The organism is Oceanobacillus neutriphilus (assembly GCF_014645515.1).
GTDB lineage: Bacteria > Bacillota > Bacilli > Bacillales > Amphibacillaceae > Oceanobacillus > Oceanobacillus neutriphilus.
Map to the genome: position 1 here is coordinate 57,672 of NZ_BMLW01000008.1, position 57,671 is coordinate 115,342.

The window sequence follows — 57,671 nt, forward strand, 5'->3', positions numbered from 1 at the left end:
AGAGGCTTTTCAGCAGTTTGAAGGCCAACTGAATAAAGCTAATCATATCATTGATATAGCAAAAGAGGATTACCATCAAACTTTGGAAAAGCAAACAGAAAGCATCGTGGAGATATCCATGACTGTTGCAAATAAAATTCTGCATCAGGAGTTAAAGGAAAAGCCGGATTATATTATGGAACTGATCCAGGCAGCTATTGAGGATGTGAAGTCCCAGCCGTCTATTATAATTATTGTCCACCCGGATTATTATGAAGCGGTTCATTCTCACCAGGAAGAACTTCAGCGTCTGATAGGGGACGATACAAAGCTGTCTATCCATGCAGACCCACATATCCAGACAACAGACTGTATTATTCAATACCCTCATGGACAGGTGGAAACAAGTGTCAATACACAGCTTCAAAAAATAAGAGAGGCATTAATGGACTATGTTATGGAGGGTGTGCAATGAATACGGAGGCACTCATCTCAGTAATTGAAAAAACCGATTCATACAAGCGATTTGGGAAAGTTGTTCGAGTAGTAGGATTAATGATTGAATCAGAGGGACCGGCAGCAAATATTGGTGAGGTTTGTTACATACATACCAGTACAAATGATGAAAATCTTATTTTAGCAGAAGTAGTAGGCTTTCAAAATGAAAAGATTATTTTGATGCCTTATCGGGAGGTCAATGAAGTTGGCTCAGGCTGCTTAGTGGAAGCTACCGGTAATCCATTAATGGTGAAAGTAGGAAGAAGTCTGATAGGCCATGTATTAGACCCATTGGGAAAGCCACTTGCTGATTCGGAATCATTACCAAAAGGCTTAACAAGATATCAGACGGAGAGAAAGCCTCCTAATCCGCTTTCCCGTCCGACAATCAGACAGCCATTACAAATTGGTGTGCGGGCTATCGACGGTTTTTTGTCAATGGGAATCGGTCAGCGTGTTGGCCTGTTTGCCGGGAGCGGTGTCGGAAAAAGTACACTATTAGGAATGATCGCAAGGAATAGTAATGCAGATGTGAATGTTATTGCACTGATTGGAGAACGCGGCAGAGAGGTTCGGGAATTTATTGAGCATGATTTAGGAGAAGAAGGATTGAAAAAGTCCATTATTGTTGCAGCAACCTCTGATCAGCCTGCACTCATGCGAATTCGCGGAGCATATACCGCGACTGCTATCAGTGAATATTTCAGAGAACAAGGGTTTAATGTGAATTTAATGATGGATTCTGTTACACGGGTTGCTATGGCACAGAGAGAAATTGGTTTAGCAGTTGGTGAACCTCCAACAACAAAAGGATACACGCCAAGCGTATTCTCTATTTTACCAAAGCTTTTAGAACGGGCCGGCACGGATGAAAAAGGTTCAATAACTGGATTTTATACGGTTCTGGTTGATGGAGATGACATGAATGAACCGATAGCCGACGCAGTAAGAGGAATTCTTGATGGACACATTGTTCTGGACCGTAAAATTGCAGAAAGAGGGCAATATCCCGCAATCAATGTGTTGAAGTCCATCAGCAGGGTGATGAATGTTATTGCGACAGATGAGCATAAACAAATGGCAACAGTTTTAAGAACGCTTCTTGCAGCGTATGAAGAAAATAATGAGTTAATCTCTATTGGCGCCTATAAAAAAGGAACAAATCCTGAGGTAGACTTAGCTGTTGCATCTTATCCCAAAATTGTTTCTTTTCTAAAACAAGGGGTGTATGAGCAGGTAAGCTTTGAGGAAACCGTTCAAATGATGAGAAACCTGGTTGAATAAAGGAGTTGTTTTTATGGCTGGAATGTCCAGTTTAGCAAAAATAAGAGATATACATGATAATGAGAAGCAAATAGCTCAGAAGGCTTATGCGCAATCACAAGAAACATTCGAGAAGATCGCTACGGAGCTGTACAATTTATTGCAGAAAAAAGAAGTTGCAGAGAATTCATTTGAAAATGCAATTCAAGCATCTACATCGATTGAGAAAATAAAAGAACAGTCTGCTTATATTGAGAAACTGACAAATCAAATTCAAACTGTCCAGCTTTTAGTTCAAAGAGCAAGAAACGATATGAATAAGAAACAAAGCAAATTATCTGAAGCTTATATTGAATATAAAAAATATGACAAGATTATTGAATTGAAAAAAGAAGAAGCTCAAGCAATTGTAAGGAGACAGGAAGCCAGCTTTATGGATGAAATGTCAATGCAACAATATCTGAGACAAAAGCAAAGGTGAAATAGATGAAGAATAAAAAACAAAACGAAACAGAAGTTCAAAAATCTTCAGGTGGTATCTTCATGAAGCTGTTTTTAATTGCTATGCCACTCTTTATCCTGGCTGTTATTGTTGTTTTTGTTTTACATATTGCAGGATTTAATACATTGGATTGGCTGAAGGAACAGGGGAAATCCATTCCCGTTGTTGGAGAAATGTTCATAGATGATGAAGAAAAAAATGCTTCCAATGACGTGCAGGCACTGCAGAATCAGTTAGAAAGCAAAGATAAAATCATCGGTAACAAGGATGAACAAATCCAGGAGCTTAGCGATACCGTCACTGACCTGGAAAACCAGATTAGCAGTTTGCAGGGTGAACTGGAAGAAACAGAAAGTGCCGATGCAGAAGAAAACGACGGTGGAGAGCAAGAAGGTGAACAGCCGCAAGGGCAGGCAAATGCTTCAGAAAAAAGCTCTATGACAAAAACGCTGGAAGGTATGAAAAGTAAAGAAGCAGCAGCTATCCTTGAAAATTTAGAGGACGATTTAGCAGTTGATATTTTAGAGGAGATGTCAACGGGTGATCGCGGTGATATTTTGCAGAAAATGGAAGTGGAAACAGCAACAACCTATACTAAAATGTTGATTGAGCTGGACGTAGCTGTCCCTTAATAAATATGAATTTGTACTAGAAACATAGATTTTCTTTTTATAAAAACTTGAAGGGAGGTGAATAAATGAATCCGATGATATTAAGTACGCCTGACTTTATGATTTCCAATCAAAAGACAAATACCAGGCAGGGGATGAACCAGAATTCAGGTTTCCGTGATTTATTAATGCGGCAAGCAGGACAGGCATCCAGCAGTATATCAATCCCAACGCAACGAAATGAGAAGAGTCAGCTGGATAAAACGTATCGACAGTTGAAGGAGCTATTACCAGATGAAGTACTCGATATTCTGCAAGAAAATGATGGTTTGCAAGAAGAAATACTAACATTAGTAATGCAAAGCTTAGCTTCCCAACAAGAGGTTTCTATGGAAGATAATAACGAGCAGCAGAAATTACTTATACAAAAACTGCTTAAACAGCATCTATCTCCGTTGGAAGAGAAAGCAGATATACAGAGAGCTGTAGATATTTACAATGAAATAGTAAATCTGTTGCTAGGAATAGATGAAATGGCAGCTATAGATGATACAGCCAGTCTGTTAGCTGATTTAAAGCAGGATTGGGATCAATTCTTCCAAGAAAATCCTGAGATGGATAAAAAAGAAGTCCTGGACGATATTCAGCAGCACATGCAAACATCTGACTCATTCATGGTTGGTCAGACAGTAACCCAGATGGCTTATCAATTGCTGGATGCCAATTTGCCGGAAGAAACAGAGGCAAATGATGGAGTGAACGCTAAGGCAATCGAAGTAAATAAAGCTTTGCAGAATTTAAATCAATTTATATCAAGAGCTGATTCTGTAACGGCAGAGCAAATGCTAAAGCAGATAGCTGATATATTCGTAGAGTCAGATTTAATGGAAGAACAATTATTGAAGGATATCGGAAGCAATGCTGGACAAGCTGCCAACCAACCGGCTGAGGATAATAGGCAGGCAAGAATACAGCAATTAATGCAAGTCATAAGCCAGCAGATGGAAAAAGCAGACCCCACAGTTGCCGAACAGGCGGTAAAGCAAATAATGAAACAATTGCAAGGCTGGAAGCTGGCAGAAGAAATACAGATTCAACCGAAAAAAGCAACTCTTATAGAAGGATCACAGCGTACAGAAGCAAGAATAGCAACGTGGCTGCAAACCGTTTTTAAAGAGGTATCCCCAGGAGTTATCAAGCAGAACGGCGCTGTGAATTTTACTGATCAGACGGAAGCTCAATCGGTAAATGCGGCATCTGAAGCTGCGCAGCGTGCAGAGCCGAAAATGGCGGCCTGGCTGCAAACGTCTTATCAAGATGTATCACCGGCTGTTTTGAAGCATGAGAGTCTGCCTATCTCCAGAGTAGAGCAATTTATCGTCAATATGGGACAAACAGATTCGGCAAAAGGTTTATCAGGCAAAGAATTGATTGATAAGATTGAAAGTCTTGTTCAAAGTCAGCGTCTGTACAGCTTTGTACGGGGACAAAATCCGATATCAATTCAATTAAGACCAGAGAATTTAGGCGATATGACAATCCGTTTCGTTCAGACAAATGGAGAATTGACAGTACAAATGCTTGTATCTTCCAAGGCTGTGAAGGAAGTATTGGAATCTAATCTGCATCAGCTGAGAAATGTATTTTCTCCGCATCAGGTAACCATTGAAAAACAGGATAATGTAATGCTCTCCAATGGAACAGATGCGTCCAAAAACTCGAAAGAAAATCCAAATGATCAGCAGCAGGCAGATCATTATGAAGAGTCTTCCGAGTCGAATGAACAGGAGCAATATTCTGAAACAGAGTCATTTGAATCGTTTATGGAGAAGCTATTAGCTCAAAATGAAGAAGAACAAATACAGGGTTAAAGCAGCTTGTAATGGCTCTTGCCCATTTTTGAAAGGCGGTGACAACAATTACTTCCATAGATCCATCTTTATATTTAAGTAATCAATCGACGCAAAGAGCACCTTCGTCTGAATTAGGAAAAGATGAATTTTTAAAATTGTTGGTTGCACAGATGCAAAACCAGAATCCGATGAACACCATGGATGAAGGTGAGTTTATAGCCCAAATGGCAACTTTTTCTTCCCTGGAACAAATGATGAATATGTCAAAATCGATGGAGCTTCTGGTTAATAATCAGCTTGTTTCTCCGGCTATCCAGTATAGCCATATGATTGGCGAAACGGTGAATTACAGAACATTTGACGAGGAAACAGGAAGAGAAAAAGGGATTGAATCGAGTAAAGTTGTTTCTGTTTCGCAGCAGGATGGATGGGCTGTTTTCCATTTAGAAAACGGTGAGAAAATCTATGCTGATACAGTTATTGAAGTAGGAACATCAGGGCAGGAAAAAGATGATGAATCAGAAAATAATGTAACAGACCCTTCTGATAACGAGGAGGGAGAAGAATAATGGTTCGCCCAATTCAACCAATCGTACCAGCTATATCACAGGAGCAATATATAAAAAAGGCGGCACCCAAAAAAGGAAATGTATCCTTTGGAGATATTCTTCAACAGCAGCAGGGACTGACTGTCAGCAAGCATGCAGCTGATCGCATGCGGGAGAGAAATATTCAGTTTAGTAACAAGGAATGGGAATCCATTCAAGAGAAAGTAAAAGAAGCTAAGCAAAAGGGTGTTAAGGATGCTTTGGTTGTTGTTGATGGAAGTGCAATGGTGGTCAGTGTGAAAAATAATACAGTGATTACTGCACTGAATCAGGCTGAGGCGGATAAAAAAGTATTTACCAATATTGATGGAACGATTCTATTATAAATTCAAAAAGGCCGGACCCTTTATGGGAAGCCTGTAGCCGCGGAATGACAGAAGCGGTCAAATTAAAAGAAAAAAGGGGAAATAATCATGTTACGTTCAATGTATGCAGGTATTTCAGGAATGAAAAATTCACAAACAAAATTAGATATTATCGGGAATAATATTGCTAACGTTAATACAACAGGCTATAAAAAAGCTACAATTAATTTTCAGGATATGTTGAGTCAAACATCATCAAGAGCTCAGGGGGCAGGAGAAACTCGAGGTGGAATTAATGCTAAGCAGGTAGGTCTTGGCTCACAACAAGGATCTATTAATAATGTTCATACCCAAGGATTTACACAAACTACAAATTATCCGTTAGATTTTATGATTGATGGAGACGGTATGTTTGTTGTAGGTGGGGGTTCTGTTGAAGGGGCTGGTGCAGATGCTGAGGTAACAGTTGATGCCAATGATAGATATTATACCCGTGCCGGCAGCTTTGGTTTTGATGATAATGGCTATATTGTTAATGCGGAAGGCCTTTATTTATTAGACAGTACTGGAAATGCAATTCAAATTCCACCAGGTTCACAGGATTTCAGTATCTCAACAGATGGATCAGTTACGTATATAGATGCAGATGGTGAAGTTGTGGATAATAATACAAATATAGGCTTGGCTCGTTTTTCCAATCCTAATGGTTTAGAAAAATTAGGTGGAAATTTATACCGTGCAACAGATAACTCTGGTATAATGCCTGCTCCGGGTGATGCAGAATTCTTTACGCCGGAACAGGAAGGTGCTGGCGTACTTAGAACCGGACAGCTTGAAATGTCCAACGTAGACTTATCCGAAGAATTCACTGAAATGATTACTGCGCAGCGTTCATTCCAGGCGAATACCAGAATAATTACAACATCTGATGAAATTTTACAGGAGCTTGTTAATCTAAAACGATAAGCAAGGGAGGAAGGGACTAGCATGAGCTAATATGTTCAGGCTAGTCCCGATAAATCATGATTCGACTGACCCGATTAAATAATGAACCTTTTGTTCTTAATGCAATAATGATTGAGCAGGTTCAAGCCCATGCAGATACAAGTATTTCTTTGTTAAATGGAAAAAAAGTATTTGTAAAAGAAAGTGAAGAAGAAATTATCGAAAAGGTAACAGCATTTTATCACCAGATTGGGTTTCCTGCTCTTCCTTTAAAGGCAGGTGAAAAAGATGAGTAAAATATTGAAAGTAACTGTTACAGCACTTATTACATTACTTGTCGGCATTGTAGCTACACTTATTATTGTTATCTATGTAAATGAACCGGAAGAAGTGTCCGGCGAGCAATCTATTGATGATATGGTCAGCCATTCTTATGAAACACCGGAAGTAACAACGGATATTAAGGATGACAGGTATGTGCAGGTTCAATTTCAAGTAATTACAGATGATAAAAAAGCGATGGAAGAATTACAAAAAAGAGACTTCCAAGTTACCAATTTATTAATTAAGGAATTGGCCGTTATGGAAGAAGAGGACTTTCAGACAGGTCTCGATGATCTGGAGGATACACTGAAAACGAATTTAAATGAGATGATGACAGAAGGAACGGTTACCGACGTATATACCATTAAAAAGATACTTCAATAGATTATATGATGCTAGGAGGTGACCAAATTTTATGGATGAGGTATTGTCACAAAATGAAATTGATGCCTTGCTTTCAGCGATAACATCAGGAGAAATGGATGCAGAAGAGTTGAAGAAGGAAGAGGATGAAAAACGTATTCGTGTATATGATTTTAAGAGAGCACTACGTTTTTCAAAAGATCAGATACGCAGCATTTCTAGACTACATGAAAACTATGCAAGATTGCTTACAACCTTTTTTGCTACGCAGCTCCGGACATATGTAAATATTCATGTTACCTCTGTGGACCAGGTGCCTTATGAGGAATTCATACGCTCTGTACCAAAACGGACAGTGCTTAATATTTATAGCTTACAGCCATTGGATGGAAATTTGATTATGGAAATTAACCCCAATATAGCTTTCGCGTTATTGGAGCGATTGCTGGGTGGAAAAGGATCCGATGATTCCAAAAAAGGTAATCTGACAGAAATTGAAAAGCTTTTGCTCACACAATTGTTTGAGAAGGCTGAAGACAGCTTGAAAAATGCATGGTCATCTGTTGCAGATATTGAACCGGTTTTAGAAGAATTTGAAGAGAATCCCCAATTTATGCAAAAAGTTGCTCCAAGTGAAACGGTGGTTGTTGTTTCCTTAACGGCAATGATTGGAGAAGTATCAGGTATGATTAATATCTGTATTCCGCATATTATTTTGGAACCAATTATACCAAAGCTCTCTGCAAGCTATTGGATGCAGACGAATAAAAATAAAGATGAAAAAAGTCTCCAAAGAATGTCACTATATCTTCAAAATACGGATGTTGAAGTAAAAGCAATCCTTGGTGAAGCAACAATTAATATTGATGAATTTTTGAAATTCTCAGCCGGGGATGTGATTGCATTAGACCAGGCGATTGATTCGCCGTTGAAGATGGCTGTGAATGATGAATTTAAGTTTCTCGTGCAACCAGGCAAGTATCGGCATAAAATGTCTGTTCAAGTATTAGAGGAACTGAATGGGGTGATGGAAAATGATGAATGATGGCAAGCTGTCGCAGGAAGAAATTGATGCACTGCTTAATGTATCAGATGATAAACAGGATGAAAACCAGCAGGAGCAGACGAATGAGGAAGAGTTCCTGACGAGTATAGAAAAAGACGCGTTAGGAGAGATTGGAAATATTTCCTTTGGAAGCTCTGCTACTACGCTGTCTACACTTTTAAACCAAAAGGTAGAGATTACAACACCAGCTGTTTCGACAATTAAAAAAGCGGAATTAGAAAAAGAAGTTACATTTAAACCTGTAAGTGTTCAAGTGAATTACATAGAGGGCTTTACTGGCAATAATGTTTTTTTCATTAAATCTGAAGATGCAGCAGTAATAGCTGATATTATGCTTGGCGGTGATGGGACAAATCCGGACAAGGAGCTGAACGAAATGCACCTCAGTGCAGTTCAAGAAGCTATGAACCAGATGATGGGTGCTGCTGCTACAAGTATGTCCACAGTATTTAATAAGAAAATTGATATTTCTCCTCCACAGATTATTCATGGATTGGGAAATGAAAAGAAAGAAGGTCTGTTTGAAGATGACGTTTATGTGAAAGTCTTCTTCAAATTAATGATTGGAAATTTAATAGATTCTAATATGGTGCAGCTTGTTCCAATCGATTTTGCTAAAGAATTAGTACAGCAGTTAATGAATCCGGCTCCTGCTGTGACAGAACAAAGTCCGGCAGAAAAGAAACCGGAAAACACAGCAGCTGCCAAACCGGCTGATATTCCTGAAGTAAATATCAATACAAGCTCGATTTCTCCTGCAGCACCAAAACAGGAAAATAATCAAGCGGAAGAGTCTATCAGGCATACGGCAGCAAGTACGGAATCAGTACATCAAAAAAATGATGATATTCTGGGCAGACATGGCAGTCTGCAGGAAGCAAATATACAGGAGGCAGCTTTTTCAGACTTTAAACAGCCTTCATTAAGCAGTCAGGGACAACGTAATTTGGATATGTTAATGGATATTCCACTGAAAGTTACTGTTGAGCTGGGGAGAACAAAGCAGTCCATTAAGGAAATTTTAGAACTTGGAGCAGGATCAATTATTGAATTAGATAAACTGGCCGGGGAGCCTGTAGATATTCTTGTAAATGAAAAATTAGTAGCTGAAGGGGAAGTAGTTGTTATCGATGAAAACTTTGGTGTCCGTGTAACAGATATTGTTAGTCAGTTAGATAGAATCCAACATTTGAAAAAGTAGATTAGTATAACGAGGAGAGAGAAAAATGAGCAAAAAGATTTTAATCGTAGATGATGCAGCTTTTATGAGAATGATGATTAAGGATATTTTAACCAAAAATGATTTTGAAGTAGTAGCGGAAGCACAAGATGGTAATGAAGCTGTTGAAAAATTTAAGGAGAGTCATCCTGATTTAGTGACCATGGATATTACAATGCCTGAAAAAGATGGATTGGCAGCTTTAAAAGAAATTCTTCAAGTAAATCCGGATGCAAAGGTAATTATGTGTTCAGCAATGGGACAACAGGCTATGGTTATCGATGCCATTCAAGCTGGAGCAAAAGACTTTATTGTTAAACCATTCCAGGCAGAACGAGTGATTGAAGCTATTCAAAAAGCACTTGGGTAAGTAAACTTCATTTAGTGGGACGATTTAACTTTTCTCACTGATGCATAGGGAACAGCGTCCATCTGCATGAAGTGAAATCACTTGGAGGGGGTATTACGGGATGTATATACTCCCCAAGTAGTGTATTTAAAGAGGATGTTCAAAAAGGATGTCAAAAAGTGAGTTGACGAGATTGAAGAAGCAATTATGGCGTGTATATATAGTGGGAGCGGGAATGTTGTTTTTTATGCTGCTCCCTGTCAGTATAAGCGCAGAAACAAATGTGTTAGACTGCCTTGAAAATGGTGAGGAGTGTAACGAAGAACAAAATATAGATAACGGGCAGCCGGATACGAATGAGGAAGACAGTATTCTGGAAAATGACAGTGGGTTTTTGGTAGAAGACGACTCTTCAAATACATCAATGGGCTGGCAAATTGTCCGGTTAATTATAGGTCTGGCCTTGGTACTGGGTTTAGTCTATATTGTATTAAAGCTTTTAGGAAAAAGAAATGGGTTTAACCAGCAGCCTGGCCTTCTGCGTAATGTGGGCGGGGTGTCTGTAGGAGCAAATAAATCTGTGCAAATTATCCGTGTTGGAAACAGATATTATCTTATTGGCGTTGGAGATAATGTGGAGCTGTTAGAGGAAATCGATGATCCTGAGACGATTGAACAGCTGATTGGTCAATCAGAAGAAAAGAATCCGGATACTTTATCCTTCTTTTCGAAAGGGAAAAACGAAAAATCAAGTAAGTCATCTGACAAATCATTTAATCAATTACTCACAAAGGAACTGCAGTCAATCCGCAAAAATCGCCAGGATCTTATTAAGAAGCATAAGGACGATTTAAATGAATGAATTTATAGATATCTTTTCAGGTTCTGATCCAACGAACATAGCTACGTCTGTGAAGCTTTTGCTGTTATTAACGATTTTTTCCCTGGCTCCGGGAATTTTAATTTTAATGACCAGCTTTACACGGATTATTATTGTATTATCATTTGTACGTACGTCCTTAGCAACGCAACAAATGCCCCCAAATCAGGTGCTCATTGGTATTGCGTTATTTTTGACTTTCTTTATCATGGCTCCGACTTTCTCGGAAGTCTATGAACAAGGCCTGTCGCCGCTCTTTGCCGAGGAGATTACCTTGGAGGAAGCCTATGATAATGCGAGTGTCCCTTTAAAGGAGTTTATGGCGCAGCATACAAGACAGAAGGACTTGCAATTATTCATGCGTTATACAGAGGCAGAACCTCCGGAAACTGTACAAGATATCCCTTTAACTACCTTAGTTCCTGCATTTGCAATCAGCGAATTAAAAACAGCCTTTCAGATGGGTTTTATGATATTTATCCCATTTTTAATTATTGACATGGCTGTCGCAAGCATTCTTATGTCAATGGGGATGATGATGCTGCCGCCGGTAATGATTTCACTGCCGTTTAAGATATTACTATTTGTATTGGTGGATGGCTGGTATTTAATTACGCAGTCACTACTCGGTGGTTTTTAGATGAGGATGTTAAAAAAGGTCGCCAAAAATGACACGGCGAATTTCTGCGTTAGCTTGCTTTTCCGTTGGGATTGCGATTACTCACCCCAGGGAAACCGGTGCTCATGTATTAACAAACATACATTCCGCTACTCAAAGCTGCGCTGCCTTGAACTTCTTGGTCCTTTTTATCGCCCTTTTTTAACACGTATTGGAAGTGAGAGGGGTAGAATCAATGAGTAGTGAATTGGTATTAACCCTGGCTGAACGGGGGATCTTTACAATTTTATTAATAACTGTCCCGTTACTGCTGCTTGCTTTAGCAGTCGGGTTACTTGTAAGTATTTTTCAGGCAACAACACAAATTCAAGAACAGACACTGGCATTTATTCCTAAAATTTTAGCCGTGTTACTTGGTTTAGTATTCTTCGGACCATGGATGTTAACGACAATCGTTGAGTTCACCTCCAATCTATACATGAATATTAACCAATATATAGGGTAGAACAAATGATTGATATTATAAACTGGAATCTTGTTCCAGCATTCATTCTGATTTTTGTCCGTATTATGGCATTCTTTGTTATTATGCCTTTATTCTCTTATCGGTCAGTTCCCGTTCAATTTAAAATAGGAATCAGTTTTTTTCTGACGTTTATTTTAATTTCCACAGTGGACATCGGTAATGTTGCCCTGAATGATTTATATATATTTCTGCTGGTGAAAGAAGCGCTTGTCGGTATTTGTATTGGATTAATTGCATTTATTTTAGTATCCGCTATTCAGGTTGCCGGCGGTTTTATTGATTTCCAAATGGGCTTTGCTATTGCCAATGTTGTAGATCCGCAAACAGGTGCACAAAGCCCATTGACAGGTCAATACTTCTATATCATTGCGTTATTATTCCTTTTATCTGTAGACGGTCATCATATGATTTTAAATGGAATGATGAACAGTTTTTCTTATATTTCATTAGATCAGTTTATCCCATTTGGTGAAGAGAGCATTATTGAGCTTGTACTGACGACATTTAATACGATGTTCCTCATTGCTTTTCAAATCGCTATCCCCATTGTAGGCTGTTTGTTTTTAGTAGATGTTGCTCTGGGGATCGTAGCGCGTACAGTACCGCAAATGAATGTATTTGTTGTCGGCTTGCCAATAAAAATTCTTGTCAGCTTTGCAGCAATCCTTGTTTTTCTCGCACTTTACATCGGCTTATTACAATATGTTTTTGAGGCAATGTATCGTGTTATGGTGGAATTAATGGCTTTATTTGGAGGTGCTTAATGTGCTTTTGACATTAGACTTACAATTTTTTGCGGGCGAGAAAACAGAAAAAGCTACTCCAAAGAAAAGACAGGATGAACGCAAAAAAGGGAGGCTTGCCAAAAGTCAGGATATAAATACAGCCGTCCTGCTGCTTGGATGTTTTATAGGTTTGTTTGTTTTTGGCGGCTATATACTGCAGCATATGACAGGCTTTTATAAAAAATCATTTACAGAATACATTCATTGGGAAGTGACGAATAATTCGATTCAAACGATGTTTAATGATTCATTTTTTCAAGCAGTTTTGATGGTTGCCCCCATCATGCTGATTGCGGTGATTTCCGGTCTGGCTGCTAATCTGCTTCAGGTCAGGTTCTTATTTACAACAGAACCTTTGAAGTTTGATTTGAAAAAAATTGATCCTATTAAAGGAGCAAAAAGGATTTTTTCCATTCGTGCGTTAGTGGAGTTTTTAAAGTCTCTATTAAAAATTACACTGGTTGGTGCGGTAACATTTACAGTGATTTGGATGAATAAAGATCAGATGCTCATGACAGCTTTTTTGGATGCAGAGGGAGCACTGGGATTCTTTGCACGGGTTACAGCAATAATGGCATTTTCGGCTATTGCATTATTAATTTTTTTAGGCGTTCTGGATTATATGTATCAAAAATATGATTTTGAGAAAAACATTCGTATGTCCAAGCAGGACATAAAAGATGAGTATAAAAACGTTGAAGGGGATCCTTTAATTAAATCAAAAATGAAAGAAAAACAGCGGCAGATAGCAACCAGAAGAATGATGAGTGAAGTTCCGGGCGCGGATGTCATTATTACTAACCCGACCCATTATGCAATTGCAATTAAATATGATGAAGCAAAGGCAGAAGCACCGTTTATTATTGCGAAAGGAACGGACAGTATTGCGCAGCGCATCAAAGAAATTGCAAAGGAACACCATGTACATATGATAGAAAATCGTTCTCTGGCAAGAGCATTATATGCAGCAGCAGAAATTGGCGAAGTCATTCCAGAAGAATACTTTCAGCCGGTTGCAGAGGTTCTTGCTTATGTTTATCAAATGGAGAAAAAAGCGTAAGAAGTTAGGAGAGAATGGAAATGAAAGTCCGGGATATTGCAGTTCTCTTAGGCGTTATACTAGTAATTGTCATGCTGGTCATACCAATGCCTGGAGGGCTTTTAAGCTTTCTCATATTAATTAATATAATACTTGCATTGGTTGTTATTTTAGTGGCAATGAATACAACTGAACCGTTGCAGTTTTCAGTGTTCCCAACGCTGATTTTGCTTTTGACATTATTCCGGTTAGCTTTAAATGTGTCAACGACCCGGGCCATTCTCTCTGAAGGTGATGCAGGAGGAGTCGTAGAAACATTCGGCTCTTTTGTAATTGGAAACAATCCTTTAGTCGGGTTTGTCGTATTTATTATTTTAGTTATTATTAATTTTATTGTTATCACCAAAGGTGCAGAGCGTGTATCTGAAGTTGCTGCCAGGTTCTCCCTCGATGGGATGCCAGGGAAGCAGATGAGTGTCGATGCCGATTTAAATGCCGGTTTAATTACGGAAAGTCAGGCAAAGGAACGGCGGGAAAAAATTGAAAATGAAGCAGACTTTCATGGTTCCATGGACGGGGCGAGTAAATTCGTAAAAGGAGATGCTATAGCCGGAATCATTATTGTCCTTATTAATATCCTTTTTGGAATGATTATCGGTGTGGTGCAAATGGGGCTGTCCATGCAGGAAGCTGTTGATTTATTTATGCGGCTTACTGTTGGGGATGGACTGGTCAGCCAAATTCCGGCATTACTCATTTCAACTGCAACCGGGATTGTTGTTACAAGGTCTGCCAGAGGCAGTAATTTAAGCGCTGATGTGACAGATCAGCTGCTGCAATTCCCAAAGCTTTTATATATTGCAGCAGGAGCTATTTTCCTGCTCGGTCTAACACCGATAAACTTTTTCTTAACTACTCTTCTTGCAGCTTTCCTGGCTTTTAGCGGTTATTGGATGGAAAAAAGAACAGCGGAACCGGAAGAGGTTACAGAGGAAGAGGAAGAAGAAACGGAATCAACGGCTCTAAAACAGCAGGAGAATGTTATTAATCTCTTAAATATGGATCCGATAGAATTTGAATTTGGCTATGGATTAATTCCTTTAGCCGATACATCTCAGGGCGGCGACCTGCTGGACAGAGTAATTATGATTCGGAGACAGCTTGCTATTGAACTGGGACTGGTTATACCAGTGGTCCGGATCCGGGATAATATTCAGCTTCAGCCGAATGAGTATCAATTAAAAATAAAAGGTGACACGGTTGCCGGCGGGGAATTAATGCTTGATCACTATTTAGCAATGGCACCTGACTTTTTAGAGGATGATATAGAGGGAATTGATACGAAAGAACCCGCTTTTGGGCTGCCGGCAAAATGGATTAGTGAAAATGTGAAAGATGAAGCGGAGTTGTCCGGTTATACAGTTGTTGACCCGCCTTCCGTTGTATCTACGCATCTTACAGAAGTTATTAAGAAGCATGCCTTTGAGCTTTTGGGAAGGGAAGAAACAAAACAGCTTATCGATCATTTAAAAGAAACCAACCCAATTTTAGTGGAGGAAGTAACTCCTGAACCTTTATCTATCGGCGATATTCAAAAAGTATTGGCGAAGCTGCTGAGGGAAAGCGTATCTATCCGGAATATGCCGGTGATTTTTGAAACGCTGGCCGATTTTGCTAAATTGACAAATGATACGGATGTGTTAGGAGAATACGTTAGGCAGGCATTGGCATCACAAATTACAAAAAGCTATGTAAAAGACGATAATTTATTAAAGGTAATTACGGTTTCCGGCAAAGTCGAAAAGGCAATTGCTGACCATATTCAGCAGACAGAACACGGGAATTATTTATCATTAGATCCAGATCAGCAGCAGGCAATTATTCAAGCAATTCATAAAGAAGCTGAAAAGGTCTCCTTACAGGAAGAAACAACGATTATTATCTGTTCTCCTGCAGTCCGGATGTATCTGAAACAATTATTAGACCGGTTTTTACCTCAAGTTGTTGTATTATCGTATAATGAATTAGAACCTACTGTTGAGGTACAAAGCGTTGGGGTGGTGAATATCGCATGAAAATAAAAAAATATAAAGCTCCGTCTATGCCGGAAGTGATGAAGCAGGTAAGAAAAGATTTTGGTACAGATGCAGTGATTTTACAATCAAGACAAATTAAATCAGGCGGTATCTTAGGGCTCTTTAAAAAGAATTATATCGAGGTTGTTGCCGGTTATGATCCAGAGCCGGTGAAACCTGCTAAAAAAGCTGAAATCCGGCAGGCAGCTCCTGTTTTTAAGAGAGAAGTGGTTCAGGAAAAAGTAAAAGACGCCACACGTTCTAAAGAGATGGAACAGGTTTACAAGCTGTTAGAAGCACAAAGCAGACAGCTGCAGCTCAGACTGACACCGGAGGAGCAGTTAATCTATGACAGCTTAATACAGCAGGAAGTACTTCCTGATATTGCTCTGAACATCGTGAAGGAAGGAAGCGATGCATCAGCTCTCTCTCATGAAGATTCAAGCAAATTAAAGCAAGCTGTTCACGAAAAAATAGAAAAACGGTTAGAATGTCTGGAATTAGGCTTTACCTATAATCATAGAGTGATTCAATTTGTTGGACCAACGGGTGTAGGGAAAACGACTACGATTGCAAAAATTGCTGCAAAGATGCAGTTAGCTGAGAATAAAAAAGTAGCTTTTATTACGTTGGATACGTACCGGATTGCAGCTGTTGAACAGTTGAAGACATATGCAAAGATTCTTCATATACCTGTCCATGTGGCTTATAATAAACAGGAATACCGCAAGTATATTGAACAGTTACAGGATTATGATGTGATTTTAGTAGATACTGCAGGCAGAAATTATCGGGATGATGCTTACTTAAACGATTTAGCAGACTGGATCAATCCTGATCAGGTAACAAATTATCTTGTCTTGTCCATGACTGCAAAGCCGAAAGACTTTCTGGATATCTACGGGAAGTTTGATGGGATTGGAATACATGGTCTTATATTGACAAAGCTGGATGAAACAGAACAATATGGAAATATCCTAAATGCAGTATCAAGCTATTCGGGTATCCGGATAGGCTATATGACAAATGGACAGGATGTTCCGGAAGATATGATCGATCCAACTATAAATCAGCTTAGCCGTTTTATTACAGGTGATGAACAATGAGTTATGATCAAGCTGAAAAACTAAGAAACCAGCTTTCTCCGCACAGGACTGCAAAAACGATTGCCATATGCAGCGGCAAGGGTGGTGTAGGAAAATCAAATTTCACTCTGAATTTTTCTATTAAACTGGCAAAGGAAAAACATCGTATCTTAGTATTTGATCTGGATGTCGGCATGGGGAATATTGATTTACTTCTTGGCATGCAGACAAAGCATTCTATAGCAGATGTTTTAAACAACCGGATTTCCATTCAGGATGCGATTGTAAAAAGCGACTATGGAGTCGATTATGTTCCGGGAGGCTCTGGCCTGCGCGACTTTTTAGAGCTGGATCAGCATAAAAAATCCATTTTTTATCAAGGACTTGAGCTGACATTAAGAGAATATGATTATGTTCTGTTTGATATGGGGGCAGGTATTACAGAGACAGCGTTATTTTTCATTATGGCAGCCGATGAATGCTTTATTGTAACAACACCTGAGCCTACTTCGATTACAGATGCTTATGGAATGATAAAGCATATTTTATTAAATCAGGCAGAGATGCCAATTTACACTATTTTAAACCGTTCAAGAAATAGCAGGGATGGCCAAAACATTTTAAATAATTTTCATACCGTTATTCACCGTTTCTTAGAGGGGGAAGCGCAAGCACTGGGCTTCATTCCAGAGGACGGAAATGTTATGAAAGCGGTAATGCATCAAAGACCATACACTATATTGTATCCGAAAACAAAGGCTTCAAAAGCAGTAGATTCAATTCTGCAAACCTATGTAAATCAAACCAGCGGGCCTTTACGTAAGTCAGGCAGTTTCATGGAGCGGATAAAACATTTTATGGAGAGGTGAGAGAATGACTCTGATTAATGTACTTGTCGTGGATGATTCTGCATTTATGAGAAAAATGATTTCAGAAATTTTAACAGAAGATGGCAGGTTTCAAGTTGTTGGAACTGCTGTACATGGTTTGGATGGTGTAAATAAAGTAAAAAAGCTGCGTCCGGATGTGATTACGATGGATGTTCAAATGCCAAATCTTGATGGTTTAGAGGCGTTGAAACAGATTATGGAACAATGTCCTACTCCGGTAGTTATGCTTTCCAGTGAAACAAGAAAAGGCGCGGATCAGGCCATCCAGGCCATTTCTACTGGCGCTGTCGACTTTATTACGAAGCCGTCGGGTGCTATTTCATTAGATATAAAAACAGTAGAAAAAGAAATTTGCGATAAAGTATATACTGCTGCTGCAGTCAAAGTACATAAAAAAATAAATAATGCAGAGAAGCACGTACCAATAGAGCATATCCGGCAGCCGATAACTATGCCTGAGAGACCTTCACTCACCTCTAAAAGATTAGTTGCAATTGGAACATCTACCGGAGGTCCGAGAGCATTGCAGGAAGTGATTACCGCTTTGCCAAAAGATCTTCGTGCTCCTGTGGCTGTTGTGCAGCATATGCCTCCGGGATTTACCGCATCACTGTCTGAACGGTTAAATCAAATCAGTAAGGTGGCCGTCAAAGAAGCAGAGCATGGCGAATTGATGAAAAAGGGGACTGTCTATATTGCGCCTGGCGGATATCATATGGAAGTGAAGAGCAGCGGCGTTGCATTAATTGTCTCATTAAATCAGGAACCTGCAGATAATGGACACCGCCCTTCTGTAAATACTTTATTCCGCTCTCTGTGTGCGCTGAAGAACTATCAAATTATTACATGTGTCTTAACGGGAATGGGAAATGATGGGACGCTCGGTCTCAAAGAGCTGAAAAAAGCCAATCCACATGTATTGTCCATTGCTGAAACAGAAGAGACGGCAATTGTTTATGGGATGCCCAAATCAATTGTTAAGGAAGGGTTAGCTGATTATCAAGTACCTTTGAATCAAATAGCCAGCCAGCTGAGCAATCTTGTAGACTAAATAACTTGAAGGGATAGATTGGAATGGAACAAGAACAGTTAACTACAGAAAGACTGGAAAAAACAATTATTTTTGATTTAAATGGCAGTGAATATGGTTTACCGGTGAACTTCGTGGAATCTATCGAGACATCGTTGCCAATTACCCGTGTTCCACATGAGAAAAGCTACATTAAAGGTGTTATTAACTTAAGAGGAAAGATTATTCCTGTAATAGACCTGCGAATCCGCCTGGGAGAGCAGCAGGCACCTGACAGTACAGATGACCAGATTATTATTACCAGAATTGATGATACGCAGGTGGGATTGATTATAGATAACGCCAATGATGTGTTAGATATACCGTTCAGCCTGTTGGAAAACCCGCCGGAAACAATTGGAACTGCTAAAAAAGAATATATGCATTCTGTTGTTAATTTTGACGACCGTCTTATTATTTTATTAGATATTTATAAGCTGTTAAATATAGAAGAAATAAAGACAAAAGAGACGGATGAATAATCATGGATGCCTTTCAATTAACTGCTTTTCAGAAGGATATTTTAAAGGAAATAGGTAACATCGGTGCCGGAAATGCAGCGACTTCTCTGTCGATGCTGCTTGGACAAAAAATAGATATGATGGTTCCGAACGTAGAGATTGCTGATTTTAATGAAGTTATTGAATTAGTTGGCGGGCCGGAGCAGCCGATTGTCGGATTAATGTTTCAGATAGAAGGTGAAATCACTGGTGTCATGGCCATTGTCGTGGAAATTGAAGAGGCAGAGTATCTGGTACAAAAGCTGACTCATAACGATCAATTCCGGTTATCTGAACAAACCGATGGAGCAGAATTAGATATTGCTATGTCGGCATTAAGTGAAATCGGAAATATTCTGACAGGATCTTATCTTACAGCACTTTCTGATTTTACTGGAATGAATCTGCAGCCTTCTGTACCGCATCTGGGGATAGATATGGCAGGTGCTATTATGACAGTAGGGCTGTTAGAAATTTCTCAAGTGACAGATTATGCAATTATTATTGATACGGAAATAAGGCAAGAGGAAGAAAATCATGAGAATATTAAAGGGAATTTCCTGTTTATTCCTGATCCAGAGTCCTTTCAAAAGCTCTTTGCCAAATTAGGATGGAATTAATATGACTATTACAAAAACAATTGTTAATGTTGGAATTGCAGATACGAAAACAGTTCGCCATCCTAATACAATCCGTACTTTAGGACTAGGCTCCTGCATCGGTACGGTATTATACGATGAGAAACGTGGAATAGCAGGACTGTCTCATATTTTATTGCCAAATTCAAGCCAGGCAAGAGCAGCTAATTCTAATCCTATGAAATATGCAGATACCGCTATTCCACAGCTGTTAAAAATGTTGCAGGAGCAGGGAGCAAGAAATATTAAAGCTAAGATGGCCGGAGGAGCTCAAATGTTTCAAGCTGGTAAGGGAACGAGCTTTATGCGGATAGGTGACAAAAATATCGAAGCAGTACAGGAAGCACTAAGGAAATTAAATATAAGAATTGTTTCATCCGACGTAGGCGGGAATCTGGGAAGAACCATTGAATTTGATCCGGGTTCGTCAAAGCTGTCCATCAGAAAACGTAATCATGATATTTATACAATCTAACCGATTTGAAAGGAGCGTGTCATTCTATGAGTTCATTGGACCCTTCTCAAGAGCAAGCGTTATGGAATAAATGGATGACCAGTCAAGATAATGAAGCAGCAAATATACTTATTGAAAACTATATGTATCTTGTTTCCTTTCACACGGAAAGAATTGTAAGTCAATTGCCGAGCAGCGTTGACCGTGAAGAAATACGCAGTTATGGTCTGCTTGGACTGTATGATGCGTTGCATAAATTTGAATTGAAACGTGATTTGAAGTTTGATACATATGCTTCATTTCGAATAAAAGGTTCTATTATAGACGGATTAAGAAAAGAAGACTGGCTGCCCCGTTCTATTCGTGAGAAAACAAAGAAGGTAGAGCAGGCAAGTGAAGCTTTTGAGCAAAAATATCAACGCGAGGCGCAGCCGGAGGATATTGCTGAAATCACCGGAATGACTGTGCAAGACGTAGAAACAACACTGCGGGATGCTGTCATGAGCAATATGCTTTCTATTGAAGATAAGCCAAAAGGGCAAGAGAGTGATCTTAAGGAAGGGATTGGCTACAATGTAACAGATAAACCGGATTTAAGACCGGAGGCCAGGCTTATTCAAGAAGAGTGGAAGCATGAATTGATAGAAGGAATCAAGTCATTAAATGATAAAGAACAGCTTGTAATTAGTCTTTTTTATCAAGAAGAATTAACCTTCACAGAGATTGGCCAGGTTTTGGGGTTAACGACATCCCGAATTTCACAAATCCATAAACGGAGTATTGTTAAGCTGCGTTCAACTCTTCAGAAAATCAGCCAGATCTAATATAAAGCAGGTATGGAAGGGATAATATATGTCAACATTATTATGGATGATCAGCTTTTTATTACACGGCATTTCCATTTTAGCTATCTATTTATTGTTAAAGGACAGACAGAACTCTGATGGAAATAAACAGACGGAAAAGATATTGAAAGAGACACTGGAAGAAATTCAGAGGGAAAACAGGACATTGCAAAATCTCTTAACAGAGGGGAAGCATACAGATAAAAAACCATTTAATAATAAAGAAATAAAACCGGAATCTTTAAAGCCGCAAATAGAAAATAAAGAAAATGATGCACAAACAGAGATGGAATGGCCTAATATCGAGATACCTCAATCTTCTGCTTATCAGGATGAAGTGGAGACCTCCTTAGAGGCAAAAGTACTGCAGCTTCATACAAATGGTGAGACGATAGATGATATTGCTAAAAAATTAAACTGTGGAAAAACAGAAGCTGAAATAATAATCAAAATGTATCAAAAAAAGTTATAGAAATGTATGTTCAAAAAGTTGCTAAATTAGAAGCAAGAAGATCAAGGCAACGCGTTTTTTTGAACAACCTATAGAAATTACTTGCTTACACAGGAAGGTTATGGTATAGTAACTTTTGGTGTAAATAGTCTATCTATAACTAGTTAGATAAAAATCACACGCATTTTGATTTATAAGATTGGTGCTGAAATTACAGTATTCTTATAAAGAAGATAAATGCGGAGGAATAAAACCAATTAGGAGGAATTTATTATGGCAGCAATTTCTATGAAACAATTGCTAGAAGCTGGTGTACACTTTGGTCACCAAACTCGTCGTTGGAATCCAAAAATGAAAAAATACATTTTTACGGAGCGTAACGGCATCTATATCATCGACTTACAAAAAACAGTTAAAAAAGTGGATGAAGCATACAACTACGTTAAGGAAATCGCATCAAACGGCGGTACTATTCTTTTCGTCGGTACAAAAAAACAAGCTCAGGATTCAGTACGTGATGAAGCAATCCGTTCTGGAATGTTCTTTGTAAACCAACGCTGGTTAGGTGGAACATTAACTAACTTCCAAACAATCCGCAAACGTATTAACCGTTTGAAAGATATTGAAAAAATGGAAGAAGACGGTACTTTCGAAGTACTTCCTAAAAAAGAAGTAGTAAACTTATTAAAAGAAAAAGATCGTCTTGTAAAATTCCTAGGCGGAATTAAAGAAATGAAAAAACTTCCTGATGCTTTATTTGTAATTGATCCTCGTAAAGAGCGTATTGCAATTGCAGAAGCACATAAACTACACATTCCAATCATCGGAATCGTTGATACAAACTGTGATCCGGATGAAATCGATTATGTTATCCCTGCAAACGATGATGCAATCCGTGCAGTGAAACTTCTTACTTCAAAAATGGCAGATGCTATTCTGGAAGTAAAACAAGGTGAAGAAACAGAAGAACCTGTTTCTGAACAAGACCAATTAGAAGCAGAAGTTGCTGAAGAAGCTGCTTCCAAAGAGTAATCTTTTAAAAGGTGAGGGTGATAAGAGGATAGAAGCCTTTTATCACCCTTTTTTCAAAGAGTAAGAATAAAATGTTGAGGATAGCCGCTCCAGCGGTTTTCATGGGGTGAGTAATCGCAACCCCAGAAATACACTACGCTTTCCGTGGGCTTGAGCTCAGCCTCCTCGAAAAAAAAGAAGAGCACTTTTTTCCTGCGGGGTCTTCCCACTGCGCATTCCCACAGGAGTCTCCGTGTATTTCTTCCGCTAGAATCAGCTTCATTTCTTTAAAAAAAGCAAATGAAACATATCTCTTCAAAGATGGGAGCGGAGGGAAGTCGACTCCTGCGGGAAAAGCAACAGGTGAAGACCCCGCAGAAAGTGTACTTCTTTTGAGGAGGCTGAGGCGTTGCCCGCGGAAAGCGACTTCCCGCAGCGGACATCTCCTTGGCAAGAACACCAGTATTTTAAAGACCAAGCGATTTTCTTGACTTTTCTTAAGAAAGAAATTCAACTTGTATTATTGAATATTTTAAGGAGGAATTAACATGGCAGTTACTGCTCAAATGGTTAAAGAATTACGTGAAAAAACAGGTGCTGGAATGATGGATTGTAAAAAAGCACTAACAGAAACGAACGGAGATATGGAACAGGCAATTGATTTTCTTCGTGAAAAAGGGATGGCAAAAGCTGCTAAAAAAGCAGACCGTGTTGCAGCTGAAGGCTTAACTCATATTGAAGTTGATGGAAACAGAGCAGCAATTATTGAAGTAAACTGTGAAACAGACTTTGTTACAAAAAACGATCAATTCAAGCAATTACTTGCTGATCTTGGAAAGCATATTGTGAAAAATAACCCTGCATCTGTTGAAGAAGCTTTACAGCAAAATCTTTTAGACGGTTCTGAAACAGTTGAAAATGCAATTACTAGTGTCGTTTCTAAAATCGGAGAAAAAATCTCTCTTCGCCGTTTCACAGTACTAGAAAAAACAGATAATGATGCTTTTGGTGCTTATCTTCACATGGGAGGACGTATCGGCGTACTTTCTTTATTAGAAGGCACTACGGATGAAGCTGTAGCTAAAGACATTTCTATGCACGTAGCAGCTATCAATCCTCGCTATGTATCCCGTGATGAAGTTGCAGAGGAAGAAGTAAATCGTGAGCGTGAAGTGCTTAAAACACAAGCATTAAACGAAGGTAAACCAGAAAAAATCGTTGAAAAAATGGTTGAAGGCCGTCTAGGTAAATTCTTTGAAGAGATTGTTCTTTTAGAACAAAGCTTTGTAAAAGATCCAGACCAAAAAGTGAAAAAATATGTTGCAGATAAAGGCGCTTCTGTAAAAGCTTTCGTTCGCTATGAAGTAGGCGAAGGAATGGAAAAACGCGAAGATAACTTTGCGGAAGAAGTAATGAGCCAAATTAAAAAATAAGTTGCAAATTAGGGGACATTAATTTGTTCCCTCTTTTGTAGCTATATACTATAATCTAAATACATTTTTTTCTTTGGAGGTTATTATGACGACAGCACATTATAATAGAGTTGTGTTAAAATTAAGTGGAGAAGCATTAAGTGGAGAAGAAGGCTACGGAATCTCACCTAAAGTGATTCAATCCATTTCAAAACAAGTTAAGGAAATTGTAGAGCTTGGTGTAGAAGTTGCTGTAGTTGTCGGCGGCGGAAACATCTGGCGCGGTAAAGTAGGATCAGAAATGGGAATGGATAGAGCTTCAGCGGACTATATGGGTATGCTTGCAACAATTATGAACTCACTTGCCCTGCAGGATGGTCTGGAAACAATTGGTGTACAAACCAGAGTGCAAACATCTATTGAAATGAGGCAGGTTGCTGAGCCATACATACGGCGGAAAGCGATTCGCCATCTGGAGAAAAAGCGTGTTGTTATTTTTGCTGCCGGAACTGGAAATCCTTATTTTTCTACAGATACGACAGCGGCATTACGTGCGGCAGAAATCGAAGCAGAAGTTATTTTAATGGCAAAAAACAATGTTGATGGTGTTTATACGGATGACCCTAAAATTAACAAAGAAGCAAAGAAATATGATTCTCTTACTTATTTAGAAATGTTGAATGAAGGATTAGGTGTAATGGATTCTACAGCTTCTTCATTATGTATGGATAATGACTTGCCTTTAATTGTCTTCTCTATTATGGAAGAAGGTAACATTAAACGAGTTATTCAAGGTGAAAATATCGGAACAACGATAAGGGGGAACTAAGAATGTCAGAATCAGTGATGAAAGATATGAAAGAAAAAATGACTCAGGCAGTCCAGGCTTTTTCAAAAAATTTAGCCTCTGTTCGTGCTGGACGTGCAAATCCCAGTCTTTTAGACAATGTTTATGTTGATTATTATGGTGCTTCTACACCACTTAACCAATTGGCTCAAGTTGGTGCTCCGGAAGCTAGGCTATTAACAGTTACACCATATGATAAGTCTGCAATTGGCGATATTGATAAGGCAATACAAAAAGCAGACTTGGGACTTTCTCCATCTAATGATGGAAATATCATTCGCCTCAACATTCCTGCACTTACACAGGAAAGAAGAAAAGACTTAGTGAAAGTTGTTGGAAAGTATGCTGAGGAATCTCGTGTACAAATTAGAAATCTTCGCCGTCAAGCAAATGATCAGCTAAAGAAAGCTGAAAAAAATGGCGATATGACGGAAGATGATTTAAGAGCATTTCAAGATGATGTTCAGGAAACTACAGATACTTTTATCAAACAAATTGAAGATTTAGCAAGTACAAAAGAAAATGAAATTATGGAAGTATAATAGAAGAAATACTTTATTTCTATTAACCTTCATCGTATAAATCCTGGCAAAAATTTTTTGTTTAAAGGTGACAGTTTTCTGCTAACGTAGTAAGATGCCATTAAGCCCTCTTATTAAAGGGGGTTTTTGTATTAATACCACTGGCAATCATGTTCGTCTAATACATGTTAAACTGGATACAGTCATAATATTTATTGGCATGGTCATGCCTTTCATCCCTTATTCTTTTAAAAGAAGTTCAAATTTGATTTGGTTTCTTTTTGAATACGTACTTTAGAAATAAGAAAAGGGTTATGAACAAACAACCATTCGGGGGACGGAAAATGTCTATTAAAATTCCTTTTTTATCAAAACAACCAAAAGAATCTGATTCACTTTCTGAAGAAAATGCTCCTAATCATGTTGCTATCATCATGGATGGGAACGGCAGATGGGCGCAAAAACGGGGATTACCCAGGTTTGCTGGTCATAAAGAAGGTGTATCTACGGTAAATAAAATCGTTAAAACTGCAGTGAGAGCAAATGTGAAGGTTTTAACGCTTTATACTTTTTCAACAGAAAACTGGAAACGACCAAAACAAGAAGTGGAATATATTTTAAAACTCCCAAAAGAATTTTTGCATGTATATTTACCAAGCTTGATGGAAAATAATGTTCGTATCCAGACGATAGGCGATTTTCAGTCGTTACCTGGATATACGCAGGAAGCGGTAAACTATGCGATGGAAAAAACGAAGAATAATGATGGGTTAATTTTAAACTTCGCAATTAATTACGGCAGCCGTCATGAAATTTTAAAAGCAGTCAAGCAAATTGCAACAGAATTGAAAGAAGAAAACATAGATATTGACAGCTTAGATGAAGAAGCATTTTCAAAGCACCTATATACAAATGGTGTTTCAGATCCGGATCTGTTAATCCGGACTGGCGGAGAATATCGATTAAGTAATTTTATGCTTTGGCAGCTTGCATATACAGAATTCTGGTTTACAGATAAGCTCTGGCCGGAGTTTACAGAAGAAACATTCCATGAAGCATTACTTGCATATCAGCAGCGCAAAAGACGATATGGAGGTATATAAGGTGTTGATAATTTAATGAAGCAGCGAACAATAACAGCTATAGTGGCTCTACTTATATTTGTACCAATCATTATTATTGGCGGATTGCCGTTTACTATTTTTGTCTATCTTTTAGCCACAATCGGATTATTTGAATTAATACGGATGCGTCATCCAGAGAAGAATTTCTTTCCATATGTTTTATCAGCTATATTAACATGGGTCATTTTATTACCTAATGAATTTTTAACTGATATAGAGTGGTTCACGAAGTATGAATTGATCTCTGTTATTATTTTTGTTTTATTAGCATATACAGTGCTTGTGAAAAATGAGTTTACCTTTGATCAGGTCGGATTTGTCATTCTTGCAGCTTTTTATGTTGGCTTAGGTTTCTTTTATTTATTACAGACCAGAGATGGAGAGAATGCACTAAGAAATATATTATTTGCATTCTGTATCATTTGGGCAACGGACACAGGCGCCTACTTATTCGGCCGCAAACTTGGAAAACATAAATTATGGCCTACAATCAGCCCAAAGAAAACTGTTGAGGGTGCTGTAGGAGGCATTTTTGTAGCAGTCATCGTTGCTGTGATTTTTCATCTGATAGAGCCGTTTGATCAGTCGTGGCTGACGCTTATTATTGTGACCATTATAGCTTCAAGCTTTGGGCAAATTGGTGATTTGGTTGAATCTGCCTTTAAACGCGTTTATAACGTGAAGGATTCAGGAAAAATTCTGCCCGGGCATGGTGGTATTCTAGATCGATTTGACAGCATGCTTTTTGTTTTTCCATTACTACATTTTATTCACTTTTTTTAACTTATTAAAGCGAATATTGTAGAATCGGTAAAGTAAACCGACTTACCCGAATATACTAGGTGAAGAGCTTTCTTTTCTTAATACATAACAACCTTATATTTTAAAATTATGGGACAAGTAAGTATTCATATTCTGTTCCCGTCTTAAAAAATAAACGCATAGTCTTTTGGTAAAAGCTCTATGCTATAAAGAAGTAAATTATTGTTATGTAATATTATTGCAGAGAATCAAGTTTTAATAACCTCTTTCTACCTTTACAAAAGGAAGGTGCTGTCATGACAACTGTTATTGCATTTATATTAATGTTTGGTGTACTCGTTTCTATCCATGAGTGGGGACATCTGATTTTTGCAAAACGGGCAGGGATGCTTGTTCGTGAATTTGCAATCGGGTTCGGTCCAAAGATATTATCATTCACCAAAAACGAGACTCTTTACACAATCAGATTAATCCCGGCAGGTGGCTATGTCCGTGTTGCCGGAGATGATCCGGAAATTGTTGAATTAAAACCAGGACATCATATTGGGTTGGAATTTAACAAGGATGGAAAAGTAGAAAAAATTATTGTGAATAACAAATCAAAACATCCTAACGCCCGGACGATTGAAGTGGAGAATGTTGATCTTGATCATAAACTGATTATTGAGGGCTATGAGCAGGACGACGAAGATACGAAGCTTCATTTTGATGTAGACCGTAAAGCAATGTTTGTCGTTGACGAAAGGGAGACACAGATTGCTCCTTTCGATAGACAATTTGCATCCAAAACGGTTGGGCAGCGTGCTATGCAGCTTTTCGCCGGACCAATGATGAATTTTATACTCGCAATTTTTATCTTTCTGCTGATAGGACTTATTCAGGGAATTCCAGTAGAGCAGGCACAAATGGGTGAAATTCAGCCGGGAAGCCCAGCGGAGGAAGCGGGGCTGCAGGAAAATGATGTTATTACACAAATAGGAGATCAATCCATTTCAACTTGGGAACAGTTTACAGATATTGTACGAGCAAATCCTGAGCAGGAGTTAGGTTTAGTTATCTCCAGAGATGATGTGAAACAAGAATTAACTGTAGTACCTGCTGAGGTTGAAGGCGTCAATGAAAAAGGTGACCCGATTCAAATCGGACAGATTGGTGTACTTCCTGCATTTGATAAAAATATCCTTGGAACGTTAAAGTTTGGATTTGAAAGAACATATGAAACATCGAAACTTATCATTACTAATTTAGTCATGTTAGTAACAGGTCAGCTTTCTATTGATGTCTTATCTGGACCGGTAGGAATTTATGATGCAACCGATCAGGTTGTGCAATCCGGTTTTTCGAACTTTTTAATGTGGACGGCTATGCTAAGCATTAATTTAGGGATTATTAATTTAGTTCCTCTTCCGGCTTTAGATGGCGGCAGATTAATGTTTGTTTTAATTGAAGCAGTCAGAGGAAAACCGATAGCTCCGGAAAAAGAAGGGGTCTTCCATTTTGTCGGGTTTGCATTGTTGATGCTATTAATGATTGTTGTCACATGGAATGACATTCAGCGTCTATTCCTGTAAAATAAAATAGTAAATCTAAATAAGTTACCCTTGTCGATTTATAGACAAGGGTTTCCTGTTTGTATATGAGCAGATTATTGAACGATTTGATTTTATCAAATCATTTCTTTGTATTAACAGGTATGAATTAATATAATAAATATAGCGAGTTTTAAACTTATAGGAGAATTTTTCTTCCTGTGTAGTCACAAATCCACCTACAATTGGAGGGACATAGATGAGTATTTCCAAGCAAGAAAAAATGAAATTATTACTGGACCAAATTCAGCTGTCTGAAACCACGGTTCAAACGTATTTTTCCTCAAGCTATTTAGAAAAAGTAGAGGTTTATAAGCAAGAGAAAAAATGGCATTTCTATATATATATTGAGGACGTTCTTCCTTTTGATGAATATCTTTATCTGTATCAGTCTTTGCAAAAAAGCTTCTCCTCGATTGCTGAGAAGGTAGAGCTGACGCTACATACGGATAATAAACAATGCAGCGAGAAAGATATTGGTGTTTACTGGAAGCACTTTTTAGCAACAACAACATTTTCTCCTGCCCATCAGGAAATGATTATGCAGCAAACTCCAAGAATTATAGATAATAAAATTATGTTAACTTCCAGAAATGAGACAGAATCGAATATTTTGAAAAAAAGGTTGGAACCGGCTTTCAGTCAATTTTGTTATCGTATTGGTTCCAAGCCTTATTCTATTGATTTAGAAGTAAAAGCGAACCAGGAAGAAATGCAGGTATTCCAGGAAAATAAAGCGAAAGAAGATCAGGCGCTTGTTCAAAAAACCGTTCAGGAAAAAGAAAAACGGGATAAAGAAAAAGATGTACCAGTAAGCCAGCCGTTGGCAATCGGCTATAAAATCCAGGATGAGCCGGTAGAAATGAATCAAATTCTGGAAGAGGAAAGACGTATTACCGTGCAGGGATATGTGTTTGATTCAGAGATTAGAGAGCTGAGATCAGGCCGCAGTCTCTTAATTATTAAAGCAACAGACTATACAGATTCTCTGCAAATTAAGATGTTCTCCAAGGGTGATGAGGATGTCAGCAAGTTTCAATCTGTTAAGAAAGGTATGTGGGTAAAAGCCCGCGGCAGTATCCAGACCGATATGTATACTAATGAGCTGGCGATGATGGCAAAGGATATCCACGAGGTTCAAGTGAGAGAAAAGCAGGACGAGGCACCTGAAGATGAAAAAAGAGTAGAGCTGCACGCTCATAGTACAATGAGCCAAATGGATGCAGTTGTTTCCCCGGATGCTTTGGTTGAACAAGCCGGTAAATGGGGACACCAGGCAGTTGCTATTACTGATCATGCCGGTGTACAAGGTTTCCCGGACGCGTATTATGCTGGAAAAAAATATGGAGTGAAGGTTTTATACGGGGTGGAAGCAAACCTTGTCGATGACGGTGTTCCAATTGCCTATAATGAAAGTGACCGTGTGTTAAAAGATGCAAACTATATCGTATTTGACGTGGAAACAACAGGTCTTTCTGCTGTGTACGATACGATTATTGAATTAGCTGCCGTAAAAGTACACGATGGTGAAATTATTGACCGATTCGAGTCATTTGCTAACCCGCATCATCCACTTTCGGAAACTACAACGAATTTAACTGGTATTACGGATGATATGGTCAAGGATGCACCAGAGGTCGGTGATGTGCTGAAAGATTTTCATGCCTGGATGGGGGAAGATATTTTAGTTGCACATAATGCAAGCTTCGATATGGGTTTTTTAAATCAGGGATTCAAACGGATCGACTATGAAAAAGCAGCCAACCCGGTAATAGATACTTTGGAGCTGGCAAGATTCCTGCTTCCAGAACTGAGAAATCATCGATTAAATACATTGTGTAAGCATATGGATATTGAATTGACACAGCATCACCGTGCTATTTATGATGCAGAAGCTACCGGGTATTTATTATGGAAGCTTGTTCAACGGTTAATTGAAAAAGAAATAACCAATCATCAGGACTTAAATAATCATATGGGAGAGAATAATGCCTATCAGCGCTCCAGACCTTTTCATTGTACGATTTTAGCGCAGACGCAGGAAGGCTTAAAAAATCTTTATAAGATAGTTTCGCATGCTCATATTGACTATTTCTACCGCGAGCCGAGACTACCGAGATCTGTCCTGAAAAAATATCGTAAAGGACTATTAATCGGTACTGCCTGTGATAGAGGAGAAGTCTTTGAAACCATGATGCAAAAATCTGAGGAAGAAGCAGAGCAGGTCGCTGAATTTTATGATTATATTGAAGTACAGCCGCCGAGTAACTATGTGCATTTAATAGATAAGGATTTAGTACAAAATGAAGCGCAGGTAGTAGATATATTGCGGAAGCTTGTGAATCTTGGCGAGCGGATGGGCAAATTAGTAACAGCAACCGGGAATGTCCATTATTTGCAGGATATTGATAAGCAGTATCGACAGATTTTAATTGCTGCGCAGGCTGGTAATCCGTTAAACAGACAAACGCTGCCTGATACACCGTTCCGGACTACGGGCGAAATGCTTGGGGCTTTCTCCTTTTTGGGAAAAGAGAAAGCAAAAGAAATTGTTGTTCAAAATACACAGCAGCTGGCTAATGAGATAGAGGATATTTCGCCGATTCAGGATGGCTTGTTTACACCAAACATTGATGGTGCAGAACAAGAGATGCGTGATTTGTGCTACAGTATGGCAAAAAGAGTTTACGGAGAGCCAATACCGGAAATTGTTACCAGCCGGTTAGAAAAAGAACTTGAAAGTATTATCGGCAACGGATTCGCCGTTATTTATTTAATTTCTCATAAGCTTGTTAAAAAGTCTTTGGATGATGGCTATCTGGTAGGCTCACGGGGGTCTGTCGGTTCATCCTTTGTTGCAACTATGACAGAAATTACAGAAGTTAATCCGCTGCCTCCACATTATGTTTGTCCAGGCTGTAAACACTCTGAATTCTTTACAGATGGTTCTGTAGCAAGCGGTTATGATTTGGAGGATAAAAATTGTCCGGAATGTGGAGAAGCATTGAAAAAAGACGGACAGGATATTCCTTTTGAAACATTCTTAGGCTTTAAAGGAGATAAAGTACCTGATATTGACTTGAACTTCTCAGGAGATTATCAGCCTCGGGCCCACAACTATACGAAAGAACTATTTGGGATTGACAGTGTCTACCGGGCAGGAACAATAGGAACCGTTGCTGAAAAAACAGCTTATGGGTATGTGAAAGGCTATGCTTCTGATCATCAGCTCGTTTATAAAAATGCGGAGATCGACCGCCTTGTGCAAGGCTGTACAGGAGTAAAAAGAACAACTGGCCAGCATCCTGGGGGAATTATTGTTGTCCCGGATGATAAAGAAATTTATGATTTTACGCCAATCCAGTTTCCGGCAGATGATCGGAATAGTGAGTGGCGGACAACACATTTTGATTTCCATTCGATTCACGATAACTTATTGAAGCTGGATATACTTGGACACGATGATCCGACCGTAATTCGCATGCTGCAGGATTTAAGCGGAATTGATCCAAAAACTATCCCGACAGATGATGAAGAGGTCATGAAAATTTTTGGCGGCACAGAATCATTAGGCGTTACTCCGGAACAGATCCAGTGTAAGACAGGAACTCTGGGAGTGCCCGAATTTGGCACAAAATTTGTTAGGCAGATGCTTGAAGATACGAAACCTAAAACATTTGCAGAGCTGCTAATTATATCTGGTCTGTCTCATGGTACAGACGTATGGCTTGGTAATGCACAGGAGCTTATTGATAATGGCACCTGTAAGCTCCCGGATGTAATCGGGTGTCGTGATGATATTATGGTGTATTTAATGCATAAAGGGTTAGAGCCTTCGATGGCATTTAATATCATGGAATTCGTCCGTAAAGGAAAAGGATTGAAGGATGAATGGATCGATGAAATGAAGAAAAATAACGTACCTGACTGGTATATTGAATCTTGTAAAAAAATAAAATACATGTTCCCGAAAGCTCACGCCGCAGCTTATGTTTTAATGGCCGTGCGAATTGCTTATTTCAAGGTTCACCATCCGATTCTTTTCTATGCTGCATATTTCACAGTCCGTGCTGATGATTTCGAATTAGATACGATGATTAAAGGATCGGATGCCATTCGCAAGCGGATGGAAGAAATCAGCTATAAAGGTAATGACGCCTCACCAAAAGAGAAAAACTTACTGACAGTTTTAGAGATTTCATTAGAAATGTGTGAACGCGGTTTGTCTCTGAAAAAGGTAGATTTATATAAATCAAGTGCAACAGAATTTATCGTTGACGGCGATTCTTTGCTTCCACCTTTTAATGCAGTAGACGGACTGGGCACGAATGCTGCTTTAAATATTGTAAAAGCACGTGAAGAAGGCGAATTCTTATCCAAGGAAGATTTAAGAGAAAGAAGTAAAATCTCTAAAACCGTGCTGGAGTATTTAGACAATCACGGATGTCTGGAAGGAATGGAAGAGAAAAATCAACTTTCTTTATTCTAGGAAGTGTTTTGCAGATTAATTTTTAAGTAACTCAACTTTCGCACATTAAAAAGTAACTTCCTATCCATAGGAACAGGGGTTGATCATTTCTGCTATATATCTGTTGACAAAGATAGAAGATAAAGTGTAAAGCTATAAAGCGACCACTGCGGCGGACCGTTTTGCTTTCCTAGGGGCACGCTCTTCAGCTAACTTTTGCCAAGAAGAGCACTTGGCAAAAGTGGATCTTCAGATGGTGCTGATCCCTGTCCAGCTACAAGCGTCAAAAACTAGACAACTTCCCGACAGCGCCCTACGATAAAGAAGACTTAGCGACTGGCAAGCCGTCAGGCGCAGACAGAGCTAAAGTCGCGCTTATGCCCCGCGGGTGAAAGTCATCATCCGTTCGTAAACTCACGGTGATTCCTTTATCTCAGTTGCTTCGGTCCAGTTGTTACGTTTTTAAACGACGCTTTCCGCTTTCCTTTCAGGAGTCAAAACGGTCCGCCTCCGCTAGCAGGGTATTCTATATTGAAATAACTGAACAAATAAAAGGCAAATCTGACAGAACTAATTTTCGTGTTGCATGGTAAACATGTTCAGCAATCCTTTTTTTAGCGCATGAAAGCTATTCTCGATATGAATTATTCATGCTGTCATGATTTGAACTGCTAAAAACGATGATTTCATCTAACTTCATCAGGATATTACTTCTTCCATGCGCTGTAGAATCCTATTAGAGCGCAGGCCAACCGCGGAGACTCCTATGGGAACAGGGCGGGCTGAAGATCCACTTGAAAAACGGTTTTCTTTTCAAGTTAGCTGAAGCCGTCCCCATGGAAAGCGGAGTGGTTGGCCGGAGCGGAAGCTATACACAATAACCTGCTCAAAAAATAAAAAGATGAGTTAACTAAAAGCAAGCATGTTAATAGAGACCATGTACATCCTGGAACAGCAAGGTTTATATGTTTATTCTTAGGTGCGAAAGTTGAGTAATAAGAAAGATTTCATTAAATCAAAGGATTTCCGTCAATTGCAATGATTGCAAGACGGAAATCCTTTTTATAGTTGAGTTACGGATAAATCACTCTGATTTTGGGAAAACTATTCTTATTAAAAGCGGATTATACAGCGGTAAAAAGCTTTAAAGTCTTGATTAAGTGGTTTGCAAAGGGGTATAGAATATGCTATACTATTTTTGGTTAGAATGTTCGATACGTACGAATGAAAAGAGTGGGTGTACACCCACTCTTTATTCATACCTCGCCTAAACGAGACTCTCTGCTTCCCCCGCCCGTATTTTAGGCAGGGGTTTTATATTGATTGAAGGCGTGAGGACATGGTTAAAGGAGGTTTACACTTGAGTTCTAAAGTAATTGAGATAACAACTGAATTAGTTAACCCAATTTTAGAAGAGAAAAATTTAGAATTAGTTGATATCGAGTATGTAAAAGAAGGAAAAAACTGGTTTCTGCGTGTTTATATTGATAAAGAAGGCGGTATTGACATTGTAGAATGTGGCGAAGTTTCTGAACAGTTAAGTGAAAAATTGGACGAAGCTGACCCGATTAAAGAAGCTTATTTTCTGGAAGTATCTTCCCCAGGAGTAGAAAAACCATTAAAAACGCTGGAAGACTTTAAAAAGAACATTGGAAATAATGTTTTTGTAAAGTTATATGAAAAGATTGACGGCGAAAAAACGTATGAAGGTATTTTACAAAACGTGGAGAATGATACCGTTGCTATTGAATACAAAATTAAAACGAGAAAAAAAATCGTAGAAATACCTTATGAAAAAGTAGCAAAAGCAAGACTTGCAGTTATGTTTTAATTAAAAGGGGGAAAAGAAAAAGTGAGCACGCAGTTGTTTGATGCGATTGATCATTTAGCAAAAGAAAAAGGAATAGACAAGGATATATTGATGGAGGCTTTGGAGGCAGCGCTTATTTCTGCTTATAAAAAGAACTTTAAATCTGCATCTAATGTCCGGGTAGAGTTGAACGAAGCTACAGGGAAGATGGCTGTCTATGCAAGAAAAACAGTCGTGCCGAATGTAGAGGATACACAGCTGGAAATATCTCTTGATGAAGCTAAAAGTATCAATCCAAGCTATGAAACAGATGATATAATAGAAGTAGAAGTAACACCAAAAGATTTTGGACGTATTGCTGCACAGGCTGCTAAACAAGTAGTTACTCAACGGGTACGAGAAGCAGAGCGCGGCGTTATCTTCTCTGAATATATTGATAGAGAAGATGATGTGATGACAGGAATTATTCAGCGTAAGGATTCCCGTTTCGTCTATGTTAACCTTGGGAAAATTGAAGCAAAGCTGGCAGAGGCTGAGCAGATGCCGACAGAAGAATATCATATCCATGATCGTTTGAAAGTTTATGTGACAAAGGTTGAGAATACAAGCAAAGGACCGCAAATCTATATTTCACGTTCTCATCCCGGCTTGTTAAAACGATTATTTGAAATGGAAGTTCCAGAAATTTATGATGGAATTGTGGAAATTAAATCTGTTGCACGCGAAGCTGGAGACCGTTCTAAGATTTCTGTCCATGCTCCAGATCCGGAGATAGATCCGGTAGGCTCTTGTGTAGGACAAAAGGGACAGCGTGTTCAGGCGATTGTAACGGAATTAAAGGGTGAAAAGATTGATATTGTGGAGTGGTCCGAGGATCCGGTCGTTTACGTATCAAACGCATTAAGCCCTTCCAAAGTATTGAAAGTATTTGTAGATGAGGAAGAGAAGGCAACAACAGTGGTTGTTCCAGATTATCAATTATCATTAGCAATTGGTAAAAGAGGTCAAAATGCACGCCTGGCAGCAAAACTTACAGGCTGGAAAATTGATATTAAAAGTGAATCTGACGCAAAAGCAGAAGGTTTACTGGATGATATAGATTTAGAAGAAAAAGCTTATTCTGACAACAGTGAAGATTTGTTTGAATAAGGAGGTATTTCACTTGGCTAAGAAGAAAAAAATACCAGAAAGAAAATGTGTTATTACAAATGAAATGAAGCCTAAAAAAGACTTGATCCGCATTGTGAGGAATAAAGAGGGAGAAGTGTCCGTTGATGAAACTGGTAAGAAAAACGGACGTGGAGCTTACCTTTCCAAGAATAAGTCTGTGATTGAACAGGCTCGGAAAACCAATGCGCTTAACAAAATATTGAACGCAGAAGTAAGTCCAACAATCTACGATGAGCTAGAAGCTTTAGTAGAGGGAGATTGACATGAATCCTAATTATTTAAACATCATTGGTCTCGCTGTCAGAGCAAGAAAATGCTCAACAGGGGAAGATACTATTATAAAGGATATTCGTAAAGGTCGTGCAAAGCTTGTTTTATTAGCAGAAGATATTGGACCGCAGACAAAAAAGAAACTTTCGGATAAATGTACCTCGTACAATATTCCATATCGATTTGTTGATAACCGTGATATCTTATCGCAGGCAATCGGGAAAGAGCAGCGTGTAGCTATAGCAATACTAGATTCAGGCTTTGCAAAAAAACTCCTTACTCTAGTTGGATAAATAAATCCGGGGGTGAATGTATGAGCAAAATACGTGTATATGAATATGCAAAGAAAAATAATGTGGCAAGTAAAGAAGTCATTCAATTTTTAAAGGAAAAGAATGTAGATGTTTCCAATCATATGTCTACGATTTCCGATAGTGAAATCAAACAATTGGATGAAAAATTTAATCCGCAGCCAAAACAGGATAACAAGAAGAATGGTCAAGTAAACCAAAATAAACAGCAAAACAACAAAAATGCAGCAAATAAACCAAATGCAAATCGGAATACTAAAAAAGATAATCCGAAAAACAAAAAACAAAAAACCTCTAACAAAGGTAAACAACCTAAACCACAAAAGGAGCAGTCGTTAGTGAAAGAAACTCCAAGTAAAATTACGTACCACGGTGTATTAACCGTTCAGGATTTAGCAGAGAAACTTCATAAAGAGCCTGCAGAACTTATCAAGAAATTATTGTTTATGGGGATCATGGCTACTAAAAACCAAGACCTTGAAGATGATGCTGTAGAGTTAATTTGTGAGGAATATAATGTCGAAGTTGAGAAAGAAATTATTTTAGAAGATACAGACCTTGATAAATATATTGAAGAAGATGACAGCGATAAGTTGCAAGAGCGTCCAGCAGTTGTTACCATTATGGGACATGTTGACCACGGGAAAACAACCTTGTTAGATGCTATCCGCCATACAAAAGTCACTGCTGGTGAGGCAGGCGGAATTACACAGCATATTGGAGCTTATCAGGTTGAAAATGAAGGCAAGAAAATTACATTCTTAGACACACCGGGCCACGCAGCATTTACAAGTATGCGTTCCCGTGGTGCGCAGATAACAGATATTGCTATTTTAGTTGTGGCAGCAGATGACGGTGTAATGCCGCAGACAGTTGAAGCTATCAACCATGCAAAAGCTGCTGAAGTACCAATTATTGTAGCAGTTAATAAAATGGATAAAGAAGGCGCTAATCCGGATCGTGTAATGCAGGAATTGACAGAGCATGAACTGATTCCTGAAGATTGGGGTGGAAGCACCATCTTTGTTAACCTTGCAGCGATTAAAGGAGAAGGTATTGATGACCTGCTGGAAATGATTTTATTAGTTGCTGAGGTAGAAGAATTAAAAGCAAATCCGGATGCTAAAGCTTTCGGTACAGTGATTGATGCCCAATTAGATAAAGGCAGAGGGTCTGTTGCAACACTGCTTGTTCAAAATGGTACTTTGCATGTAGGAGATCCAATCGTTGTTGGAAGTACGTATGGTAAAGTCCGGGCAATGGTAAATGATATAGGACAACGTGTGAATCAGGTTGGCCCTTCTGCACCAGTTGAAATTACCGGTTTACAAGATGTACCTCAGGCAGGCGACCAATTTCTTGCGTTTGCTGATGAGAAAAAGGCGCGTCAAATTGGTATCGCACGTCAACAAAAACGGATTGATGAGAATCGCGGCGGGCAATCAACAGTAAGCTTAGATGATTTATTTGAAAAAATTAAGCAAGGCGAAATGAAAGAATTAAATATTATTGTTAAAGCGGACGTACAAGGATCTGTTGAAGCATTAGCTGCTTCTCTGCGTAAGATAGAAGTAGAAGGCGTTAATGTTAAAATTATTCATACAGGTGTAGGAGCAATTACTGAATCTGATATTATCTTAGCTTCAGCATCGAACGCGATTGTTATCGGCTTCAATGTTCGTCCTGATGTTAATGCAAAAAGAGCTGCAGAATCTGAAAAAATTGATTTACGTCTGCACCGTGTTATTTACAGTGCGATTGAAGAAATTGAAGCTGCAATGAAAGGTCTGCTTGATCCAGAATACGAAGAAAAAGTGATTGGTCAAGCGGAGGTCCGTGAAACATTTAAAGTGTCACGTATTGGTACTATCGCTGGAAGCTATGTAACAGACGGTAAAATTACCAGGGATTCCAGTGTTCGCCTGATTCGTGATGGAGTAGTTCTCTATGAAGGGGAATTACAGGCATTGAGACGCTTTAAAGATGATGTAAAAGAAGTACAGCAAAACTATGAATGTGGTATCACATTAACAAACTTCAATGATATTAAAGAGGGCGACATAATTGAAGCCTATGTAATGGAAGAAATTGAACGAAAATGATTCTCTATGCAGAAGTAGAATGTATGTTGTATGAAGGAAATTCATTAAAAGAAAAACGATCTGTATTAAAGCGGATTATAAATAAACTGCGTCAATCTTTTAATGTATCTGTCACAGAGCTCGGATTTCATGATATGTGGCAACGGACCAAACTAGGGATTGTTACCATTTCCACCGATTATGTGCATGCTGAAAAAGTAATACAACAGGCTTTAAACACAATAGATTCTTTTTCTGAATTAGAGAGAACAATAACAAATATAGAGCGATTATAGAAGGAAACTTCATTCAAGTATGTGAGGTGAGATTAATGTCAGAATTGAGAGCTCATCGAGTTGCAGAGCAAATGAAAAAAGAGCTGGGTGATATTTTATCCAGAAAAATTAAAGATCCCCGTGTCGGTTTTGTAACAGTTACCGATGTGGAAGTAACTGGTGACTTGCAGCAGGCGAAAATTTTTATTTCTGTATTAGGTGATGAAAAGAAAAAGCAGGAAACATTATTGGGACTTGCAAAAGCAAAAGGATTTATCCGTTCAGAAATTGGCAAGCGAATTCGTTTGCGCAAAACACCTGAGCTTACCTTTGAATTTGATGAAGCAATAGAGCAAGGTAACCGGATAGACTCTATTTTAAGAGATCTGAATAAGTAATTTTGAAAAAACTGATCCCTCTGCTTCCTGGCAAGGATCAGTTTTTTTTAAAGATACAAAAGTATATAAAAATGCTGAAGTCAGCCGCTGCAACGGGTTTCATGGGGTGAGTAATCTTAGGCCCCAGAAATACACTACGCTTTCCGTGGGCCCCGAGCTCATCTCCTCGGAAAAAAGAAGAGCACTTTTTTCCTGCGGGGGCATACAGGACGTATGTCAGTTCGGTGCCTGAGACAGGACGTCGCGAACTTAACCGAACTTCCAATTCTGTTTTTGCGCATTCCCACAGGAGTCTACGTGTATTTCTTCTGGGACTGGGACTGCGATTACTCGTCCCACCGAAGAGCTTTTGCGATTACTCGCCTCATCGAAAACCGTCGCTAAAATTAGCTTTATTTTTTTGTGAAAAAGTAAATAAAACATATTTCTTCTTAGATGGGAGCGAAGGGAAGTCGACTCCTGCGGGAAAAGCAACAGGTGAAGACCCCGCAAGAAGTGGTCTTCTTCTGAGGAGGCTGAGGCGTTGCCTGCGGAAAGCGACTTCCCGCAGCGGACATCTCATTGGCTAGAATACCAGTATTTTAAAGACCAAGTGATTTTCTTGGGTTTTCTTAGAGTGAAAAAGAATCCCGTTACAAAATATATACGATTAAGAAAGGAAGGGGGATTAATAATGAATGGTATCCTGCCATTATGGAAGCCTAAGGGAATGACTTCTTTTGATTGTGTAGCTAAATGCCGACGTTATTTTAATACAAAAAAAGTAGGACATACGGGGACGCTGGACCCGGAGGTTGAAGGTGTTCTCCCTATTTGTATCGGCAACGCTACGAAAATTGTTCCGTTTCTCACTGATACGAAAAAAATCTATCTTGGGACGGTTGCATTAGGATCCGCTACGGAAACGGAAGATGCAACAGGGAAAGTTATTGCAGAAAAAGAAGTTATACACATGCCTGGCAAAGCTGAAATAGAAGCTGTTTTAGAAAAATTTCAAGGAGCTATCACACAAATTCCTCCAATGTATTCCGCTGTAAAAGTAAACGGAAAAAAGCTTTATGAATATGCAAGAGCAAATGAAGAGGTGGAACGGCCGGTAAGAGAAGTTTTTATTCATAATATACAGCTTTTAGCGATAGATGAGGAAAAGAATTCTTTTGACATATTTGTAGAATGTTCAAAAGGAACCTATATCCGGACATTATGTGTGGACATTGGTAAAGAATTAGGTTATCCGGCACATATGTTTAAGCTGGAACGGACAAAAACCGGAACTTTTTCCAAGAAAAATACGGTTACTTTTGCTATGATAGAAGAGGCGGCAGATAAAAATGAATTAGAGAAGCTGTTAAGCCCTCTTTCAGAAGGATTAAGTCATTTAGTACATCAAGAGGTTGATGATGTGCTGGGGGCCCACATTAAAAATGGTCAGAAATTATCTATTTCGGAAGCCCCTGAGACAAATCATCCGTTTGTATTTACAAATAATGAAGAAGTGCTGGCGATTTACGGGCAGCACCCGGATAAACCTGATCAAATTAAACCAATAAGAGTATTCTAACGAGAGAAAGTGCAGGTGTAGCAGGATGAAAACAATGGAATTATCCTATCCGCATACGTTACATAAGGAGAACTTACCGGAAACTGTCAGTGCAATCGGTTTCTTTGACGGAATTCATAAAGGACATCAGGAGGTTATTCAGCAGGCTGTAAATAAAGCAAAGGAAAATAATATGGAGAGTGCTGTCATTACTTTTTTTCCGCACCCGTCCGTTGTTCTAAGAAAAGATGTGCAGCATGTTAAGTACATAACAATATCTTCTGAAAAGCAAGCGATATTAGAGAATCTTCAAGTAGACCGTTTATATGTTATCCGGTTTAATCAAGAATTATCTAAGCTCAGTCCTCAAGCCTTTATTGATCACTTTATTATTGGATTAAATATTAAGCATCTTGTAGCGGGCTTTGATTACTCATTCGGTCATAAAGGACAAGGGAAAATGGCAGATATGCAGGAATATGCAAGAAATTTATTTACATGGGAAACCATAGGTAAAATAACTTTGGATGAAGAAAAAGTCAGCTCCACCAGAATAAGAGCAGAATTGGCATCGGGAAATATGGAAGAGGCAGAACGTCTGCTGGGAAGACCCTTTTCTACAACTGGACCGGTAGTAAAAGGGGCACGCCGCGGACGTGAGCTGGGTTATCCAACTGCTAATCTGTCTATATCCAAAGATGCTCTGCTGCCTAAACAGGGGGTATATGCGACTCGTGTCCGCCACAAGGATAAAATATATGGCGGAATGGCGAATATCGGTACGAACCCGACATTTACAGAAGAGCTTGCAGATATGTCTGTGGAGGTGTATCTCTTTGACTTTGATGGTGATTTATACGGGGAAGAATTAACGATAGAATGGCTGTCTTATACAAGAGAAGAAATAAAATTTGACTCAAAGGAAGCTTTGATTGAAAAAATGCAGCAGGATGAGAAAGAAATTAGAGCTTATTTAGCAAATAGGTAAACTTACACTTGATTTTTTTCTTCAAAAACGCTATTCTTATAGTTGTACAACCATCGCTTGGCATCACGTAACTCCGACGTATGCTAGGGGACTGGGGATAACAAATTTATTTTGGAGGTGCCATAATGGCAATTACACAAGAACGTAAAAACGAAATTATTAATGAGTACAAGGTTCATGATACAGATACTGGATCTCCAGAGGTTCAAATCGCTGTCTTAACTGCAGAAATCACTGCATTAAACGAACATTTACGTACACACAAAAAAGACCATCATTCACGTCGCGGTCTTTTGAAAATGGTAGGTAAACGCCGTAACCTATTAACTTACCTACGTAATAAAGACGTTACTCGTTATCGTGAATTAATCAAAAAACTTGGTTTACGTCGTTAATAACGCAAAAAAGCAGGAGCAATCCTGCTTTTTCTTTTATGTTTTTTAAAGAAATAAGAAGCATTTGAAGCTGCAAATCCCTGGGCTGGATATTTTTTTACGGCTGGCAAGGGTCTGAAACAGGTATAAATATATCAATGCGTGAACATCCTCTATAAGAGAATGCTCAAAAGTTACCAAATAATAATTAGCTATTTTTTGAACGTGCACTATAAGGTAGCGATTGATTCCTGACAGGCTATCGTTTATGCTATAAAAAGACATTCTTTTGTAAAAATAAGATATAGAAGAAAAATTGTACTATAAGAGGTGCTACATATAAATTTTAATTGCTGTAGCCTTGAAAGGAGCAACAAAACTAATGGCAGATGAAAAAAAGCTATTCTCTACGGAGATTTCAGGAAAGAAATTTACAGTTGAAGTAGGAGAGCTGGCAAAACAAGCAAACGGTGCCTGTATGATACATTACGGAGATACCTCTGTACTATCTGCAGCAACTGCTTCAAAAAAACCAAAAGATTTACCGTTCTTTCCATTAACTGTTAACTATGAAGAAAGACTATATGCAGTAGGAAAGATTCCAGGAGGATTTATCAAGCGGGAAGGACGTCCCAGTGAGAAGGCAATTCTGTCTTCCAGACTAATTGACCGCCCAATCCGTCCGTTATTCCCGGATGGTTTTCGTAATGAGGTACAAGTAATAAGTACCGTAATGAGCGTGGATCAGGATTGTTCTTCAGAAATAGCCGCAATGATTGGGTCATCCATTGCATTAAGCATTTCTGATATCCCGTTCGAACAGCCGATTGCAGGTGTTCATGTGGGGCGTGTTGACGGTGAGTTAATTATTAACCCTACCATTGAACAAGAAGCAAAAAGTGATATTGATTTAACGGTTGCCGGAACAAAAGACGCGATTAACATGGTAGAAGCCGGTGCAGATGAAGTACCGGAAGATGTTATGCTTGAGGCAATTATGTTTGGCCACGAAGAAATCAAACGTCTTGTTGCATTCCAGGAAGAGATTGTTCAAGCATGCGGCAAAGAAAAATTTGAAGTTGTCGTTGATGAGATAGATGAAGAGTTTGCAGCGAAAGTTGAAGCGGAAGCAAAAGAGAAATTATGGGCTGCAATCCAAGTTGTCGAGAAACACGCTCGTGATGAAGCAATTAACACTGTGAAACAGGAAATTGTTGAAAAGTATGAAGAGGAAGAAGCGGAAGAAGAAACCATTAAACAAGTTAAATCTATATTAGATAAGCTTGTGAAAGAAGAAGTACGCCGCTTGATTACAAAAGAAAAAGTACGTCCTGATGGCCGGAAAGTAGATGAAATCCGCCCGTTGTCATCACGTATTCATGTTCTTCCCCGAACACATGGATCAGGTTTGTTTACTCGTGGACAAACCCAGGCTTTAAGTATTTGTACATTGGGAGCACTTGGAGATGTACAGATTTTGGATGGACTTGATTTAGAAGAAACAAAACGATTTATGCATCATTATAACTTCCCACAATATAGTGTAGGAGAAACCGGACCGATTCGTGGGCCCGGCCGTCGTGAGATTGGACATGGTGCATTGGGAGAGCGCGCTCTTGAAAAAGTAGTGCCAAATGAAAAAGATTTCCCTTATACGATTCGTCTTGTTTCAGAAGTTCTTGAATCCAACGGTTCTACTTCCCAAGCGAGTATCTGTGCAAGTACATTAGCAATGATGGATGCAGGTGTTCCAATTAAAGCACCGGTAGCAGGTATTGCAATGGGACTTGTAAAATCCGGAGATGATTATACAATTTTGTCTGACATTCAAGGTATGGAAGATGCGCTTGGTGATATGGACTTTAAAGTAGCAGGTACAGAAAAAGGTGTAACGGCTCTGCAAATGGATATTAAGATTGATGGTTTATCAAGAGCGATTCTGGAAGAAGCACTTACACAGGCGAAAAAAGGGCGTATGCACATCCTTGATTCCATGCTGCAAACCATTCACGAACCAAAAGATGAGCTGTCTGAATACGCACCAAAAATCTTAACCATGACAATTAATCCGGATAAAATTCGTGATGTCATTGGGCCAAGCGGAAAACAAATCAATCAAATCATTGATGAAACTGGCGTGAAAATTGATATTGAGCAAGATGGTAACGTCTTTATTTCATCTACAGATAACGAGATGAACCAAAAAGCCAAGAAAATTATTGAAGATCTTGTACGTGAAGTGGAAGTTGGACAATTGTATCTTGGTACGGTAAAACGTATTGAAAAATTTGGTGCATTTGTAGAACTATTCAAAGGAAAAGATGGGCTGGTTCATATTTCTGAGCTTGCAGAAGAGCGGACGAATAAAGTGGAAGATGCTGTATCTATCGGCGATCAAATTATGGTGAAAGTAAAAGAAATTGATCGTCAGGGAAGAATTAATCTTTCCAGAAAAGCAGTTCTGCAAGATGAAAAGAAAGAGAATGCTAAATCATAATAAGAGGGTAATTTACTTTAGGTTATATATTTTGCACAAAAAAGAAGCTGATTTTTTTAGTTCAGTTTCTTTTTTTATGAATAGGTTTATGGTAAAAAAAGTGAATTATTAAAGAAATGATGGTTATTCATTATCCCGTTTGCATTTTGTTAAACCATCCTTCTATTGAAATGGAAATTGTGTATAGCGCCTGCAACCAACCACTACGCTTTTCGACGTACAAATGTTTCCGGTGGGACGAGTAATCGCAAAAGCTCTTCGATGGGACGAGTAATCGCAGTCCCAGGACGTACTAGTGCAGACGTTGCAACAACTCTATTCGATGGGGTGAGTAATCTTATGTCCCAGGACGACTGCGATCTTAGTCTGCGTGGTTGGTCTGCGCTCAGTTAAGCTTCTACAACGAATGAAAGAAATCATAGCCTGACGGAGTTTGATGAAAAAATCATTTTAGCATTTCAAATGGTTGATTTGACAATTTAAATAATTACACAGCACACAGCATGGATAGTAACTATCAGGAATAGCTTTCATGAACAGAAAGTAATCGTGACGCGACATTTTTATATACGCCACGAAAAATATGTTCTTTGCTGGTCTAATTTCTATTGATTCAGTTGTATTAAATAGTATAGAATCCCCTGCCAGCGGAGGCGGACCGTTTTGACTCCTGAGGGATTAAGCACCATCTGAAGATCCACTTTTGCCAAGTGCTCTTCTTGGCAAAAGTTAGCTGAAGAGCGTGCCCCTAGGAAAGCAAAACGGTCCGCCGTAGCGGTCGCTTTACACGTTACCTTCTTTCCAGATTGAAGGAATGATCCACATCTATCATAATGATAATCAATTTATTTTTTAAGGTGCGAAAGTTGAGTAAATGGAGGTATTGTGTAACCAGCGCAGCATTTTCCCGGGGGCTGGATTATTCACCCCCCCGACGCAGGGTCTAATGTAAAAGATTACTGTAAAAAAAAAAGCATACTTGTCCCTCTTAAGCATAGAAATGTTAAGGGGAGGGATTAAATATGAAGCGATATTTTAAGTATGTACATGTTCCAGTTTTTCTAATTTTAATTTTTACGGTATTCGATATACGATATAATCCTTTTCAAACAGACTCTGTAGTGATAGAGCCAGCAGGAATAGAAGTAAGCTCAACAAAAGATGATCTGTATAAGGAGATTGAACAAAAGAAAGAGACATACCAGCAAAAACCGCAGGATGCTTACATTGATAAGGTTTGGAAAAAAACACCTGGAAGAAACGGATTAGAAGTAAATGTGGAAGAAACCTATCAAAAAATGAAGGAAGCAAATAAATGGGATGAAGATATGCTTGTTTTTAATGAAACCTCTCCCGATATCTTGTTAACAGACCTACCGCCGGCACCAATTTATCGTGGACATCCAGATAAAAAAATGGTTTCTTTTTTAATTAATGTTTCCTGGGGAGAGGAATATATTCCGGAAATGCTTCAAATTCTAAAAGATAATCAAGTGAAGGCAACTTTTTTTATTGAAGGTAAATGGGCACAAAATAATGCGAGCCTGGTTAAAATGATTGAAGAAGAAGGTCATTTAATCGGTAATCACGCCTATAATCATCCGGATATGGCAATGCTTGAAAAAAATGATGCCTATACACAAATAGAGGAAACAAATCAAATTTTAAAAACAATAACAGGAAAGCAGCCCGAATGGTTTGCACCGCCGAGCGGAAGCTATAAAGACGAAACGGTGGAAACAGCAGCTGAACTGGATATGGAAACCATTCTGTGGACGGTCGACACGATTGATTGGAAAAATCCATCTGTTTCCGTTGTGGTTAATCGCATACAAAATAATGTCCACCCCGGAGCAATGATTTTAATGCATCCAACACAAGCAAGTACAGGTGCCCTGGAGCAAATGATTAACGGTATTAAGGAAAAAGGTTATAAAATAGGAACAGTAGAATCATTATTAAGTGAATCGCGTTAAGCTAAGAAATTTAGGAGGATATGCATTTGATAGAAAAATATACAAGCAGCAATGGTGTACGTATTGTATTAGAATCCATGCCGGCTGTACGTTCAGTCACGATAGGTATATGGGTTAAAACGGGATCCAGAAACGAAACAATAGATAATAACGGAATTTCACACTTCTTAGAGCACATGTTTTTTAAAGGAACAAAAACAAGAAGCGCTCAGGATATCGCAGAAGCATTCGATTCTATCGGTGGTCAAATTAATGCCTTCACCTCTAAAGAATATACATGTTTTTATGCAAAGGTATTAGATACACATAAAGAATTTGCCTTGGAAGTATTAGCGGATATGTTCTTTGAGTCAACATTTGACGAGGAGGAAATGGAAAGAGAAAAGAAAGTTGTATATGAAGAAATTAAAATGTGCGAGGATACGCCTGATGATATTGTGCATGATCTGCTGGCAGAAGCTGCCTATGGTAAACACCCGCTTGGGTTTCCGATTCTTGGTACAGAAAAGCAGTTGGCGTCTTTTAATCAAAAACAATTACAGCAGTATATAGAAAATAATTATACCCCTGATCGTATTGTTGTTTCTGTAGCTGGTAATGTGAGCAGTTCATTTATCAAGGAGATTGATTCTTACTTCGGATCACTTACAAGGAAGGCAAAAGAAGAAAAAATAATAAAGCCGGTATTCTTAGAGAAAGCAATTTACCGGAGTAAGGATACAGAACAGGCCCATCTATGTCTTGGGTATAATGGCTATGAAATAGGAGATAAGCATTTATATCCATTATCTATTATGAATAATGTGCTGGGAGGAAGTATGAGCTCACGATTATTCCAAGAGGTGCGTGAGAAAAAAGGACTTGCCTATTCCGTCTTTTCTTATCATGCTGCATTTATAGATGATGGTCTACTCACAATTTATGCCGGTACAGGTAAAGAGCAGCTTGAACAGCTGGAAGAGGTTATTTATTCTACGCTTCACCATTTCGTGGAACAAGGATTAACTGAAAAAGAATTACGGAACAGCAAAGAACAAATTAAGGGAAATCTGATGTTAGGTTTAGAGAGTACGAATAGCCGTATGTCGCGTAATGGGCGTAATGAGCTGTTATTGCAGAAACACCGTTCTTTAGACGATTTAATTTTAGAAATTGATGGCATTACCGATCAGCAGGTGACAAGTGTTATTCAAAATGTGCTGATGCAAAAACCATCCCGTGCACTAGTGGCGCCGGAGGACTACCGTAAATAGAAGCATGATTTCTTATTTTTGGACATATAGTGTATAAACGAGACTTCATTATCTTGTGGCTGTAAATACTTGCCCTAAGAAAAACAAAAAAGGAGTTTTTTTATGGTGCGCTTTCGAGATATGGGAGATAAGGAAATTATAAATGTGAATGAAGGAAAAAGACTTGGCATGCTTGGACAAACTGATTTAGAAATTAATCCTAAAACCGGTCAGATTGAGTCGTTTATTATCCCGAGCTATAAATGGTTTGGCCTTGTAAAAGAGGGAGAAGAGACAAAAATTCATTGGCAGTCTATCAAGAAAATTGGTGAGGATATGATAATGATTGATACCAAACTCCCTGACGAGAATCGATAGAATAGAAGGTATTTGTTTAAAGCTTATTTATTTCGATGGAAAAGGTGTTCAGATATATCCTTTTCTTTCCGAATAAACAAGCTTTTTTTATATCATCATATTAGGCCCTTCATTGACAAGGGCGGGCGCTTACATAAAGAGAAAAGCTGACTTAGTCATCTAAAAGCCTGTGCATCAGCGTATAAAGAGTTTTAAGTAAGAAAAATATACTTTTTGGAGCTTCCTTCATGAAAGCAGCATTTTCTAAAAGTTAGACTGCATTTTTGAGGCTTATTTGTTCACCCCTCACTTAAAAAAACATAAGCTATATCGAATCATGAATACGTTAAAAGTTGTCTGGAGGTAATACGTAAAATGAGTCGACGGATTGCAGTGATAGGTGGAGATGCAAGATATTTAGAGTTAATAAAAATCTTAAAAAGTAATCATGATAATGAAGTGATACTTTGCGGTTTTGATAAATTAGAACAAGGATTTACAGGCTTAAATGAATTAGCATTAGATGAATTGGATCAGAGCAGCCTGGATGTAGTTGTTTTGCCAATTACAGGGATGGATTCAAGCGGGAATGTCGAAACAGTTTTTACAGATAAAAAAATAAATTTGGATGGAGCATGGTTTCAAAAATTAAATCCTGAATGTGTCGTTTTTACCGGGATTACGAATGATTACTTAACCAATTTGACGGAAGAAGCAGGTATTACACTGATACCATTGCTTGATCGTGATGATGTTGCCATTTATAATTCCATTCCGACTGCTGAAGGGGCCATTATGATGGCTTTTGAGCATACAGATCAGACAGTGCATTCTTCGCGGGTGATGGTTGTAGGCTTTGGCAGAGTAGGTAATACGGTAGCTAATAAGTTTTCTGCACTTGGAGCCAAGGTTTCGGTATGTGCCCGAAGTATACGAGATTTGGCGCGAATAACAGAAATGGGGTTAAATGCAGTACCATTACATGACTTGAGTAATCAGACAGAGAACTGTGATATTTTAATCAATACGATTCCGAGCCTTGTTGTTACCAAAGAGGCTATCAGGAATCTGCCGAATAATGCGGTAATTATTGATCTTGCCTCGAAACCGGGCGGGACGGATTTTGATTTTGCAAAAAAACGCGGTATTAATGCCATCCTTGCACGCAGTTTGCCTGGTATCGTAGCACCAAGAACCGCCGGGAAAATACTTGCTAATGTAATGGAACAAATTCTCGAGGAGGAGCGTGAATTAGAATGACATTCACTGGTAAACGGATTGGTTTTGGCCTGACTGGCTCCCATCATACCATCGAGCATATTTTTCCGATTATGAAGGAATTCATGAATCAGGGTGCAGAAATCATTCCGTTTATAACAGAAACGGTTCAATATACAGATACCAAGCATGGGAAGGCCAAAGAAAATGTAGAAAAGCTTGAGAAAATAACTGGTCAGCCGGCTATTACCACTATTCCTGGAGCAGAGCCATACGGACCGGATAAGCCGCTCGATGTTATGGTTATTGCGCCCTTGACAGGAAATTCAATGAGTAAGCTGGCCAATGCTCACACGGACAACGCTGTTTTGATGTCCGCCAAATCAACTCTCCGCAATGAAAGTCCAGTTGTATTAGCTCTAACGACGAATGATGCACTCGGGTTAAATGCAAAGAATTTAGCTGTACTGCTTAATGCAAAGCATATGTTTTTTGTGCCATTCGGGCAGGATAATCCTTATCAAAAACCCTCCTCGCTCTCAGCAGATTTAAGTCAATTAATTCCAGCTGTAGAGGCTGCGTTAAATGGAAAACAAATTCAGCCGATTATTGTACCTTATTCCACAAAAAATATGTTAAAATGAAGTTTAGTTGACATTTAATTAAGTGGAGGGAGTTATTAGAATGCCAGAGCAGCAAACATACAATGTAGCTATCGTAGGTGCTACAGGAGCAGTAGGCCAGAAAATCAAAAAAATATTAGAAGATAAAGAGTTTCCGATAAATAAATTAAAATTATTATCATCTGCACGTTCTGCCGGAAAAGAAGAAACTTTTCGCGGAGAAACAGTCATTGTTGAAGAGGCTGCGGCTGAATCCTTTGAAGGCGTAGATATTGCGCTCTTCTCTGCAGGCGGGTCTATTTCTAAAAAACTGGCTCCGGAGGCGGTTAAAAGGGGAGCAGTTGTTGTTGATAATACAAGTGCTTTTCGTATGGATAAAGATGTACCGCTTGTTGTACCAGAAGTAAATCCAGAGGATATTGCAGAGCATCAGGGGATTATCGCAAATCCGAACTGTTCCACTATTCAAATGGTTGCAGCTTTAAAACCGCTTAAAGACGCCTATGGAATTAATAAAATTATTGTATCTACTTACCAGGCAGTATCCGGTGCCGGAAATGCCGCAGTAGAGGAATTGTATGAACAGTCAAAGGATTATTTAGAGGGTAAAGAATTAAACGCTGAGATTTTACCTGTTAAAGGAGATAAAAAGCATTTTCCAATTGCTTTTAACGCATTGCCGCAAATCGATGTGTTTGAAGACAATGGCTTCACTTTTGAAGAGATGAAAATGATTAACGAAACGAAAAAAATCATGCATGATGAAGCGTTAAATGTAGCAGCAACCTGTGTACGACTTCCTTTTGCAACCTCCCATGCAGAAAGCGTGTATATCGAATTAGATCAGGAAGGTTTGGATGTAAAAGATATCTGGAAGACGCTGGAGGCGGCAGACGGAGTAATTCTTCAGGATAACCCTCAGGCTCAGGTGTATCCAACTCCGCAATCTGCACAAGATAAAGAAGAAGTTTTCGTCGGACGCGTACGTAAAGATTTAGATAATCCAAAAGGTTTCCATCTTTGGGTTGTATCTGATAACTTATTAAAAGGTGCAGCTTGGAATACAGTACAAATCGCGCAGGAATTAGTTGCACGCGGCTGGTTAAAAAAATAATGATTTCCAGTCATTGCTAAAGACAATTTTAAAATGATGATGTAATCAATCTATTAGACATCCAGAGTTTAACAGCTTGGATAGTGTTGAGGTGTTCATATTGCAAGTATTAGTACAAAAATTCGGAGGAACTTCTGTACAATCAGAAACAAATCGGGAGCATGTTATCCGTCATATTAAGGATGCACTTGTTCAAGAATACAAATTAGTTGTTGTTGTTTCTGCTTTGGGAAGAAAACCAGATCCTTATGCAACAGACAGTTTGCTAAGCTTAATAGACTTTCCGGCGAATAAAAATTCTAACCGTGAGCTCGATTTACTGATGTCATGCGGTGAAATTATTTCATCTGTAGTCCTATCTAATGAGCTGCAAAAAAATCATGTTTCTGCAACAGCTTTGACTGGCGCACAAGCTGGTTTTGTAACGAGTGAAGATTTTAACAGGGCAAAAATAAAAAAGGTGAATCCTGTTCGTATTTTACATGAATTAGAAACGCATGATGTCGTTGTAGTAGCAGGCTTCCAGGGTCAAAGTGAGTCTGGAGAAATAACAACCATCGGCCGTGGCGGAAGTGATACTTCAGCAGCTGCCTTAGGCGTTGCTTTGGAAGCAGAGCGTATTGAAATTTTTACAGACGTTGAAGGAATTATGACAGCTGATCCGCGTGTCGTAAAGAATGCACGTCCGCTGGATGTGGTGACATATACTGAAATCTGTAATCTTGCTTATCAAGGTGCAAAAGTCATCCACCCGCGTGCTGTCGAAATAGCCATGCAGGGGAAAATACCGATGCGTATCCGCTCCACTTATTCGGAACGGCTGGGGACACTTGTTACCTCTTCCCGGATTGAAGAAGCAGGAGCAGATATTTCAGAACGGATGATAACCGGTATTGCACATATTGCGAATGTTACTCAAATTAAGGTGCAGACGAAGGAATCGGCTTACCGTGTTCAGTCAGAAGTATTTAAAGCAATGGCGGAGGCAGGTATTTCTGTTGATTTTATTAATATCTCCCCAACAGGTGTTGCGTATACTGTACCGGCAGAGCTTACGACAAAAGCGATTGAAATTTTAGAGGTGCTGGGCTTTCAACCGGAAATTACCGAGAATTGTGCAAAGGTTTCCGCAGTCGGAGCCGGAATGACCGGAGTGCCTGGAGTTGCTTCTAAAATCGTGCAGGCATTAACGGATTCTGGTGTGCAGATATTACAATCAGCGGACAGCCATACCACCATTTGGGTGTTGGTACATGATCATGAATTAGTTACAGCAGTTAATGCTCTACATGAAGTATTTGGATTAAGTACAGAGGAAGTACCATTATAGAAAATCAAAAAAGACATGAAGCAGTTATATTCTGCCTCATGTCTTTTTACTATTCCCAATATTAGTACAGATACCATATCTCTTCTTTCGTATTATTTTTTACCGATTGTTTATACTAATCATAAAAATAGCTGGAAGGAGTTTTAATATGCGTATGGATACGGATGAAAATGAAAATCAAGAGGAAGAGGAGAACGAATCGAATAATGCATCTTCTCTTGTAGAAAAAATTCAGCAGCTCGGACAGGCAAATGTTCCGCAGGCTCCCGATTCAAATATCCATGTTTTATCGATCATAGGACAGGTGGAGGGACATCTTCAGCTGCCGCCGCAAAATAAAACAACAAAATATGAGCATTTGCTGCCGCAGCTTATTGCCGTAGAACAAAACCCTAAAATTGAGGGGCTGATTATTTTGTTAAATACCGTTGGCGGGGACGTTGAAGCAGGACTGGCACTTGCGGAAATGATTGCGTCGATGTCCAAGCCGACTACCTCGATTGTGCTTGGAGGAGGACATTCAATCGGTGCACCGATTGCAGTGGCTACAGATTATTCCTTTATTGTGCCGACAGCAACGATGACAATACACCCTGTCAGATTAACTGGACTGGTAATTGGCGTTCCACAAACCTTTGAATATCTTGATAAAATGCAGGAACGTGTTATTCAGTTTATTGTTGATCATTCTAATATTGATTCTGAACAATTAAAGGAATTGATGTTTGCGAAAGGGAATCTTACCCGCGATATCGGCACAAACGTGGTTGGCAGGGAAGCTGTGGAGTATGGCATCATTGATGAGGTCGGCGGAGTAAAAGAGGCAATCAAGAAATTAAATCACATGATTCAAAGTTCTAAACCAAAACTAGAGGAGGAAGGGACTGCCTGATGATACTCTATACACCATTATCCTATCAGGAAATTTTTCCGGAAGAACAAGGAACAGGTAACGAAATACAAGCAATTGAATGGCAGGGAAGAACGGTCTTCGTATCTAAAAATAATAATGGGAATTACCAAATTAATCAGCTTATTTCAAGTAATCCGAATGATTATCTGAATCCAGAATTTTTACCAGGAAGAATTATCAGCTGATGGTAATCTATGCTATAATAAAGAAACGATAAAAGATAAGATGATGAAACAATATAGGATGACATGACAACTGGAACAGCAGCCTCTTTAAGGAGAAGACGGGGAATTAGTGCAATATACACTTATTTTCCCAATAAAGTCTCTCTGACAGTATAAAGAGAACTGATTCCAGTTTCCTTGTTTAAATCTATCAATATATAAATTGAATTATTGCATCTATCTCTTTTTAAAATAGAAATAGTGAATGAAAGGAGTATAATGCTTTCATTCAATTTATAATCTTAATTTGTTTTACATGCAGGGGTGAGAAAATGGCTGCCAAAAAGAGAAAAAAAAGAAAAAAAACGACAACCAAACAGTTTAAAGGGCTGCAAAAAGAGCTCATTGGATTATTGTTAATATTTATTGCAATATTTGGAAGCGGCGCAGCTATGCTAAGCGGCGGCGCTATACCTGATTGGCTGGGGAATATATTCCAGTTTTTCCTGGGGATTTGGCATTTTATCCTTCCTGTTGCATTATTTATTATTGGTTTTTATCTCATTATCAAACGACAGGTACCTGATTTTTTATCCAGAAGATTAATAGGGTTTTATATTTTTCTGACCGGTATCTTATTGCTGACACATGTACAAGTAATGGAAAGCCTGCTGGCTAATGCCAATGATGTATCTATACTTGGTCTGACCTGGCAGCTTTACTTCCAATACTTAGAAGGTACCGGTACATTGGTACAGACAGGCGGCGGTATGGTCGGTGCACTGTTATTTACGGTCTCTTACTTTTTATTTTCTATTGCAGGTTCGCGGATAGTGGTATTTTTCTGTTTACTAATCGGAATTATTTTTTTGACGAATCTGTCTATCGGCGAATTTGTCAAAAAGGTAGGTGCCGGCTTTAAATCTACTTTTACTTATTTGGCTGAACGTCTGGAGCGATCCAGAGAGAAAAGGGCTGAACGGAAAGAGGAGCAAAAAGAAATCAAAGATTCTGTTTCTATGAAACGAAAAGAGAAGAATAAGCAGGTAGCGGAAGAGAACGAAGATAATTCGGAAGAGCTGCTTATTAATGACTTTACAGACATTGCGTATCAGGAACAGCCGCAAACAGAAGCTGAAACTGCAAAAACAGAGAATTCCAAGCAGCAGGAAAATACAGGCAGTGAGGAAGAACTTCCTGAAACAATGCCTATGACAGCAACAGAAAATCATGATTATAAGCTGCCGTCGATGGATTTATTAGCAAACCCGGCTCATAATTCACAGCAGCAGGAAAAATCGCATATTCAGGCCACTGTCCGTAAGCTGGATCGTACTTTTCAAAGCTTTGGCGTAAAAGCTAAAATAGCAAAAGTGCATGTCGGCCCGGCAGTAACGAAATATGAAGTGTATCCGGAATCTGGTGTAAAGGTAAGTAAAATTGTCGGTCTTCATGATGATATTGCGCTGGCACTTGCTGCAAAGGATATACGTATCGAAGCACCGATACCGGGAAAATCAGCTGTGGGTATCGAAGTCCCTAATAAGGAAGTATCTATGGTTTCACTCCGGGAGGTTTTAGATAAGCAATCTTCTAAGGCAAATAAACTGACGTTTGCTTTAGGAAGAGATATCTCTGGAGAGGCGATTGCCGGGGAGTTAAATAAAATGCCCCACTTACTGATTGCCGGTGCGACAGGAAGCGGGAAAAGTGTCTGCGTGAACGGTATCATTACCAGCATTTTGATGCGTGCCAAACCGCATGAAGTGAAGATGATGATGATTGACCCTAAAAAAGTAGAACTGAATGTGTATAATGGGATTCCGCATTTATTAACACCAGTTGTAACAGATCCTAAAAAAGCTTCCAGAGCATTGAAAAAAATTGTTGCAGAGATGGAACGGAGATATGATCTGTTCTCTGATAGCGGCACAAGAAATATGGAAGGCTACAATGCCTATGTCCGAAAACAAAATGCGGACGCAGATGAGGAGGATCAGCAGCCTTATTTGCCGTATATTGTTGTTCTTGTGGATGAGCTGGCAGATTTAATGATGGTTGCTTCGAATGATGTAGAGGATGCAATTACCCGGCTTGCACAAATGGCGCGTGCGGCAGGTATTCATATAATCATAGCAACGCAGCGTCCATCTGTAGATGTTATCACCGGGGTTATTAAAGCAAATATACCATCAAGAATTGCCTTCAGTGTTTCATCTACAACAGATTCACGCACAATCCTGGATTCCGGAGGTGCAGAGAAATTACTTGGACGGGGCGATATGCTGTATCTCCCTTCCGGCAGCTCCAAGCCGACACGTGTCCAGGGTGCATTTTTATCTGATGAAGAGGTGGAGCGTGTTGTAAATCACTGTATCGAACAGCAGCAGGCAAGCTATCAGGAAGAAATGATTCCGGAAGAGACGAATGAAGTGATGGAGGAAGTGGATGATGAGCTTTATGATGATGCTGTGCAAATGATTACTGAAATGCAAAGTGCAAGTGTTTCTATGCTTCAGCGGCGTTTCCGCATCGGTTACACAAGAGCAGCCCGCTTAATAGATGCTATGGAAGCCCGTGGTATTGTCGGACCATATGAAGGAAGCAAACCTCGTACTGTGCTGGTACCTAATCAGACAGAGGAGCATTCCACTACTTCTTAAGGAAACCCGGTTTATCCATAACGGATAAACCGGGTTTCTTTCAATAAAATAAGAAAGCATTTTAAAGTAAATCCGCTTCTGGTTTACAGATATAGCTCTGTCCGTTTCCTGTGTCTGTCTCTGATAAGCCATCATTGATCTGCGACAGCATATTATGATTCCTTTATCTCCGCTGATGCAGTCCAGTTTGTACGTTGCTGCACAGGCACTCTGAGCTTTTGTTCAGATTATGATTTTTTAAAGTTCAAAATTAGCAGAAGAAATGGTACGATTAGTAGCAGATGCAAAAAACTATAGATGAAACAATTGACAGAGAAGAGGTGAAGGAATGACTTTGCGTGAAGATGCCAGACATTTATATTTGCAGGTTATGGACAAAATAAAATCAGGCATTGAAGATGGTTTATACAAAGAGGAAGAAAAACTGCCATCTGAATACGAACTTTCGAAGCAACTAGGAGTTTCACGGGCAACTTTACGGGAAGCGTTAAGAATGCTGGAAGAAGATAATATTGTAACCCGCAGACATGGAGTCGGCACATTTGTAAATACAAAACCACTGTTCCAGGCAGGTATTGAAGAGCTCAGCAGTGTGACACAAATGATTAAGCGGTCTGGAAAGAAGCCGGGGACACAATATATTAGTACAGATATTTTAGATGCTACCGAGCAGGAAAAGCGTGATTTCAGCAACCCGGATTTAGAATATGTAACGGCTATTGAGAGAATTCGTACTGCAGATGGTGTGCCGGTTGTATTTTGTATTGATAAAGCACCCGCATCTTACTTGTCTCTGGGAAAATTAAGGGAGATGGCTTCCATTTTCAGTACGATTGAAGCAGCTTCGGAAAAACAAATTGCTTACGCTATTGCAAAAATTGAGCCAATTACA

General features: G+C 39.0%; 57 protein-coding genes (2 of these 57 cut by a window edge). All 57 read left to right on the forward strand.

Annotated elements, in window-relative coordinates:
* Positions 1 to 454: the 3' portion of a flagellar assembly protein FliH gene (fliH, locus tag IEX29_RS13885; protein ID WP_188734988.1), read on the forward strand. The gene continues 284 nt to the left of window position 1, outside the view; 454 of the gene's 738 nt are visible here — the last part of the coding sequence; the start codon falls outside the window, past its left edge; its stop codon occupies positions 452 to 454.
* Positions 451 to 1,761: a flagellar protein export ATPase FliI gene (fliI, locus tag IEX29_RS13890; RefSeq protein ID WP_188734989.1), complete on the forward strand. Its 1,311-nt coding sequence runs from the start codon at positions 451 to 453 to the stop codon at positions 1,759 to 1,761. Before fliH ends, fliI begins: the two co-directional genes overlap by 4 nt.
* A 13-nt stretch (positions 1,762 to 1,774) precedes the next feature.
* Positions 1,775 to 2,221 carry a flagellar export protein FliJ gene (fliJ, locus tag IEX29_RS13895; RefSeq protein ID WP_188734990.1) on the forward strand — a complete coding sequence of 149 codons (447 nt, stop codon included), beginning with the start codon at positions 1,775 to 1,777 and terminating at the stop codon, positions 2,219 to 2,221.
* 5 nt (positions 2,222 to 2,226) lie between these two features.
* Positions 2,227 to 2,874, forward strand: a complete 648-nt coding sequence (locus IEX29_RS13900; protein ID WP_188734991.1) for a MotE family protein — start codon at positions 2,227 to 2,229, stop codon at positions 2,872 to 2,874.
* A gap of 65 nt (positions 2,875 to 2,939) precedes the next feature.
* Entirely contained in the window at positions 2,940 to 4,724 is a 1,785-nt protein-coding gene (locus tag IEX29_RS13905; RefSeq protein ID WP_188734992.1) for a flagellar hook-length control protein FliK, read from the forward strand.
* A gap of 38 nt (positions 4,725 to 4,762) precedes the next feature.
* The gene (gene flgD, locus IEX29_RS13910) at positions 4,763 to 5,275 is read left to right on the forward strand and encodes a flagellar hook assembly protein FlgD (RefSeq protein ID WP_308423644.1); all 513 of its coding nucleotides are present in this window, start codon (positions 4,763 to 4,765) and stop codon (positions 5,273 to 5,275) included.
* Positions 5,275 to 5,640, forward strand: a complete 366-nt coding sequence (locus tag IEX29_RS13915; protein ID WP_188734993.1) for a TIGR02530 family flagellar biosynthesis protein — start codon at positions 5,275 to 5,277, stop codon at positions 5,638 to 5,640. Before flgD ends, IEX29_RS13915 begins: the two co-directional genes overlap by 1 nt.
* A gap of 87 nt (positions 5,641 to 5,727) precedes the next feature.
* Entirely contained in the window at positions 5,728 to 6,585 is an 858-nt protein-coding gene (gene flgG / locus IEX29_RS13920) for a flagellar basal body rod protein FlgG (protein ID WP_188734994.1), read from the forward strand.
* Between the two features lie 56 nt (positions 6,586 to 6,641).
* A complete protein-coding gene (locus tag IEX29_RS13925) occupies positions 6,642 to 6,860 on the forward strand; it encodes a flagellar FlbD family protein (protein ID WP_077601171.1) in 219 nt (72 codons plus the stop codon).
* Positions 6,853 to 7,272 (forward strand): flagellar basal body-associated protein FliL, encoded by a 420-nt coding sequence (gene fliL, locus IEX29_RS13930; protein ID WP_188734995.1) that lies wholly within the window; start codon positions 6,853 to 6,855, stop codon positions 7,270 to 7,272. The genes IEX29_RS13925 and fliL overlap by 8 nt, the downstream gene beginning before the upstream one ends.
* A gap of 31 nt (positions 7,273 to 7,303) precedes the next feature.
* Positions 7,304 to 8,296 carry a flagellar motor switch protein FliM gene (gene fliM / locus IEX29_RS13935; protein WP_188734996.1) on the forward strand — a complete coding sequence of 331 codons (993 nt, stop codon included), beginning with the start codon at positions 7,304 to 7,306 and terminating at the stop codon, positions 8,294 to 8,296.
* The gene (fliY, locus tag IEX29_RS13940) at positions 8,286 to 9,518 is read left to right on the forward strand and encodes a flagellar motor switch phosphatase FliY (protein ID WP_188734997.1); all 1,233 of its coding nucleotides are present in this window, start codon (positions 8,286 to 8,288) and stop codon (positions 9,516 to 9,518) included. Before fliM ends, fliY begins: the two co-directional genes overlap by 11 nt.
* A 25-nt stretch (positions 9,519 to 9,543) precedes the next feature.
* A complete protein-coding gene (locus IEX29_RS13945) occupies positions 9,544 to 9,906 on the forward strand; it encodes a response regulator (RefSeq protein WP_188734998.1) in 363 nt (120 codons plus the stop codon).
* A 148-nt stretch (positions 9,907 to 10,054) separates the two neighbouring features.
* The gene (gene fliO / locus IEX29_RS13950; protein ID WP_188734999.1) at positions 10,055 to 10,747 is read left to right on the forward strand and encodes a flagellar biosynthetic protein FliO; all 693 of its coding nucleotides are present in this window, start codon (positions 10,055 to 10,057) and stop codon (positions 10,745 to 10,747) included.
* Positions 10,740 to 11,405: a flagellar type III secretion system pore protein FliP gene (fliP, locus tag IEX29_RS13955; protein ID WP_188735000.1), complete on the forward strand. Its 666-nt coding sequence runs from the start codon at positions 10,740 to 10,742 to the stop codon at positions 11,403 to 11,405. Before fliO ends, fliP begins: the two co-directional genes overlap by 8 nt.
* Before the next feature lie 214 nt (positions 11,406 to 11,619).
* Positions 11,620 to 11,889, forward strand: coding sequence for a flagellar biosynthesis protein FliQ (gene fliQ / locus IEX29_RS13960; RefSeq protein ID WP_040980134.1), 270 nt, complete (start codon positions 11,620 to 11,622; stop codon positions 11,887 to 11,889).
* Between the two features lie 5 nt (positions 11,890 to 11,894).
* Entirely contained in the window at positions 11,895 to 12,674 is a 780-nt protein-coding gene (fliR, locus tag IEX29_RS13965; RefSeq protein WP_188735001.1) for a flagellar biosynthetic protein FliR, read from the forward strand.
* Between the two features lies 1 nt (position 12,675).
* Positions 12,676 to 13,755 (forward strand): flagellar biosynthesis protein FlhB, encoded by a 1,080-nt coding sequence (gene flhB / locus IEX29_RS13970; protein WP_188735002.1) that lies wholly within the window; start codon positions 12,676 to 12,678, stop codon positions 13,753 to 13,755.
* 20 nt (positions 13,756 to 13,775) lie between these two features.
* Positions 13,776 to 15,809 carry a flagellar biosynthesis protein FlhA gene (flhA, locus tag IEX29_RS13975; protein WP_188735003.1) on the forward strand — a complete coding sequence of 678 codons (2,034 nt, stop codon included), beginning with the start codon at positions 13,776 to 13,778 and terminating at the stop codon, positions 15,807 to 15,809.
* Entirely contained in the window at positions 15,806 to 16,915 is a 1,110-nt protein-coding gene (gene flhF, locus IEX29_RS13980; RefSeq protein WP_188735004.1) for a flagellar biosynthesis GTPase FlhF, read from the forward strand. Before flhA ends, flhF begins: the two co-directional genes overlap by 4 nt.
* A complete protein-coding gene (locus IEX29_RS13985) occupies positions 16,912 to 17,763 on the forward strand; it encodes a MinD/ParA family protein (protein WP_188735005.1) in 852 nt (283 codons plus the stop codon). The genes flhF and IEX29_RS13985 overlap by 4 nt, the downstream gene beginning before the upstream one ends.
* A 4-nt stretch (positions 17,764 to 17,767) precedes the next feature.
* Entirely contained in the window at positions 17,768 to 18,835 is a 1,068-nt protein-coding gene (locus IEX29_RS13990) for a protein-glutamate methylesterase/protein-glutamine glutaminase (RefSeq protein ID WP_188735006.1), read from the forward strand.
* A 23-nt stretch (positions 18,836 to 18,858) separates the two neighbouring features.
* On the forward strand, positions 18,859 to 19,335 hold the full coding sequence (locus tag IEX29_RS13995) for a chemotaxis protein CheW (RefSeq protein WP_188735007.1): 477 nt from the start codon (positions 18,859 to 18,861) through the stop codon (positions 19,333 to 19,335).
* A gap of 2 nt (positions 19,336 to 19,337) precedes the next feature.
* Complete coding sequence (locus IEX29_RS14000) at positions 19,338 to 19,973, forward strand: chemotaxis protein CheC (RefSeq protein ID WP_188735008.1); 636 nt, start codon at positions 19,338 to 19,340, stop codon at positions 19,971 to 19,973.
* 1 nt (position 19,974) lies between these two features.
* Entirely contained in the window at positions 19,975 to 20,466 is a 492-nt protein-coding gene (locus tag IEX29_RS14005; protein WP_188735009.1) for a chemotaxis protein CheD, read from the forward strand.
* A gap of 26 nt (positions 20,467 to 20,492) precedes the next feature.
* The gene (locus tag IEX29_RS14010; protein ID WP_188735010.1) at positions 20,493 to 21,269 is read left to right on the forward strand and encodes a FliA/WhiG family RNA polymerase sigma factor; all 777 of its coding nucleotides are present in this window, start codon (positions 20,493 to 20,495) and stop codon (positions 21,267 to 21,269) included.
* Positions 21,270 to 21,297: 28 nt separating this feature from the next.
* Positions 21,298 to 21,762, forward strand: coding sequence for a DUF6115 domain-containing protein (locus tag IEX29_RS14015; RefSeq protein ID WP_188735011.1), 465 nt, complete (start codon positions 21,298 to 21,300; stop codon positions 21,760 to 21,762).
* Between the two features lie 252 nt (positions 21,763 to 22,014).
* Entirely contained in the window at positions 22,015 to 22,773 is a 759-nt protein-coding gene (rpsB, locus tag IEX29_RS14020; RefSeq protein WP_077601189.1) for a 30S ribosomal protein S2, read from the forward strand.
* A 527-nt stretch (positions 22,774 to 23,300) separates the two neighbouring features.
* Positions 23,301 to 24,185: a translation elongation factor Ts gene (gene tsf / locus IEX29_RS14025; protein ID WP_188735012.1), complete on the forward strand. Its 885-nt coding sequence runs from the start codon at positions 23,301 to 23,303 to the stop codon at positions 24,183 to 24,185.
* A gap of 85 nt (positions 24,186 to 24,270) precedes the next feature.
* On the forward strand, positions 24,271 to 24,993 hold the full coding sequence (gene pyrH, locus IEX29_RS14030; protein WP_188735013.1) for a UMP kinase: 723 nt from the start codon (positions 24,271 to 24,273) through the stop codon (positions 24,991 to 24,993).
* 2 nt (positions 24,994 to 24,995) lie between these two features.
* Positions 24,996 to 25,553 (forward strand): ribosome recycling factor, encoded by a 558-nt coding sequence (frr, locus tag IEX29_RS14035; protein ID WP_188735014.1) that lies wholly within the window; start codon positions 24,996 to 24,998, stop codon positions 25,551 to 25,553.
* A gap of 323 nt (positions 25,554 to 25,876) precedes the next feature.
* The gene (uppS, locus tag IEX29_RS14040; RefSeq protein ID WP_188735015.1) at positions 25,877 to 26,635 is read left to right on the forward strand and encodes an undecaprenyl pyrophosphate synthase; all 759 of its coding nucleotides are present in this window, start codon (positions 25,877 to 25,879) and stop codon (positions 26,633 to 26,635) included.
* A gap of 15 nt (positions 26,636 to 26,650) precedes the next feature.
* Complete coding sequence (locus IEX29_RS14045) at positions 26,651 to 27,439, forward strand: phosphatidate cytidylyltransferase (protein ID WP_188735016.1); 789 nt, start codon at positions 26,651 to 26,653, stop codon at positions 27,437 to 27,439.
* A 275-nt stretch (positions 27,440 to 27,714) separates the two neighbouring features.
* Positions 27,715 to 28,989, forward strand: a complete 1,275-nt coding sequence (rseP, locus tag IEX29_RS14050) for an RIP metalloprotease RseP (RefSeq protein ID WP_188735017.1) — start codon at positions 27,715 to 27,717, stop codon at positions 28,987 to 28,989.
* 217 nt (positions 28,990 to 29,206) lie between these two features.
* The gene (locus tag IEX29_RS14055) at positions 29,207 to 33,496 is read left to right on the forward strand and encodes a PolC-type DNA polymerase III (protein WP_188735018.1); all 4,290 of its coding nucleotides are present in this window, start codon (positions 29,207 to 29,209) and stop codon (positions 33,494 to 33,496) included.
* A 1,339-nt stretch (positions 33,497 to 34,835) separates the two neighbouring features.
* Positions 34,836 to 35,306 (forward strand): ribosome maturation factor RimP, encoded by a 471-nt coding sequence (gene rimP / locus IEX29_RS14060; RefSeq protein WP_188735019.1) that lies wholly within the window; start codon positions 34,836 to 34,838, stop codon positions 35,304 to 35,306.
* 21 nt (positions 35,307 to 35,327) lie between these two features.
* Positions 35,328 to 36,434 carry a transcription termination factor NusA gene (gene nusA / locus IEX29_RS14065; protein WP_188735020.1) on the forward strand — a complete coding sequence of 369 codons (1,107 nt, stop codon included), beginning with the start codon at positions 35,328 to 35,330 and terminating at the stop codon, positions 36,432 to 36,434.
* A gap of 13 nt (positions 36,435 to 36,447) precedes the next feature.
* Positions 36,448 to 36,717 carry an RNase P modulator RnpM gene (gene rnpM / locus IEX29_RS14070; RefSeq protein ID WP_188735021.1) on the forward strand — a complete coding sequence of 90 codons (270 nt, stop codon included), beginning with the start codon at positions 36,448 to 36,450 and terminating at the stop codon, positions 36,715 to 36,717.
* Between the two features lies 1 nt (position 36,718).
* Positions 36,719 to 37,018 (forward strand): YlxQ family RNA-binding protein, encoded by a 300-nt coding sequence (locus IEX29_RS14075; RefSeq protein WP_077601201.1) that lies wholly within the window; start codon positions 36,719 to 36,721, stop codon positions 37,016 to 37,018.
* Positions 37,019 to 37,038: 20 nt separating this feature from the next.
* The gene (infB, locus tag IEX29_RS14080) at positions 37,039 to 39,138 is read left to right on the forward strand and encodes a translation initiation factor IF-2 (RefSeq protein WP_188735022.1); all 2,100 of its coding nucleotides are present in this window, start codon (positions 37,039 to 37,041) and stop codon (positions 39,136 to 39,138) included.
* Complete coding sequence (locus tag IEX29_RS14085; protein ID WP_188735023.1) at positions 39,135 to 39,413, forward strand: DUF503 domain-containing protein; 279 nt, start codon at positions 39,135 to 39,137, stop codon at positions 39,411 to 39,413. The genes infB and IEX29_RS14085 overlap by 4 nt, the downstream gene beginning before the upstream one ends.
* Positions 39,414 to 39,448: 35 nt before the next feature.
* A complete protein-coding gene (rbfA, locus tag IEX29_RS14090; protein ID WP_077601204.1) occupies positions 39,449 to 39,790 on the forward strand; it encodes a 30S ribosome-binding factor RbfA in 342 nt (113 codons plus the stop codon).
* Positions 39,791 to 40,463: 673 nt separating this feature from the next.
* Positions 40,464 to 41,351 carry a tRNA pseudouridine(55) synthase TruB gene (gene truB, locus IEX29_RS14095; protein WP_188735024.1) on the forward strand — a complete coding sequence of 296 codons (888 nt, stop codon included), beginning with the start codon at positions 40,464 to 40,466 and terminating at the stop codon, positions 41,349 to 41,351.
* A 25-nt stretch (positions 41,352 to 41,376) separates the two neighbouring features.
* Positions 41,377 to 42,318, forward strand: coding sequence for a bifunctional riboflavin kinase/FAD synthetase (locus tag IEX29_RS14100; RefSeq protein WP_188735025.1), 942 nt, complete (start codon positions 41,377 to 41,379; stop codon positions 42,316 to 42,318).
* 125 nt (positions 42,319 to 42,443) lie between these two features.
* Positions 42,444 to 42,713, forward strand: coding sequence for a 30S ribosomal protein S15 (gene rpsO, locus IEX29_RS14105; protein ID WP_040980194.1), 270 nt, complete (start codon positions 42,444 to 42,446; stop codon positions 42,711 to 42,713).
* Between the two features lie 361 nt (positions 42,714 to 43,074).
* Complete coding sequence (gene pnp, locus IEX29_RS14110; protein ID WP_188735026.1) at positions 43,075 to 45,189, forward strand: polyribonucleotide nucleotidyltransferase; 2,115 nt, start codon at positions 43,075 to 43,077, stop codon at positions 45,187 to 45,189.
* Positions 45,190 to 46,211: 1,022 nt separating this feature from the next.
* Entirely contained in the window at positions 46,212 to 47,165 is a 954-nt protein-coding gene (locus IEX29_RS14115; protein ID WP_188735027.1) for a polysaccharide deacetylase family protein, read from the forward strand.
* A gap of 26 nt (positions 47,166 to 47,191) precedes the next feature.
* The gene (locus IEX29_RS14120) at positions 47,192 to 48,418 is read left to right on the forward strand and encodes a M16 family metallopeptidase (RefSeq protein ID WP_188735028.1); all 1,227 of its coding nucleotides are present in this window, start codon (positions 47,192 to 47,194) and stop codon (positions 48,416 to 48,418) included.
* Between the two features lie 102 nt (positions 48,419 to 48,520).
* Positions 48,521 to 48,775, forward strand: a complete 255-nt coding sequence (locus IEX29_RS14125) for a YlmC/YmxH family sporulation protein (protein ID WP_188735029.1) — start codon at positions 48,521 to 48,523, stop codon at positions 48,773 to 48,775.
* Between the two features lie 354 nt (positions 48,776 to 49,129).
* Positions 49,130 to 50,014, forward strand: a complete 885-nt coding sequence (gene dpaA, locus IEX29_RS14130) for a dipicolinic acid synthetase subunit A (RefSeq protein WP_188735030.1) — start codon at positions 49,130 to 49,132, stop codon at positions 50,012 to 50,014.
* Positions 50,011 to 50,616: a dipicolinate synthase subunit B gene (gene dpaB, locus IEX29_RS14135; protein WP_188735031.1), complete on the forward strand. Its 606-nt coding sequence runs from the start codon at positions 50,011 to 50,013 to the stop codon at positions 50,614 to 50,616. Before dpaA ends, dpaB begins: the two co-directional genes overlap by 4 nt.
* Before the next feature lie 40 nt (positions 50,617 to 50,656).
* On the forward strand, positions 50,657 to 51,709 hold the full coding sequence (gene asd / locus IEX29_RS14140; protein WP_188735032.1) for an aspartate-semialdehyde dehydrogenase: 1,053 nt from the start codon (positions 50,657 to 50,659) through the stop codon (positions 51,707 to 51,709).
* A gap of 100 nt (positions 51,710 to 51,809) precedes the next feature.
* Positions 51,810 to 53,039, forward strand: coding sequence for an aspartate kinase (dapG, locus tag IEX29_RS14145; protein ID WP_188735033.1), 1,230 nt, complete (start codon positions 51,810 to 51,812; stop codon positions 53,037 to 53,039).
* Between the two features lie 154 nt (positions 53,040 to 53,193).
* Positions 53,194 to 53,931, forward strand: coding sequence for a ClpP family protease (locus IEX29_RS14150; protein ID WP_188735170.1), 738 nt, complete (start codon positions 53,194 to 53,196; stop codon positions 53,929 to 53,931).
* Entirely contained in the window at positions 53,931 to 54,137 is a 207-nt protein-coding gene (locus tag IEX29_RS14155; RefSeq protein ID WP_188735034.1) for a YlzJ-like family protein, read from the forward strand. The genes IEX29_RS14150 and IEX29_RS14155 overlap by 1 nt, the downstream gene beginning before the upstream one ends.
* Before the next feature lie 311 nt (positions 54,138 to 54,448).
* Positions 54,449 to 56,779, forward strand: a complete 2,331-nt coding sequence (locus IEX29_RS14160; RefSeq protein WP_188735035.1) for a DNA translocase FtsK — start codon at positions 54,449 to 54,451, stop codon at positions 56,777 to 56,779.
* 328 nt (positions 56,780 to 57,107) lie between these two features.
* Positions 57,108 to 57,671: the 5' portion of a GntR family transcriptional regulator gene (locus IEX29_RS14165; RefSeq protein WP_188735036.1), read on the forward strand. The gene runs 162 nt beyond the window's last position; only the first 564 of its 726 coding nucleotides appear in the window; the start codon lies at positions 57,108 to 57,110; its stop codon lies beyond the right edge, outside the window.

Excerpts from the sequence above, each read along its gene's own strand:
- IEX29_RS14055 (WP_188735018.1), top strand. The coding sequence starts at position 29,207 with ATGAGTATTTCCAAGCAAGAAAAAATGAAATTATTACTGGACCAAATT.
- IEX29_RS14015 (WP_188735011.1), top strand. The coding sequence starts at position 21,298 with ATGTCAACATTATTATGGATGATCAGCTTTTTATTACACGGCATTTCC.
- IEX29_RS14150 (WP_188735170.1), top strand. The coding sequence starts at position 53,194 with ATGGATACGGATGAAAATGAAAATCAAGAGGAAGAGGAGAACGAATCG.
- fliQ (WP_040980134.1), top strand. The coding sequence starts at position 11,620 with ATGAGTAGTGAATTGGTATTAACCCTGGCTGAACGGGGGATCTTTACA.
- rbfA (WP_077601204.1), top strand. The coding sequence starts at position 39,449 with ATGTCAGAATTGAGAGCTCATCGAGTTGCAGAGCAAATGAAAAAAGAG.
- IEX29_RS13925 (WP_077601171.1), top strand. The coding sequence starts at position 6,642 with ATGATTCGACTGACCCGATTAAATAATGAACCTTTTGTTCTTAATGCA.
- fliO (WP_188734999.1), top strand. The coding sequence starts at position 10,055 with ATGTCAAAAAGTGAGTTGACGAGATTGAAGAAGCAATTATGGCGTGTA.
- frr (WP_188735014.1), top strand. The coding sequence starts at position 24,996 with ATGTCAGAATCAGTGATGAAAGATATGAAAGAAAAAATGACTCAGGCA.
- IEX29_RS14100 (WP_188735025.1), top strand. The coding sequence starts at position 41,377 with ATGAAAACAATGGAATTATCCTATCCGCATACGTTACATAAGGAGAAC.
- IEX29_RS13990 (WP_188735006.1), top strand. The coding sequence starts at position 17,768 with ATGACTCTGATTAATGTACTTGTCGTGGATGATTCTGCATTTATGAGA.
- fliP (WP_188735000.1), top strand. The coding sequence starts at position 10,740 with ATGAATGAATTTATAGATATCTTTTCAGGTTCTGATCCAACGAACATA.
- rpsB (WP_077601189.1), top strand. The coding sequence starts at position 22,015 with ATGGCAGCAATTTCTATGAAACAATTGCTAGAAGCTGGTGTACACTTT.
- pyrH (WP_188735013.1), top strand. The coding sequence starts at position 24,271 with ATGACGACAGCACATTATAATAGAGTTGTGTTAAAATTAAGTGGAGAA.
- IEX29_RS14125 (WP_188735029.1), top strand. The coding sequence starts at position 48,521 with ATGGTGCGCTTTCGAGATATGGGAGATAAGGAAATTATAAATGTGAAT.
- fliY (WP_188734997.1), top strand. The coding sequence starts at position 8,286 with ATGATGAATGATGGCAAGCTGTCGCAGGAAGAAATTGATGCACTGCTT.
- fliI (WP_188734989.1), top strand. The coding sequence starts at position 451 with ATGAATACGGAGGCACTCATCTCAGTAATTGAAAAAACCGATTCATAC.
- IEX29_RS13945 (WP_188734998.1), top strand. The coding sequence starts at position 9,544 with ATGAGCAAAAAGATTTTAATCGTAGATGATGCAGCTTTTATGAGAATG.
- IEX29_RS14075 (WP_077601201.1), top strand. The coding sequence starts at position 36,719 with ATGAATCCTAATTATTTAAACATCATTGGTCTCGCTGTCAGAGCAAGA.
- rseP (WP_188735017.1), top strand. The coding sequence starts at position 27,715 with ATGACAACTGTTATTGCATTTATATTAATGTTTGGTGTACTCGTTTCT.
- flgG (WP_188734994.1), top strand. The coding sequence starts at position 5,728 with ATGTTACGTTCAATGTATGCAGGTATTTCAGGAATGAAAAATTCACAA.
- IEX29_RS13905 (WP_188734992.1), top strand. The coding sequence starts at position 2,940 with ATGAATCCGATGATATTAAGTACGCCTGACTTTATGATTTCCAATCAA.
- IEX29_RS14000 (WP_188735008.1), top strand. The coding sequence starts at position 19,338 with ATGGATGCCTTTCAATTAACTGCTTTTCAGAAGGATATTTTAAAGGAA.
- infB (WP_188735022.1), top strand. The coding sequence starts at position 37,039 with ATGAGCAAAATACGTGTATATGAATATGCAAAGAAAAATAATGTGGCA.
- asd (WP_188735032.1), top strand. The coding sequence starts at position 50,657 with ATGCCAGAGCAGCAAACATACAATGTAGCTATCGTAGGTGCTACAGGA.
- IEX29_RS14005 (WP_188735009.1), top strand. The coding sequence starts at position 19,975 with ATGACTATTACAAAAACAATTGTTAATGTTGGAATTGCAGATACGAAA.
- fliM (WP_188734996.1), top strand. The coding sequence starts at position 7,304 with ATGGATGAGGTATTGTCACAAAATGAAATTGATGCCTTGCTTTCAGCG.
- IEX29_RS13915 (WP_188734993.1), top strand. The coding sequence starts at position 5,275 with ATGGTTCGCCCAATTCAACCAATCGTACCAGCTATATCACAGGAGCAA.
- IEX29_RS14155 (WP_188735034.1), top strand. The coding sequence starts at position 53,931 with ATGATACTCTATACACCATTATCCTATCAGGAAATTTTTCCGGAAGAA.
- fliR (WP_188735001.1), top strand. The coding sequence starts at position 11,895 with ATGATTGATATTATAAACTGGAATCTTGTTCCAGCATTCATTCTGATT.
- IEX29_RS14010 (WP_188735010.1), top strand. The coding sequence starts at position 20,493 with ATGAGTTCATTGGACCCTTCTCAAGAGCAAGCGTTATGGAATAAATGG.
- uppS (WP_188735015.1), top strand. The coding sequence starts at position 25,877 with ATGTCTATTAAAATTCCTTTTTTATCAAAACAACCAAAAGAATCTGAT.
- fliJ (WP_188734990.1), top strand. The coding sequence starts at position 1,775 with ATGGCTGGAATGTCCAGTTTAGCAAAAATAAGAGATATACATGATAAT.
- IEX29_RS14160 (WP_188735035.1), top strand. The coding sequence starts at position 54,449 with ATGGCTGCCAAAAAGAGAAAAAAAAGAAAAAAAACGACAACCAAACAG.
- IEX29_RS14115 (WP_188735027.1), top strand. The coding sequence starts at position 46,212 with ATGAAGCGATATTTTAAGTATGTACATGTTCCAGTTTTTCTAATTTTA.
- fliL (WP_188734995.1), top strand. The coding sequence starts at position 6,853 with ATGAGTAAAATATTGAAAGTAACTGTTACAGCACTTATTACATTACTT.
- IEX29_RS14085 (WP_188735023.1), top strand. The coding sequence starts at position 39,135 with ATGATTCTCTATGCAGAAGTAGAATGTATGTTGTATGAAGGAAATTCA.
- dpaB (WP_188735031.1), top strand. The coding sequence starts at position 50,011 with ATGACATTCACTGGTAAACGGATTGGTTTTGGCCTGACTGGCTCCCAT.
- flhF (WP_188735004.1), top strand. The coding sequence starts at position 15,806 with ATGAAAATAAAAAAATATAAAGCTCCGTCTATGCCGGAAGTGATGAAG.
- dpaA (WP_188735030.1), top strand. The coding sequence starts at position 49,130 with ATGAGTCGACGGATTGCAGTGATAGGTGGAGATGCAAGATATTTAGAG.
- truB (WP_188735024.1), top strand. The coding sequence starts at position 40,464 with ATGAATGGTATCCTGCCATTATGGAAGCCTAAGGGAATGACTTCTTTT.
- pnp (WP_188735026.1), top strand. The coding sequence starts at position 43,075 with ATGGCAGATGAAAAAAAGCTATTCTCTACGGAGATTTCAGGAAAGAAA.
- IEX29_RS14045 (WP_188735016.1), top strand. The coding sequence starts at position 26,651 with ATGAAGCAGCGAACAATAACAGCTATAGTGGCTCTACTTATATTTGTA.
- IEX29_RS13985 (WP_188735005.1), top strand. The coding sequence starts at position 16,912 with ATGAGTTATGATCAAGCTGAAAAACTAAGAAACCAGCTTTCTCCGCAC.
- IEX29_RS13900 (WP_188734991.1), top strand. The coding sequence starts at position 2,227 with ATGAAGAATAAAAAACAAAACGAAACAGAAGTTCAAAAATCTTCAGGT.
- IEX29_RS13995 (WP_188735007.1), top strand. The coding sequence starts at position 18,859 with ATGGAACAAGAACAGTTAACTACAGAAAGACTGGAAAAAACAATTATT.
- tsf (WP_188735012.1), top strand. The coding sequence starts at position 23,301 with ATGGCAGTTACTGCTCAAATGGTTAAAGAATTACGTGAAAAAACAGGT.
- rpsO (WP_040980194.1), top strand. The coding sequence starts at position 42,444 with ATGGCAATTACACAAGAACGTAAAAACGAAATTATTAATGAGTACAAG.
- flhA (WP_188735003.1), top strand. The coding sequence starts at position 13,776 with ATGAAAGTCCGGGATATTGCAGTTCTCTTAGGCGTTATACTAGTAATT.